Raw genomic sequence first — 55,804 nt, forward strand, 5'->3', positions numbered from 1 at the left:
CGTAAACAATATAGCTGCGTGTATTGCCGACCGCCTCGCTGCCAGAAATGCTATGATGCAGCCGTTAAGGGTTATCGCTTCGACTCGAAATAATCCGCCATGTCTATATGCTAAGTTTGAGGTGAAAGGGTGAGTGAGATAGTACCCACTTCGTGGCTAGTTTACTGTCGTCCTGGGTTTGAGCATGATGCGCTGGCCGAGTTGCAACATCACGCAGAACGGCTCGATGTTCACTGTGAGGCATCTTACGGAGAAGGGTGGGTAAGCCTAACGCGTATCGATGGCGAACCGGTGAATGATTTGCACCGCCAAGCTGCCTTTAAATCACTGATTTTCGCTCGCCAGAGCCTAGCGGCACTGCCTGCGCTGAGCCTATCGCGTGATGATCGTCTTACCGCTATATTGGAGCAGGTCAAGGCCAGTGGCTGGAACTTCGAAGAAATTTGGCATGAAACGCCGGACACTAACGACGGTAAAGCACTGGCAGGGCTAATCAAGGCGCTTAAAAAGCCATTGGAAAGCTTGCTAAAGAAGCGTGGCGCGTTAAGGCGAAGTGCGGGTGCTAGGCGGCTACACATTTTTTGGACCGATGGTGATAAAGCGCAGCTGGCAATGAGCTTTCCGGGTAATCGTAGTGAGCTTGTTAACGGTATTCGTCGGCTGCGTTTTCCTTCGCGTGCGCCTAGTCGCTCAACGTTGAAGCTGGAAGAGGCATGGCACGAATTTATCCCTCGCGAGGAATGGGAAACACGCCTTGCGCCGCATATGCAGGCCGCTGATTTAGGCGCTGCACCCGGCGGGTGGACTTGGCAGCTCGTACAGCGCGGCATGTACGTGTATGCGATTGATAATGGCCCAATGGATCCTCAACTGATGGGGACAGGGCAGATTGATCATCTTAAAGAAGATGGTTTTACCTGGGAGCCACCACAGCGTTTAGACTGGTTGGTGTGTGATATTGTCGATAAGCCTGTACGCGTGCTGGCGATGGTTGAGCGCTGGCTAATTCGTAAGTGGTGTAAAGAGGCAATCTTTAACCTCAAACTGCCTATGAAAAAGCGCTGGGACGAAGTAACGCGCTGCTTAACGACTTTGGAAGACGCGCTGGAAAAAGCGGGTGTCAGTGCTAAGGTAACGTGTCGTCATCTTTACCATGATCGCGAAGAAGTCACTGTGCATGTAAGGCTCAGAAGCTAGTACCGACGGTCTTTCAAGTTTAATAGCCGGGCTCGTAAATACGGATAGTTTCATCTTCGGTTAGTAGCGGTAAAATACGTTGCATAGCCATTGTGCGCGCATCGCTTGAGTGCCACTCTTTCCAAGCACGGATGTCGCGCCACTTAGTAATCATTAAACGGCGATCGGTATGGTCACGCTCTACGAGGGTTTCGCCACCGACAAAGCCCCTTACGCCTAAAGAGACGCTCATGGCTTCCCGTGCCGCTTGTTCATACTCTTCTTCTAGGCCGGGCATAATGCGCCGTTCGATGATGATTTTAATCATACGCTTTGCTTCCTGCATCGAGGATATCAATGGCTGCTAATACGGGTAACTTACCCAGCTATGATGAGTTGTTAGACACCTCTGGACTCTATTGCCCAGAGCCGATTATGTTGATGCATAATAAAGTACGCGATATGGCGTCAGGTCAGGTTCTTAAAGTGGTGGCTACAGACCCAGCGACAACGCGTGACGTGCCTAAATTCTGTCAGTTTCTGGGCCATGAGCTACTTGGGCAAGATATCTCATCCGAGAGCAGCTACCTTTATTTTATACGCTTAGCATAGCCCCGCTTAAGGCCTTTGAAGCTTGCGAGGCACAGAGCTACTGGCCTCGCTATTAGTGCAACTGTTCAGCGTCTGTATCAATCGCTTGCCACGACCATCATGGCGAGAGCATCCAGCGTCGCCGGATCTTCTTCCAATATGCGGTTAGCAATATGTCGTTGGAAAAAATAAACGGTCTGGTGGCGATCCTGTGCGCTGTATAGGCACTTGTCGCCGAGAAGAATGGGTGTCATTAGCGCTTTTTGTTCGTCGGCTAGCAGCGCGTCAAGACTGCCGTCACTGTAAAGCCGCCAGCCGTAAACGGGTTTCATATGCCAAGGCGAGTTTGGGTGGTTCATACACAAAGCATGTGTACCAAGTGTATCTGGGATTTGCTGAATAAGACTGACGTCGCCTGAAGCCTCATAATCGAAGTATTCCGCTGCCGCCATTAGCTCATGAAACTTGTGATCGGGTGGGGAATCGAAAATTTCTTCCGTTTCAGGATCACGATAGCCAACGAAATAGCCATTTTCTTCACTGTTCAGATCTTGGCAGGCGGCTAAGGTTTCCATCCACGGTACTAGACCGATAATGTTGCCGTCCTCTCTTAACCCCCAGGCTAGAATGGGCATGCCGTAATAAGTGTCAGGGTTCGCAGCGAGCTTATACACCATCTCAATGCCATCTAGCTCAGGTGCTAAACGGACTAAGCACTTTTGCGCCTGCTGACGTTGGCGCACGGTTTCCAGGTCGATGACCTGGGCAGAGCGGGGTGACAGGGATGCGCCCATTGTGTCCCTCCTTGTGCTGCGTGGTCATGACAGTGGCGAAGCAGGCTAGCTTGCTGCATTCTTCACCTCTTATATTCACCAATAGCACAAGTTGCTTATAAGGTTAAGGGTTTGGGCAATTTAATTCGTAGTGCAAGCAGAGAAACGTGCTCTTAACGCGTTATGTTCAGTACTTACCTGTTGAAACTTTTGCCACGGAGCACCTGGGTGTTGCAGTGAAAGCCAGCGCACTTGATAACGTTGGACTGCTGCTGGCTTGTCGACCTGCTGCGCATCGATTAACCGATTGATCGCAGTAAGCCACTCATGCGCCGTGTTTGCTAAATCCTCAAGCAGCTGTGGGTTCCAGGGGGTTAAGCAGCGTGTGGGAGTATCGCTTTGCTGCGTTAATAGCGTATTTTCTTCGGCTAAGCGTTGAGTGGCGAGTAATAACGCCCGCAAAATTTCAGCCGTCAGTGGCCGCTCTTGCAGCGTTTTTAGATGGTTTTCAAGGGCTGATGAGTCTTGCTGCCAGTCGAGGTCAAACTGGTGCTCGGTCATTTCCTGTAAATAATCGATAGCCTCGAGATGGCCTGCGATAACCGCTTTATCGACATTGGCTAAAGGCTGGCTTGAGCGCGAAAAGCTTTTTATCCACTCGCTGGAATCAAAGATAGCGTTCCAGCTTACGGCGGATAGCTGTGCCGTTTTTGTTGCCGTTAACTGCTGTAGTCGTTCTTGATCTTCAGGGTTTAACTGGTCGGCAACGTCGCTATGCGAACAGACGCTTAGCCGCTGCCATAGCGTTCGTTCATATAGCCACTGCTGGCTGGGAGGCGCTACGCGGCCAAGCTGATTATTACGTGCCGCGATTAGCGAGGTGATTTGGCATTCACGCAGCGCGTAAACGTTGAGTATGCTGTCCCGCGTTTCAGGAATATCAATAAGGCGATCTTTGCGATCAGGAAACGCGCCAATATTTGCCGGAGCTGCTCTATCTATATCGGTCTTATCTATATCTGCCCGTGCAAGATCAGTTGCAAGCTGCTGATGATAGGCTCGCCACTGCTTTTCAGCGGGGCTGTCGCCACAGCCAGCCAGTAGGGCGCTTAGCGCGAGCGTGACACAAGCATGCGCCCATCGAACCATGATTACTCCCGAACGCTGATGTGCTGTAGGCGCCAGCCGAGCAGGAGTGCGGCAGTGCTTAAACCAGCAATGAGGCCGATCCAGTAACCGTGAACCCCTAACGGCGCAACCATATTACCTACACCATAAGTGCCTAACCAATGGCCGCCCCCTAGGCCGACAATCCAATAAGAGAGTACCGTAATGACCATAACGATACGCGTATCCTTGTAGCCTCTTAGAGCGCCTGCCAACGTAACCTGAAGAGAGTCGGATAGCTGAAAAATAGCGGCCAATGCAATGATCGATAGCGCGAGGGCCTGTATCTCGTTATTCGACGTATAGAGTGAGATAACGGGTACCGCCGTGAACCAGAGTAGCGTGCTGTTAATAATCGCGATGATCACACTAATGATAACCCCGTTCCAGGCGACTTTTCTGGCAAGCGCCCAGCGCTGCTGCCCCAGCGTGTTACCAACGCGCACGGTTAACGCCATGCTCAGCGACATAGGCAGCATAAACAGAATAGTAGTGAAACTCAGCGCTATTTGATGGGCGCCCACGGTAACTTCACCAAAGCTTGCAATGAATAGCGCAATAAATGTGAATAGCGTTACCTCAACAAAAATAGCCACGCCAATGGGGACGCCCACGACGATGAGTTCGCGAATGCCTGCCCACTGTGGGAGCGTTAGCCCTTGCCAGATAGCCACACTTTTATACGTACGCCCGTGGCGCGTGTAATAAGCCATCGCTAACGCCATCGTCCACATTGAGAACGCCGTCGCTACACCACAGCCAAAGGCGCCTAGCGCGGGTATTTGCTGCAAGATGTCAGGTGTCCAGGAGCCAAATAGCTCAACTAACCCATCGCCACCGTAAATCAGGACATAGTTGGCGGGAATGTTGACGCTCAAGCCTACCAGGCTAATCCACAGTGCCGGGCGAGAATGGTTCATACCATCTGAGAATGCCCTCAGCGCTTGAAAGAGCGCAATTCCAGGCATGCCAAATGCCACGGCAGAGAGATAGGCTGCAGATTCGCGGGCGACGGCGGGTGGCACATCCATTAATTCAAATATGGGCATCACGACTGACCAAAGCAGCAACGCCGCGACGATGCCTAGCAGTAGGGCGACCCAAAGACCCTGGTGTACTGCTGGGCGAATGGCCGTTTGACGCTGGCCACCGAGTAAATGAGCCACAATCGGCGTCAACCCCATCAAGGTGCCGGTCATAAATAGCATTAGCGGCATCCATAGACTGGAGCCAACCGAGACCGCCGCGAGTGACGTAGCATTATGTCGTCCAGTCATCATGACATCGACAACGCTCATCCCCGCCTGAGCCAACTGAGCACCACAAATGGGCAGTGCCAAAAAGATCAAGGCGCGCGTTTCCGGCCAGTACACTGATTTAACGTGTCGAGTGAAATCGCCCAATGGTTGGCTCCTGGTTGGCGAGTTAAGCTATAAAAAGGCGATAGATTAGCAGGGATCACTAAGCCTTGCCGCCTAGTATTTAGCTGGTGTTCATTCGGCGGGTATAATGCAGCAAATTAAACGACAAATGAGGTCAATGTGAGTTACGCCGAGGAGCGCTGGACCCTTGAAGATATTACCGCGCTATTTGATGGTGTTTTTGGCCAGCGCTATCAAACACGCCTGATTCGAGGAGACGATGAGCCTCTTTATCGCCCCGCGAATAATGAAACACCTTATCACCAGGTGATTTTTTCGCGCGGCTATTTTGCCAGTGCGCTGCATGAAATCAGCCATTGGTGTATTGCTGGCTCGCAGCGGCGCCTGCAAGAAGATTACGGCTACTGGTACTGTCCTGATGGACGTAATGCCGAGCAGCAGGCATTGTTCGAGCGGGCTGAAATTGCGCCACAGGCGCTCGAATCAATATTTACTCATGCCTGCGGCCGCCCGTTTAATATCAGTGTCGATAATCTCGGTGGCGATGTTGAGGTCGATAGAAGTGCATTTACGGCGCGCGTTGTATCTCGCGCGCAAGGCTACTTGAAAGAAGGGCTGCCTGTACGCGCTAACGCTTTCCTGGTGGCCATTAACTGCTTTTACTCTCACCAGAAAGCGCTAGCGGACGCCATCGCCGAAGGGCAGGCTGTGTTAGATCAATTAGACGTGACGGCCAGCGCTTAATCGTCGTCTGTTAGGCGCTGATGCATCGACAGCATGACCTCGAGCTCATGTTCTGGCCGCATCGGTTCCAGACCCAGTTCGCTAAAGGTTTCCCGGCGCTGGCGATGCCATTCGCTAGGAGTGATCGATGGGTAGAGTACCGAGGCGGGGGCAAGCTCAACAAAAGGGTCTAGCCCATAGGTGTCGAATAGACGCGCAAGCGCCGCTTCGTCTTCTCCGTTGTCACTGGTATATAGCGTGGCGGAAAAGTGATCGGTCTCTAGCTCGCGAATCACCTCAAGCGGGCTTACGCCGAGGCTTTCCAGTTCTTCCATGCTGTAGGCGCCCAAGGCATTCGTGTCTTCTTTAATCCAGCTGTCATCCGGCTGAATCAACGTTTGCTTTACACGACCATCGGGTAGTGACCAAGCAATGGCTAGCGGTAGGCCATCGTCTTCACCTGTTTCAATGGCTATAAATCCTGGATAATCAGACACGCTATTACTCCTCTAGGGGCGTCGTAGGAAGGCGGAAAAATCGCTGTGCGGTTTGGGTCGTGGCTGCGCCTAATGCTGCATCGCTGATGCCGTACCACTGGGCAATCTCGCGCGCTATCCACGGCAGCAGTGCGGGCTCATGCCGACGGCCTTTTAATTTCGCCGGCAGATTGCGGGGCAGCAAGTAGGGGCAGTCCGTTTCCACCATCAACCGTGTCAGCGGTATATCGCTAACCAACGAGCGCAGGTGATGTCCGCGTCGCTCATCGCAGATCCAGCCGGTTAAACCTATATGTAAGTCTAGGTCGAGATAGCCAAAAAGCGTATCGCGATCGGCCGTAAAGCAGTGCACCACCGCTTGGCTGATGTCGTCTCGCCATGCATGCAATATTTCGCGCATCCGTTGACCCGCATCCCGCTCATGTAAAAAGAGCGGTAAACCGCTTTCAACGGCGAGTGCCAACTGAGCCTCAAAGGCACGCTCCTGCTGCTGAGGCGTCGAAAAATTACGATTGAAATCCAGCCCGCACTCACCCACTGCGACCACTTCTGGCATGGCATGTAACGCCGCCATCGAGCGCGACAGGTCGTCATTCCAGTGACTGGCATCATGGGGATGTACGCCTGCCGTCGCGTATAACCCAGAATATTGTTTGGCGAGTGCAACGGCCTGTTCAGCATGGGCGAGATCAGTGCCGGTCACGATCATAGTCGTTACCTGCGCCGCCTGGGCACGCTCGATCACTGCCTCAAGATCGCGACCAAAGCTTTCATGAGTCAGGTTTGCACCAATATCTATTAAAGGAGCGCTAGGGCGAAACTGTAGTGCTTCGGGTAAAAACGCATCAGTGTCAGCAGTAGCCAAACGTTGCTCCTTAGCCAGATAGAAAACCTCCATTGTAACGGTATGCGCGTACATCGACTAATGCTCTGTTGATAGTGGTCAGTGCGCACGAATGGCACGAATTGCAAAAAACTTGGCTTGTTAGGTAAACAGCAACGGGGTATTTGCGGCTAGGATGAAGTGAGGGTATTACCGGCGATTCTGCGGCCATTGATTTAATAACAACAATAGAGAGTCTAATAACCATGCCAATATCTCACCGCTTTGCTGTCTCCACGCTCGCCATTGGTATTCTACTGGCTAGCAGTGCCTCCCTGGCTGTTGCTGCTGAAGGTGTTTCTGATAATGAAATACGGATCGGCTATTTAGCTGATATGTCAGGCGTTTACCGCGACCCTATTGGCCCGCTAGGCGAAGATGCCATCATGATGGCGATTGAAGATATCGGCGGAAGCGTTAACGGCGCCAATATCGTGGTATTTAGTGCCGATGATCGCAATAGCCCAGACGTTGGCTCAAGCGTAGTGCGTGAATGGATCGACGAACGTAATGTCGATATGGTCACCGGGCTGGTGGCATCATCTGTCACGCTCGCTGCGGTAGGTTTATTAGAAGAAGCCGACAAGCTTGGGCTGGTCAATGGTGCCGTGTCGTCAGCTATTACTAACGAACACTGCTCGCCTAATCATATTCATTGGGTATACGACACATGGGCGATGTCCAATGGCACTGCAAAAGCCATTACCGACGAGGGCCATAAAAACTGGTACCTGCTGAGTGCCGATTACTCGTTTGGCCATGCGCTAGAGGCTGATGTCACAAGAGTCGTCACAGAAAATGGCGGCACCATTGTGGGCAGCGCTCGGCACCCGTTCCCCAATAGTGATTTCTCTTCTTTTATGCTCCAGGCTCAGGCCTCGGGTGCGGATGTTATTGCGTTAAACAACGCTGGCGGTGACACGATTAACGCCGTGCAGACAGCGGGGGAGTTCGGCATTACCCAGGCAGGCCAGATTTTAGCCGGAATGGTGCTGTTTAGTACCGATGTGCGCAGTATTGGGCTAGAGAATGCACAGGGCTTACAGTTTACCAAAGCGTGGTATTACGATTTAAACGACGAGACACGCGCCTGGGCTGAACGCTTTCGCGAACGCACGGGCAGTATGCCAACGATGGTTCATGCAGGGCTTTACTCCAGCACTCGCCATTATCTTGAGGCCATTGCAGCAACGGGCACGGACGATACACAAACCGTGCGTCAGCAAATGGCTGATACGCCCATCAACGACATCTTTGCTACCAATGGCTACATCCGTGAGGATGGCCGCATGGTGCATGACATGTATCTAGTCGAAGTTAAGACGCCTGAAGAGTCGCAGGATGAGGATGATCTTTTCCATATCATTCGTACCATTCCTGCAGAAGAAGCCTTCCGGCCGCTTTCAGAAAGTGTTTGCCCACTGGTCACGAGCTAAAGCGTTGCCCATTAACGGCCACCCACTTGAGGATTTAGCATGTCTGAACCGTCTATTATTCAGCAAAATAGTATTGGGGCCGCTTTAAGTCGCAGCGCTCGAAAGTATCCGCATCAGTTGGCACTGGTATTTGGTGAACGTGAGTGGCGCTATCTTGAGCTCAGTCAAGCCGCCAATCGGGTGGCTAATGGCTTGCTGGCAGCAGGCCTCGTACCAGGTGATAGATTGGCCGTTTATGGCAAAAACTCTGACGCATATGTGATTGCTTGGTTGGCAGCTACCAAGGCAGGTTTAGTGCATGTGCCTATTAACTTTGCGCTAAGCAGCGAGGAGTTGCGCTACATTCTTGAACAGTCGGGTGCCATGGGCTTGCTGAGTGATATAAGTCTTGCTAGCAAAGTGAATGCCGCGACAGAGGGGTTGAATTTGGCCCTGATGGGAACGCTACACGCTGAGCAGGAGAGTACTGCCGGCAGTTTTGATGTGCTAAGGCATGCGAGATCAGCAGCACTTAGCCAAGAGCCAGACGCTGCAGTCGATGGCGCCAGTCTCGCTCAACTACTTTATACCTCGGGCACCACCGCGGCGCCCAAAGCCGCCATGATGACGCATCAAGCATTAATGGCCGAATACATGGCCTGCATGGTCGAGCTGGATATTAAGAGCAATGACGCCATGCTCGCCGCGTTGCCGCTTTACCATTCAGCGCAAATGCACGTTTTTCTAATGCCCGCGCTGTTATTGGGCGCTACCGTCTATTTGCTTGAAGCGCCGCTTCCTGAGCTATGTTTAAGCGCCATGTCTAACCACAAGGTCGCATCTTTTTTTGCCCCGCCAACGGTCTGGATCAGCTTGCTACGCCATGCTGAATTTGACCGCTTTGACTTAAGTGCCCTCAACAAAGCGTATTACGGTGCCTCGATTATGCCGGTGCCGGTACTGGAGGAGCTGCAGCAGCGCATACCGGGCGTAGGGCTATACAACTGCTATGGGCAGAGCGAAATTGCCCCGTTAGCCACCGTTCTGCGTCCTGAAGAGCATGCCGCGAGGCCTGCTTCCGCCGGGCGGCCCATATTGACGGTGGAGACGCGCATCGTCGACCTAGACATGAATGACGTACCTTCCGGCGAGCATGGAGAGATTGTCCATCGCTCACCGCAGCTTATGAAGGGATACTGGGATAAAGCGGCGATGACCGAAGAAGCATTTCAAGGCGGCTGGTTCCACTCGGGGGACGTGGGTTACTTCGACGAAGCGGGGTACTTATACGTTGTCGATCGCATTAAAGATGTGATTAATACTGGGGGCATACTGGTCGCTAGCCGTGAGGTAGAGGAAGGGCTGTTTAAGCACCCGGCGGTCTCTGAAGTGGCGGTGATCGGTCAGCCCGACGAGAAGTGGATCGAAGCCATCACTGCAGTGGTGGTGTTGAAAGAGGGCCAGTTGGTCAGCGAGGAAGCGCTGATTCATCACGCCAAAACGTTAATGGCGCCTTATAAGGTGCCTAAGCACATTGTCTTTACCGATGCGTTACCCAAGAGCACCGCTGGAAAAATCCTCAAGCGCCATCTACGTCAAGAGCTTAAGCCATGAGCGTGGACCAGGAAGCAAGCGCGCTGTTCTACAGCATGATTAAGCGCTGTCTCACGAAAGAAGTGGCACCGTTTTACGATCAGTGGGAGGCCTCAGGCGAAATCCCCCGTTCGTTGTGGCATGCGTTAGGCGCTGCAGGCTTGTTGGGTATTGATCTAGATGAACAAAACGGTGGGTCAGAGGCCGATATTGCGATTACCCAGCTCGTGCTGGAAGAGCTTTCTCGCCAAGGATTTGGTGGCTTAGCCAGCGCTTATAATATTCACGCCAATATCGTCATGCCTTATGTGCAAACGCTAGGGACGGCCTCACAGCGCGAGCAGTGGCTGCCAGCCATGGCCCGCGGCGAAATTCTCGGTGCCATTGCCATGACCGAGCCCCATGCCGGTAGCGATCTGGCATCAATGAACACTCGCGCGAAGCGCACTAATGAAGGCTGGGAGTTAAGCGGCAGCAAAATTTTTATCACCAACGGCCAGTTTGCCGACGTGGTGATTGTGTGTGCCAAGACGGATCCTAGCGCTGGCGCAAAAGGCGTTTCTCTGTTTTTAGTCGATACTCATTTGTCGGGCTTTGCACGGGGCAAACCGATCAAAAAAATCGGCCAGCACGCCAGCGACACCGCCGAGCTTAGCTTTGATCATATTCAGTTGCCTCATGATGCTTTGCTGGGCGAAGAGGGCGCCGGTTTTCGCTACTTAATGCAGGAGCTGCCGCGCGAACGTCTCGGCGTTGGCGCTCAGGCCTTGGGCGCAGTAGAAGGCGCTTTAGCGCTTACCTTAGCGTATGTGGAGCAGCGCCAAGCATTCGGGCAACGCGTGGCTGATTTTCAAAATACTCGTTTTGTCCTGGCTGATATAAAGGCCCAGCTAGACGTCGCACGCGCCTACTTCGAGCACTGCCTCGAAAAATACCGCCAAAGGACGATGAGCAGCACCGATGCCGCGATTTTAAAACTGCAGCTAAGTGAGCTGCAGTGCCGAGCGGTGGACCGTTGCCTGCAGCTGTTTGGCGGCTACGGTTATACGGAGGAATATCCTATATCACGCTTTTATCGAGACGCACGAGTGCAGACTATTTATGCCGGTAGCTCAGAGATCATGAAAGAGGTCATTGCACGCTCGCTGCTTGGTAAAGTGGATTCATCGAGTCGCTAATAAAGCGTTGCTAAGAATCAGTTAGTTAAGACATGAGGAAATATCTATGCGGTTGGATGATGTCGTGATCTTAGCGGGTGCGCGCACCGCTATTGGCAGTTTTGGCGGGTCGCTCTCAAGCATGGCGCCGTTTGAATTGGGGACGATAACCGCGAAAGAGGCATTACGGGGCTCTGGTGTTGAGGCTGGTGATATTGACCATTCTGTTTTCGGCCACATTATTACCACAGGCCCTCAAGATGCCTATTTGGCGCGGCATATTGCGCTGAACGCTGGCGTGCCCAAGGAAGCCGGTGCCTTCAACGTTAACCGACTGTGTGGATCGGGTGTTCAGGCCGTGGTGTCTGCCGCACAGCAGATCGTTTTAGGCGATAGTCGTTTGGCGTTAGCGGGAGGTGCTGAATCCATGTCTCGCGGGGCCTATTTGTTACCGCCTCTGGCGCGCAACGGTGTGCGTATGGGCGATATGGGCATCCAGGACTTAACCTTGGGCATACTTAGCGATCCTTTTGGTAGCGGCCATATGGGATGCACCGCAGAAAACATCGCTAAAAAGTATGGATTTACCCGTGAACAGTTGGATCAATTTGCTCTTGAAAGCCACCAAAAGGCGGCTTGGGCAATAGCGGAAGGTCGCTTTGATGCTCAAATTGTACCGATAGAAATAAGCCAAGGTAAGCAGACGGTGCGTTTCTGTCAGGATGAACACGTGCGCGAAGGTCTCCAGCTAGGCGATTTAACGCGGCTGAAGTCGGCCTTTCAAAAGGACGGTGTGGTGACCGCAGGCAACGCGTCAGGCATTAATGACGGCGCGGCAACGCTTGTCCTTGCTCACAGAGATGAAGCGAAACGGCGCGGACTGGTGCCCCGGGCACGCCTGCGGGTAGCTACGATGGCGGGTGTTGAGCCATCGCTTATGGGCTTAGGGCCGATTCCCGCGGTTAAGCGCTGCCTGCAGCAGGCAAGTCTTAGTATTCATGATATTGATGTGATTGAATCAAACGAGGCCTTTGCTGCTCAAGCAATGGCGGTAGCGCAGACGCTAGGCTTTCCACTGGAAAAGCTCAACCCTAACGGTGGGGCGGTTGCGCTAGGCCATCCAGTGGGCGCGACGGGGGCTATTTTGATTCTCAAAGCGCTGCATGAATTAGAGCGTATTAACGGTCGCTACGGCTTGATCACGCTGTGTATTGGCGGCGGTCAAGGTATTGCGCTGCTTATTGAGCGCTGCTAAAGAAGCTTGCCGCAACAAGAACAAGCGAAAAGGAATTTTAATGTCCACGATCACACCAAAAATGTTACCGGCAACGGCGTCGGCCACCAATCCATCTCTAATGATTGGCGACTTGCTGGACGCGGGTGTTCGCATGGCCGGCGATAATCAAATCGTATATCGAGACCAAAGCCGCCACGATTACGGGCGTTTTCGCGAGCGAGTCCATCAACTGGCCCACGTGCTGACTGCCCAGGGTGTTAAAGCGGGTGATGTGGTGGCCGTGTTAGATTGGGATAGCCATCGTTATCTGGAGTGTTTTTTTGCGATTCCAATGATTGGCGCAGTGCTGCATACGGTCAATGTACGCTTGGCGCCGGAGCAAGTTCTTTACACCATGGAGCACGCCGAAGACGCTTTTGTTATCCTGCATGAAGAGTTCATATCGCTGATTGAGCCGCTGGCCGATAAACTTCCCTTAGTACGTGGCTACCTGCTGTGCCAAGACGCGTCACAGGCTCTTAATACCACTCTTCCTGTTGTTGGTGAGTTCGAATCGCTGTTAAGTGAGCAGCCCACTGACTATGCATTCCCTCGCTTTGATGAAAACGCCGTGGCGACCTTGTTTTACACGACGGGCACCACGGGCAACCCTAAAGGGGTTTTCTTTACCCATCGCCAATTGGTATTACATACCTTAAGCGAGGCGAGTGCGTTCCAAGCGCCAGGTTTTGAGCTGTTGAATCGAGACAAGGTATATATGCCTATTACACCCATGTTTCACGTGCATGCCTGGGGCGTGCCTTATACGGCTACGCTGATGGGGGCTACCCAGGTCTACCCGGGGCGATATGAGCCAGAAATGCTGGTGAAACTGCTGGTCAGCGAAAAGGTCGATTTTTCACACTGTGTACCGACGCTATTAAACATGGTGGTTAGCGCTGAGGCGGTTGCCTCAAAACAGATTGATCTCACTGGTTGGAAGGTGCTGGTGGGTGGCAGTGCGCTAACGCAATCGTTGGCAAGCAAGGCCTGGGAACTTGGGATTGATACGCGCAGCGCCTATGGCATGTCGGAAACCTGTCCACTGCTGACCGCCGGAATTTTGCCCCAGGATATCGCCACCGCCGATTTTGCGACCCAACTGCCCTGGCGCTGTAAAGCGGGGCTGCCCATTCCTTTGGTTAGGCTGCAGGTTGTTGATTCCAACGATGAGCCACTACAGCAGGATGGTAAAAGCATCGGCGAAGTGCGCGTCCAGGCGCCTTGGTTGACTCAAGCCTATTTTAAAGAAGAGGCGCGCAGCACCGAGCTATGGCGCGATGGTTGGCTTCACACCGGGGATGTAGGCTCTCTCGATGAACGTGGCTTTCTAACCATTAGCGATCGTATCAAGGATGTTATTAAAACGGGGGGCGAGTGGCTCTCATCGTTAGAGCTTGAAAGTTATATCAGCCAGTGTCCGGGGATTGCCGAAGTGGCCGTGATCGGCGTCGCCGATGACAAGTGGGGAGAGCGTCCGGCTGCATTGGCTGTAGCCGTCGACGCTAACAACCCGCCGACGGTGGCAGATGTACAGGCATTTCTAGAGCAGTTTGTCACCCAGGGAAAACTCAGACGCTGGGCCATTCCGAGCATGATCCGTTTCGTCGATGAAATCCCCAAGACCAGCGTGGGTAAGCTGGATAAAAAACGTATTCGTAGCGAAGTCTAGAGTGTCTAAAGTACCTGTCGCGCGATCAGTGAAGGTTGCCCGCCGTGCGAGCTTTGCGGTAAGCGGCGGGCGAATTGCCTGTCCAGGTTTTAAACGCGCGGCTAAAGCAGGCCAAGTCTTCAAAGCTTAATGCTTCGGCAATACTGATGAGTGGCTTTTGACTGCAGGTAAGCGCCTGAACGGCGTAGTCGCGCCGGTACTCATCCTTAACGGCCTGAAAGTGAGTGCCTTCCTGCTTCAAATGCCGAGCTAATGTGCGCGCCGACATGTGTAGGGCGTCGGCGACGCTGTGCACCGTGCCGGCATTGATAAGATCGCGCGCTAGGTGCTCACGTACACGGTGCGCCAGTAGGCGGTCCGCAAATGAGACGTAAAACCAATCTGCCGGGGCGCGCTTTAAAAAGGCGCCCAGGTGTTTTTTGGTTTGGCGTATAGGATGTTCAAGCCATCCTCGATCAATATAAATCGCGGTTTGAGGCTGCTCAAAGCGAACCGTACCTGGGTGGAAGTACAGATAATCAGCACTGTGTGGCGGCAGGATGTAGGCACACTCCATTAAAATCGGCGGTATTTTACGTGCAATCATCCATGATGCTATACCGTGAAAGAGCTTGAGCATCAGCTCATGAATTAAGGTTCTGCTCCCCGCCAAGGGCGCGTGCTCGACCAGGGCCATGCGGGCTAGATCTCCTTCCAGCGTAAACACGTAGCCAAAGTCATCAAGCAAAATGCGGAAGAACTGCGTGTAGCGATGCAGCGCCACCTGTAGATTGGGCGCATCCAGCATCGTTAAGCACAGCAGCTTTAATGTGCCGCCGCGCAGCGGGCGGGCAAAAAAGCCGGGCGTTTCGTCGTCTAGTTCATGCACCAATAAGCGGTAAAGCTCGGCAAACTGCTCAACCGTTACTCGGCCATGTGGTGCTGCGAGTAAAAAGGGCGAGATCCCTGCCCGTTCAAGATAGCGAGTAGGCGGGGTTACGGTGATCGGTAAGCCTTTAAATAGCTCATTTACAAAATGCATCGAGACGGTAACCGTCACTGGCGGGCTGCCTATAGAAAAAGTCTTATCGACGAATTGTTGTTGTACATTGGCAAAACGTTACCACGCTGCCAGTTTTCGCTCCATAGGTTCCACCCCCTCGGCGCGCGCATGCGTTACACTGTGCGCCTTATGATTAAGGAGGACTCCGCGTGGCCCTGTTACGACTCGAACAGCTGCAACTCGCCTATGGCACCCATGTACTGCTCAATCGCGCCGATCTGACGGTTGAAAAAGGCGAACGCCTCGCGCTGGTCGGTCGCAATGGCACCGGCAAGTCCACCCTACTAAAACTGGTAGCGGGCGATATTTTACCCGACGATGGTTCCATCTGGCGTGCCCCCGGTCTCAAGATCGGTGTGCTTGCACAGGAGTTGCCGGAGTCATCCGGCCTCACTATTTTCGATATGGTCGCCCAAGGGTTGCCCGAAGCCGGTGAACTGCTCTCTGAGTATGATCATCTTATCAATGATCCTGACCCTGATATGGATCGCATGGCGACGCTGCAAACGCGCCTGGAAGCTATTGACGGCTGGTCGTATCACCAGCGTATTGATACCGTATTAACCCGTTTGGGCTTACCGCCTGAGGCGCAAATGAGCGCGCTTTCCGGTGGCTGGCGTCGGCGTGTGGCGCTTGCACGCGCGTTAGTCGCTGAGCCTGATTTGCTGCTGCTCGATGAGCCGACCAACCATCTGGACTTAGACACTATTGCTTGGTTAGAAGAACAGCTGCTGTCGTTTAATGGCGCCGTGCTGCTGATTACCCATGACCGGGCATTTTTATCTAAGTTGGCGACCAGTATTCTGGAGCTGGACCGTGGTCAACTGGGTCGTTACCCCGGTAAGTACGTCGAGTATCAAGCCCGTAAGCAGCACGAGCTTGAAGTTGAAGCGCGTGAAAATGCCGAGTTTGATAAAAAGTTAGCGCAAGAGGAAGTCTGGATTCGCCAGGGCGTCAAAGCACGGCGTACGCGCAATGAAGGTCGCGTGCGCGCTTTAGAAGCCATGCGCAATGAGCGCAGTCAGCGTCGTGAGCGCCAAGGCAATGCTAACCTGACGGTAGACCGTGGAGAGCGCACCGGCAAGCGCATCGTGGAGCTGAAAGGCGTCACTCAGCGGTTTGGCGATGACGTTGTGCTGCGTGGCATGAATCTCGAAATACTGCGTGGTGACCGAATCGGCTTCTTAGGGCGCAACGGGGCGGGTAAAACCACGCTGCTGAAAATATTGTTGGGCGAGCTTGAGCCCACCGAGGGCAGTGTTCAGATGGGCACCAATCTGAAGGTGGCCTATTTTGACCAGCTGCGCGCCGGGCTTGAACTGGACAAAACGGTTTACGACAACGTTGCTCAGGGCAGTGACCGGGTGAGCGTTGGTGGTAAAGATCGCCATGTGATGAGCTACCTTCAGGACTTCTTGTTCACGCCTGAGCGGGTACGCCAGCCGGTGAAAGCACTTTCCGGTGGTGAATCTAATCGACTTCTGCTCGCCAAGCTATTTACCCAGCCGGCCAACGTATTAGTGCTCGATGAGCCTACCAACGACCTCGACATGGAAACCCTTGAGCTGCTTGAAGAGCTGCTACTTGATTTCGATGGCACGCTGCTGCTGGTATCCCACGACCGAACCTTTATGGATAACGTTGTCACCAGCATGCTGGCCTTTGAAGGCGAGGGCGTGGTGCGAGAATATGTGGGCGGCTACACCGACTGGATTCGTCAGGGCGGTAAGCTGCCGCCGGCGCCTTGGGAAGGGGCAGCGCGGCAGCGTACTGAACCGACCTCAGAGGCGCCCAAAAAAGCGCCTGAAATCTCGGCGGCACCTGCCAAAAAAAGCGTCAAGCTCTCTTACAATTTGCAGCGTGAGTTAGATACGTTGCCCGCTGACATTGAACGTTTTGAGGGCGAGGTAGAAACGTTAGAAAATGCGATAGGTGACCCAGCGTTTTATCAGCAGGACGCCGACACCGTCGCAGCTAAGTTGCAGCAGCTCGAAGCCGTGCAAAAGCAGTTAGAAACAGCGATGGAGCGCTGGATGGAGCTGGAGGCAATGGCCGCAGGAGAGTAAGCCCGATAAATTAAAAGGCGCCTTATGGGCGCCTTTTTTGTTCTTGATAAAGCGGGCTCGATTACTCGTCGGTTTTCTCACCTTTCTTGCCGACGCGAACGGCTAAGACATCGCACTGGGCGCCATGAAGTACGCCGGTGGAGGTTGAACCCAGCAGCAGAGCAAAGCCATGGCGGCCGTGGGAGCCTACGACAATCAAATCCACGTTATGATCTTCGGCAAAGCGATGGATCTCGGTATCGGGCATACCCACTACCACATGCTGATGGGTTTCAGGCACGTGAGGAGCGGCAATTTCAGCCAGGCGCTTTTTGGCATGCTCATCCAGCTGGTCTTGAATGCTGGTAAGGTCCATCGGGATATCGCCACCATAGGCAAAGCCAAGCGGTTCAAGCGTGTGCATGATGGATATTTTAGCCCGGTCATTACGCTCTGCAATGACGACGGCGCGCTCAAGAATTTTGTGCGAGTCTTTGGTTAGGTCAACGGCAACTAAAATGTGGTGATAGCTCATGGCGTATCTCCTTGGCAGTGGGTTACAAAGGTACTCTTTGTACGATGATGATGGCCTTTACTTTAGATGGCGTAGCGTTACTTAACAACGACCTATGTCATGGTTTTTTAGGTTAGCTTAGTCAGTGTGGCTTATGTTGAAGGAAATGTAGAGATGGAATGGTTAATTATTGTCGGTATTGTGATGTTTGTCATCGCGCCCGTGATGTGGTTGAAGCCCAGCCCGCAGCAAAAGCGTCACTCATTGCTTCGCTCGCAGATCACGCGTCAAGGCGTCACTATCAAGATGGAAAAGCCTCCGCTTCACCATTTTAAAGGCACGATGCCAGCTTATCGCTGGCACTATCCGCAAGACGATCCTGGGCCGGATTTTCTGCTGGTAAGAGACAGCAATGCAAGCGAAGCATTAGCGCCTTTCCATGCCGGTTGGCGCTGGCGAATAGCGCCGCTACGCCCGTTACCTGATAGCGCTACGGTGCATTTGAAAACGTTGCTGGAGCGCTTGCCACAGGATGCGCTGGTGGTGCAGTCGACCCAATATACGTTGACGCTATGGTGGTGGGAGTCACAAACGGCGGAACGATTTACGACTTATGTGCCGGTGTTTGAGCACTTAAGAGATGCGCTGCGTGGCTATGCGGATCGACCCATTACCAGGCCGCTCGGTTTTAAAGAGCAGCCTGGCAGTAGGGAGGCGAAGCCTTAGGACGCGGGCTTGTCTTGAAGAGTCTCTTATTGAGAGCTGTCGCCTTCAGTATCATTTTCTTCAGGGCAGTTTTCTTCAGAGCCATCCTGATCGCGCGCTTGTATCGCCAGTCCGTTTGACTCAATCAGGGTCAGCCACTCATCCAGCTGCTGAAGATTTTCATCCGTTAGGCCTTGTAATATCTCTTTGCGGGCTTCTTTAGCAACACTGTCAATTTTTTCCAGTAGTGGCATAGCGGCAGGCGTTAAATAGATACGCTTGCTGCGACGGTCATTGTCGCAGGCACGCCGCTCAACTAATCCTTGTTCTTCAAGCTGGCCCAGCGTGCGCACCAGTGAAGGCGCCTCCACGCCAATAACCCGAGCAAGATCACACTGGGGGTGTCCCTCTCCCAAGCGCCATAGGTGATAGAGCGTTACCCAGCGGGTTTGCGTTAAGCCCAGCGGGGCAAGTCGCCGATCTAGGATTGAGCGCCACAGATGTGGCAAACGGGCAAGGCGAAAACCAATAGATGAAGCCATAAGCAACTAGCTACCAATAAGTGTGTATAGGCGAATTGTCATAAGCTACGCCGCTGAATGCAAGGTGCTGAATCAATCAATCTGTTTATTCGTCCTTAGTATTGTTAGAACTTCCGGGCACGAAACGTCTTAGATTCAAGCCACTTAGACCGCTGGGGCGTATTTGTGCATCGGCTTTAGAGGCGGTTTGACTATCCTCTGAGACTTCAAAACGTATTAGACCAAGGCGCTGCCCGCTGCCTGTCATAATATCAACGCGCCAATCACCGGTAGGGTCATCGGGGAAGTTTTGCTTATGACTCCAAGCGCGATAACCCTCTTCGCGCCCGCCGTTAATATTCAGCTTCACCACATCCATGGGCTGACCGTTGTGATGCCAAGCATGGGTAATGGTTTCACTTAATCCCCTTGGTGCGCGTATGGCCGTATAAACATAAAGCCCGTTTTCACTAATTGTCTGAGGCGTTAATGCTATTGAACCTTCGGGCAGTCGCTGTTCAATATTGAACGAGGGCGACAGTGCACTGCTGGTCATCCATAAACTGGCAGGCGGTACCCATATGCGGCCTACCCAAGCGCCATAGGCCAGCACTAATGTTAGTGCAAAAAATAGGCACCAGCGTTGAAGCGAACGTCGCTTCAATAAATGCCAAAAACTAGGTAGCGCCACCACGATGGTAATGCTGAGTGCTAGCAGCAAGCTCTGACCGGTGGTCAGGTGCACCATGATAGGCAGTGTAACCAGCAGCACTAGAAACACGCACATAGCATGAAACATAAAGTAAAGGCTGCGCCAGCGTTCAGCTACTTTGAAATATAGCGGATCAATAATAGACAACAAGGCCATGCCGCCAACTAATACTGCAAACAGTGTTTGCCCGCTATTCCAAACCGTTGTGACTAAAATAAACGGCAGCGTAAAGAAAAGCGTTTCTTGGTGAATCATTTGCGCAATAAACGTCGCCACGCCCCGCGGTGGCGTCGGGTGACCCCGGTGAGATAGCCAGCGGCTGATCAATCCTTCTGATAGTAGCAGTGTCCAGGCGAACAGCAGCCCAAGCGCTAAGGCCGCGCCTAGCCACTGTTGACGATCGACTAGAAAAAAGCTTCCCAGGCCTGCGGCGAATGCCATTGGGGGCCATAACCAGCTCCAAGGCTTTATGCGTACGACTATACTTTCAATACGCCGCTGAGCCGAAGCAATGCGAGAAGGTGTGAGCAGTGTGCCCATACAAGGTAACCTGGATGATGAAAGATGTGTGATTCTAACAGTCTGCCGGGCTTGGCGCTGATCTACTGCGAATCTCGGCCTGGATTAATTGATTTATTAGCCGAAAGTCAGGGCTTGACGTGCTTAGGCATCTCAACCAAGCTAAGGCAATCAAACGGCCGTATGAAAGTCGTCTAAAAGTGTGGCGGGTTCTCTTTTCAGAGCCAGCCCGAAAAGCGGAGAGAACGCGGATGATCTACCAAGGCAATGCCATCACGGTGACACGTCGTGACACCCCTAGCGGTAATGATATCGCAATGCTCACTTTCGATTTGAAAGATGAGTCCGTCAATAAGCTTTCTAGCGCTGTTGTTGCAGAACTCGCTGACGCGGTGAAGGCTATTCAGGCTGAAAACAGCTTGAAAGGCTTGGTCATCGCCAGTGGTAAAGACGCGTTTATCGTAGGCGCCGATATCACCGAGTTTCATACGCTTTTCGATAAAGGCGAAGAATACCTCGTCGAGATGAACCTTAAGGTTCACGACATTTTTAACGCGATTGAAGACCTGCCTTTCCCGACAGTCACGGCGGTCAATGGGCTGGCGCTTGGCGGCGGTTGTGAGGTTCTGCTGACCACCGATTTTCGTGTGATGAGTGAAACTGCCAAGATCGGCCTTCCAGAAACCAAGCTAGGCATACTCCCCGGCTGGGGAGGCTGCGTTCGTTTGCCTCGCTTGATCGGCGCAGACAATGCCATTGAGTGGATTGCAGGTGGCACCGAAAACCGCGCCGATGCGGCACTTAAAGTAGGTGCTGTCGACGCGGTCGTCGCCGCAGAACAGTTAGAAGAGGCGGCGTTCGACATTCTAGACCGCGCTAATAGCGGCGAGCTGGATTACCAAGCGCGCCGTCTGGAAAAAACCAGCTCGCTGAAGCTTAATCCCATTGAGCAGATGATGGCGTTTGAAACCGCCAAGGGGTTTGTTGCCGGAAAAGCTGGGCCGCATTATCCCGCGCCGGTTGAAGCCATCAAAGTCATTCAGAAAGGCGCGGGTGAAGAGCGTGGCCGTGCCCAGGCAATTGAAGCCAAGGCATTCGCTAAGCTTGCGCTGAGCAGCGTGGCGTTCAATTTGGTGGGCCTATTCCTGAATGACCAAGTGGTTAAAAAGAAAGCCAGCCGTTATGAGAAACAGGCACAGCCAGTGAAACAAACGGCTGTGCTGGGTGCCGGTATTATGGGCGGCGGTATCGCTTACCAGAGTGCGTCTAAGGGCACGCCAATCCTGATGAAAGACATCAAGGATGAAGCGATTGAGCTTGGCTTGAAAGAAGCGCGCAAGCTATTTACCAAGCAGGTCGAGCGTAAAAAGCTTTCCACCGAGCAGATGGCTGAAAAGCTGAGCAATATTCGCCCAACGCTCTCCTATGGTGATTTTGGTAACGTTGATCTCGTTGTCGAAGCGGTGGTTGAAAACCCCAAGGTAAAAGGCGCGGTGCTAGCTGAAGTTGAAGATGCGGTGAGCGAAAACACCATTCTTACTTCTAATACATCAACGATTTCCATTAATCGATTGGCGGAGAATCTTAAGCGTCCAGAAAACTTCTGCGGTATGCACTTTTTTAACCCCGTTCACCGCATGCCGTTGGTGGAAGTAATTCGTGGTGAAAAGACGTCTGATGCCGCCGTTGCAGCAACCGTGGCCTATGCGCGTGCGATGGGGAAAACGCCGATCGTGGTTAACGACTGCCCCGGTTTCTTAGTTAACCGCGTACTGTTTCCGTATTTCGGCGGCTTTAGTTTCCTGGTCGAGCAGGGCGCTGACTTCCAGCATATTGATAAAGTGATGGAGAAGTTCGGCTGGCCTATGGGCCCCGCTTATTTGCTCGACGTGGTGGGCTTAGACACTGCCGTACACGCTAATGAGGTAATGGCGGAAGGTTTCCCTGATCGCATGGCGCGTGAGGGTAAAACCGCTATTCAGGTCATGTATGACAATGACCGCCTTGGTCAAAAGAACGACAAAGGTTTTTACGCTTACGAGGAAGACAAAAAAGGTAAGCCTAAGAAAGTAACCGATGAAGCCGCTTACGCTCTGATTAAAGAGGTGGTGAAAGAGCATAAAGAATTTTCTGACGAAGACATCATTGCGCGCATGATGGTGCCGCTGTGCTTGGAAACCGTGCGCTGTTTGGAAGATGGCATTGTAGCGACGCCAGCAGAAGCGGATATGGCGTTGATCTATGGCATCGGCTTCCCTCCCTTCCGCGGTGGTGCGCTGCGCTATATTGACGCGATGGGCGTAGCAGCGTTCGTCACATTGGCAGAAGGCTTAGCTGATGAGCTGGGGCCGCTGTACGCGCCCACCGACAAGCTGCGTCAGATGGCGAAAAACGGCGAGTTATTCTATTCCAGCGATAAGCAGGCCAACCAAGCCTAACCACCACGCATAGGAGATAAAAGATGAGTTTGAGTCCGAGAGATATTGTGGTGGTTGACGGTGTCCGTACCGCCATGGCAAAAGCCAAGCATGGTGCTTTTCGCAACGTTCGCGCTGAGAATCTATCCGCAGCGGCGATGCAGGCGCTGTTTACCCGCAACCCCAATCTAGATCCGTCAGAAGTGGACGATGTGATTTGGGGCTGTGTGAACCAGACGCTTGAGCAGTCCATGAACATTGCCCGCAACGCAGCGATCATGACCGGCATACCCCGCTCGGTCCCCGCGCAAACGGTGAACCGTTTGTGTGGTTCTTCAATGACGGCCCTACACATTGCCGCTGCGAATATTAAAGCGGGCATGGGTGATTTCTTTATCATCGGCGGCGTTGAACACATGGAACATGTGCCCATGGCGCATGGCGTTGACGTGAACCCGGCGGCCAGTAAGTACGCGGCCAAAGCGGCCATGATGATGGGGTTAACCGCCGAACTGCTGGGCAAAATGCACGGCGTTTCGCGTGAAGAGCAGGATAAGTTTGGCGTGCGCTCTCATCAGCGCGCCCAGGCAGCGATGGAAAAGGGCTATTTTGATAATGAGATTATCGGCGTAGAAGGCCACGACCAGCGCGGCTTTAAAGTGATGGTGACGCGCGATGAAGTTATTCGTGGCGACTCGACCCTCGAATCTATGGCGAACCTGAAGCCTGTATTCGATCCGCGTAACGGCACCGTCACGGCGGGCACCTCATCGGCGTTGTCGGTCGGGGCTTCAGCGATGGCAGTCATGAGCTATGAGCGTGCACAGGCACTTGGTTTAACGCCCATCGCACGGGTGCTATCAACCGGTGTGGCTGGTTGTGATGCATCGATCATGGGCTATGGCCCGGTGCCCGCATCGAAGAAAGCGCTTAAAGCAGCGGGTCTGTCGTCCGCGGATATTGAGACCGTTGAGCTTAACGAGGCATTTGCTGCTCAAGGCATCCCGGTACTGAAAGATTTAGGTTTCCTAGATGCGCTAGACGATAAGGTCAATCTTAACGGCGGCGCTATTGCGCTAGGGCATCCGCTGGGCTGCTCGGGGTCGCGTATCTGCACTACGCTACTTAACGTCATGCAGCAGCGCGATACGACGTTGGGCTTGGCGACCATGTGTATCGGCATGGGGCAGGGCGTTGCCACAGTGTTTGAACGGCTTAAATAAAGGCTAAAATTTTAACAAAGCGTTGTTAGCTTAAAACCAAACGGCACCGTATCAGGTGCCGTTTTTTTTGTTTTAAAGCGGCGTTAGTTAAACCGATTTTTCATTCCGATTGAAAGGCCGTGCGATGAAAGTTAGCCGCCGCTTCAACTTCTGCAATACCACAGGTGTCGGGCACAGGAACGGTATTGCCGGCTAGTACTGCCAGCACGGCTCGGGTGCCGTTGGCTAATGATTCCAGGTTGTAGCCACCCTCTAATACAAAAACTAAGCGGCCTTCGCAGTGCTGCTCTGCCAGCTGTTGCATGAAACCGGTTAGCGCGCCAAATCCTGCGTAGGAAACGTTAAGTGCTAAATCGTGCCAGTGAGGGTCAAAGCCCGCGGATACTAAAATAATATCAGGCTTAAACCACGCTGCAGCCGGTGCCAGAATGTCACGAAATGCTTTGAGATATGCTTCATCGCCCGCACCCGCGGGCAGGGGCACGTTAATAGTGGTGCCTTCGCCCAAACCTGCACCGACTTCTTCAAGGTGGCCTGAACCAGGGTAGAAAGGCGCGGCGCGATGTATGTCGAAAAACATCACATCGGGTTCTGCCCAAAAGATATCTTGAGTTCCATTGCCGTGGTGAGCATCCCAATCGACGATCAGTACGCGTTCACAGCCAAGTGCCGCTCGCGCGTGTGCAGCTGCAACGGCGACATTATTAAACAAGCAAAATCCACGCGCGCGAACGGGTTCAGCGTGATGCCCCGGCGGGCGTACGAGTGCAAACGCACTTTTAGCCCGTTTTTCCATCACGGCTTCTACCGCCGCAATCGCTGTGCCAGCCGCGACTTCAGCCGCATCTACGCTGCCTGGCGAAACGGCCGTGGTATCGACATCCAGCCACGCATTTTTGCCGCGTAAGCTGAAAATGTCGGTTAAATAAGAGGTGGTATGCACCCTAGCTAACTGCTCATGCGTGGCCACTTTTCCGCCTTCGATTTTAAGGCCGTCGATCGGCGCTTTTTCAAGTAGCTCTTGGATAGCGGTTAGCCGCCCAGGGTGTTCAGGATACTTCCATGGCCCCGGAAGGCCTGCTAGCAGGTTCCTCACTCTTTTATCGATTCGGTGGGGCAAGAACTCGGCGTCGATATTAGGCTCGTGAGCAAGTACGCGATCATCATATAAGGCAATGACATTGTGCATAATGGCTACCTAGAATGCGTGCATTGGATAATAGCGGCTGTGCGAGTAGAGGGTTGGACGGTCGCTCTATCTCGCGATGGGCACGAAATGCTTACTGACAGTAAGGCAGGCTAGGCGGGGTTATTCAATGCCACTTTCAGCGTTAAGCGCTGGGCTAATGCAGTTTTTTCTACTGGATAGGCAAACGATTGCGTGAAGAGACGTTATTGAAGATGTTTTACAGGAGTTAGTACTTGTATAAAACAAGCGTTCAACGGCGGCTCTATGGATCTGGCGTCTTTCCAGGTCAGTCGAGATGCCGGTGCAGAAACGGCCAATACCTCAAAAATGGCGATGATGATGGCCATGTCCTCTGACATGAATGAGGGCTCTTTTATGGATGAAGAGGTAGCCGCATTAAGTGAGGATGTCAGCATCATAGGGGTGCAGGCAGATGACCAGAGTGTATTGATGTAACGTACATTCAATACGACATTTTCTTTAGCACCTAAGCTGAGTTGAGGAAGTAAATAGCGTCAATAAAGCCTGCGAGCTGTTCATTCAGCATCGCAGGCTTTTTCATGGAGTGGCCAGCTCTGAAAAATACGCAAAGGAATAATTGCCATATTAAAATATGTCCATTATTCTGGACATATGGAAATTAAAAATGTTACCGATAGCTTCGCGGCGCTGTCTCAAGGTACGCGCCTTGAGGTGTTTAGGCTGCTTGTACGTCATGAACCCGAAGGACTTCCCGCGGGTGACATTGCCCGTCAGCTATCTGTGCCACATAACACTATGTCGGCACATCTTTCGGTGCTCTCGCGGGCGGGTTGGGTTGTATCGCGTAGGCAGGGGCGATCAATTATTTACCGCGCTAGTCTGTGGCACATGCAGCAAACGCTTAACTTTCTGATCCATGATTGCTGTGCAGGCCATCCAGACGTGTGTGAACCGTTTTGGGCGACATTCAATGAATGTTCCATCAATGACAGTCAGGAGTGAAAGGCGTTGAAAACGACGATTTACCACAACCCCGCGTGCGGAACCTCCCGTAATACGCTAGCAATGCTCGAAGCTTCAGGCGAGACGCCCAAGGTGGTCGAGTATCTCAAGACACCGCTTAGCCGTGAACGGCTAGTCGAGCTGATCTCAATGATGGCGATTGCCCCGCGAGAGTTGCTGCGTCGTAAGGAGCCCTCCTATGATGAGCTCAACCTTGATGATCCCGCGTTAAGTAATGATCAACTGATAGACGCCATGATCGCGCATCCAATCCTGGTCAATCGCCCAATTGTGATAACCGAAAAGGGTACATGCCTGTGCCGTCCTTCAGAGCTTGTGCTTGAATTATTGGCCAATCCAGTCACGACGTTTACCAAAGAGGATGGAGATATCGTGCACCTCAAGGGCCATCGCAAATGAGCGAACATGCCAGTTTCGATAACCTGCCCAACATTGACCCTCGAAAGCTGCAGCCGATTGATGTCGATGCGCTGGCTGGGCCTGATGCCCAGCGTCATCCCCCCAAAATCCTGGTGCTTTACGGCTCACTGCGCGAGCGCTCTTTTTCACGTCTGGCGTCCGAAGAGGCAATGCGGTTGTTGCGCTGGTACGGCTGTGAAGTGCGCACGTTTAATCCGTCGGGTTTACCGCTACCGGATGACTCAGAGGCCGACCATCCCAAAGTGCAAGAGCTACGCGATCTTGCCCAGTGGTCCGAGGGTATGTTGTGGGTTAGCCCCGAGCGGCACGGTGCGATGACGGGCATTATGAAAACGCAAATTGACTGGATCCCTCTATCGCTCGGCAGTGTTCGACCTACTCAGGGAAAAACACTGGCGGTGATGGAAGTGTCTGGCGGCAGTCAAAGCTTCAACGCGGTCAATCAAATGCGAATTCTTGGGCGTTGGATGCGTATGATCACCATCCCTAATCAATCGTCTATACCCAAGGCATTCACCGAGTTTGATGGCGCCGGGCGAATGAAATTGTCACCACTTTATATGCGTATCGTTGATGTGTGTGAAGAGCTTGTAAAGTTTACCTGGCTGACCCGAGGCAAGTCCGCCTATCTTACTGATCGCTATTCTGAGCGCGTTGAGAGTGCTGAAGAACTCTCTCGCCGCGTTAATCAAAACACTCACTGACGAAGGTCATTTCATGTTGGCACTAGCCATTTTTGTTGTCACTCTGGTTTTAGTGATCTGGCAACCTAAAGGTTTAGGTATTGGTTGGAGCGCGCTGGGCGGTGCTTTAGTGGCGCTTTTAATGGGCGTCGTGCAGCTGGGGGATGTCGCGGTAGTGTGGGGGATTGTTTGGGATGCTACCTTCACCTTTGTGGCGTTAATCATCATTTCGTTGCTTCTAGACGAGGCAGGATTTTTTGCCTGGGCGGCGTTACATGTTGCGCGCTGGGGCAATGGGCGAGGACATCTTCTCTTCCCGCTGGTCGTTATATTAGGCGCCATCATTGCAGCATTTTTCGCTAACGATGGCGCGGCCTTACTGCTAACTCCCATTGTGATCGCTATCTTGTTACGCCTTAACTTTGAGCCGCCTGCGGCATTCGCTTTCATTATCGCAACGGGGTTTGTCGCCGATACCACAAGCCTGCCGCTGGTGATCTCCAATCTTGTGAATATTGTCAGTGCCAACTACTTTGATATCATCTTTGATCGTTATGCTGCGGTCATGGTACCGGTCAACCTAGTGTCGCTGGCGGCAACGCTGATCGTTCTCTGGATCGTATTTGGTCGCCGTATTCCTGTACGCTATAGTGTCGAAAATCTTGACGCGCCGGTTTCGGCCATCAAAGATCCCCTCGTATTTCGCGCAGCATTCCCATTGCTAGCGGTACTGCTTATTGCCTATTTTGTGACTGCCCCGTTAGGGATCCCAATCGCGTTTGTGACGGGAACAGGCGCCATTCTGTTGATGGCTATTGCCGGGCGTTGGTGGCAAGTAGGCCGAGGTGCCGTCGTTTCTGTAACGGGAGCACTACGCGGTGCCCCTTGGCAGATAGTGCTGTTCTCAATTGGGATGTATCTCGTTGTCTACGGGCTGGGTAGTGCAGGGCTGACGAATTATGGCGCTTTGGCGCTTGAATGGCTGGCGCAGCAGGGCGACTTTATCGCCACGTTAGGTACTGGCTTCCTTTCCGCCATTGTGGCCTCGGTAATGAACAATATGCCTTCGACACTAGTGGGCGCGCTGGCTATTGAGCAGGCGAAATTGCCAGCGGGAACTCAGGAGTTAATGATCTACGCTAACGTAATCGGTAATGATCTGGGGCCAAAATTCACCCCCATTGGTAGTCTCGCGACTCTGCTATGGCTACATGTGCTAGCGGGCAAGGGATACAAAATTGGTTGGGGCCAGTACATGAAAATTGGCTTATTGATTACGCCGCCAGTACTACTGGCGGCCTTGGTCGCCCTGGCTTTGTGGTTGCCGATATTGCCCGCCGCGTAAGCATATAGTGCTTACTATGGCGAGGCTGCTAGAGTGAAGACACTACTTAAATGTTTTAACATGGTGAGAGTCTTAACGCTGAGAGCTGATCATGCCTAGTAAGACATCTATCAACATTTTTTACGACGCGCAGTGCCCGCTTTGCCGTAAAGAGCGGCGCCGCTATGAGCGCTGGCTAGGGCACGAGGCGGATGATATCGACTGGCTTGATGTCAGCGAAAATGAGCAGGCGCTGCGAGATAAGGGCGTTGAGCCTGCCATGGCGCTGCGCTCGCTGCATATTGAAACGACGCAGGGCGAGCTGATAGAAGGTATTGATGCCTACCGAGTACTAATGAGGCGTATTTCATTATTGGTGCCTGTCGCCTGGGTTCTTGGCCTACCAGGAATAAAACCGGGCGTTCGCGCACTTTACGATAGGTGGGTAAAACGCCGCCTACAAAAACAGGGCCGCTGGCCCACTTAAGCACTAGCATAGGATGCCTGGCAATGCAGCGAAGTTCGCTATGGATGTGGGCGGTAGGGATAGGGGGGAGTCTGTTGTTAGCAGGCTGTGCCGGCGGGCAACGTCCTGCACCTTCGCCCATTCAGCCTGACAGTGAGGCGCCGCTAACGGCCCCGCAGCCCATCCCGGTAACGGGCATGAATGCGATGCCCGTTACCGGGATGGCAAGTGACTGGGTGCCGCCTCTGTTTATTAGCCCAGAAGAGGAAGCATCCTATTACGTTAGCCGTTTAGCGGATAGGCGCTTTGTGACCAGCTACGGTGGCTATGATAATCGGCGGCCTTTTTATATTGCCGCCGAGCGTTTGGGCGAAATAGGCCTTCCAGCGATTCCTTTGCTGTTTACTCGTTTGAATACTGCCGACCAATATGAGCTGGCGCTGGCACTCTATGCTCTGCAACTCGCTACGCAGGATCCGCAGCTTATGGTCCGAACCAGTGGTGAATATATTCAGCTGGGAGTGGTGTTAGACCCGGCGTATAACGCTGACAACATTGCTATCGCCCAGCAGTGGTGGCAACGTCACGCGATGCAGCTTGATCGTTAACGCGCCACCATTATTAAGATAATTCAGGAGAGAACGATGGCCTTTGCACTTTCAACCATGCAGGTTACTAGCGTAGCTTTTGCTAATCACCAAGCGGTTCCTTCCAGATACTCCGGTGAAGGTGAAGATATTTCTCCTGCGCTAGCCTGGCAAGGTGCACCTGAAGGAACCAAAGGGTTTGCAGTGATATGCCATGATCCGGACGCTCCTTTGGTTAAAGAAGGCAGCTACGGCTTTATTCACTGGGTGCTCTATAACTTGCCTGGCGATATTCAAGAATTAACTGAGAACACGGCCGTGGGCACCTCGGGCGTGAATGATCGTGGTAATAGCAGCTACTGTGGTCCGATGCCGCCAGAAGGGCATGGCAAACATCTCTACTATTTCTGGGTGCTAGCGTTAGACCATCAAACGTCGCTTCCAGCAGGGCTGACCCAAGCTGAGTTGCTCAATGAGATAGAGCCGCACCTGCTGGGTATGAATCGCTTGGTAGGTACTTACCAGCGCGGTTGATTCGCTAGCGGCTGGACATTTTACGCAACCCGTGTAGGCTCCATCGCTTTCTGAACCCCTATATACGAGTGCTTGTACGCGTTCTCGTGTTTGTTGAGTGATGGAGTCGTCTGATGAGTGATCTTCCTAACTGTCCTGCCTGTGCCTCTGAATTTAGCTACGATGACGGGCTTCAATACGTGTGCCCAGAGTGCGGTCACGAGTGGTCAAAGGTAGCAGAAGAAGAGGGCGCTGATGACGCATCCGGCGTGCGTGATGCGAATGGCAATCCGTTGGTCGATGGCGATAGCGTAACGGTCATTAAGGATTTAAAGGTAAAAGGTAGCTCACTGGTCGTTAAAGTAGGCACCAAAGTCAAAAGCATCCGCCTGGTAGAGGGGGATCATGACATCGATTGTAAAATTGATGGCATCGGCCCGATGAAGTTGAAATCTGAGTTTGTCAAAAAAGCCTGAGCTCACTGCTGCCAAGTATTGCTAATAAAATAGTCCATTGATTTCAATGGGCTATTTTTTTATTCCCAAGCTCTCTGGTAGCCATGCGCAGCATTGCTGTCCGGTGGTTATATGCAAATTCTAGGGGGAGAGTAAAATAAACCAATAGCTTTTTTAAATGATAATGATTGTTGTTTTTGATGCTATCAGCGCCGAACGTGCTTATATTTCGCGCAAATTGCTAACCATTTTGCTCAAGGGCTTCACATCAAATTTATACAGGACTAAAATGGTCCTCAATTGACGTGGCGTTCATTTGATCGACTGCGTTTTATGTATATGAAGGGGAGTGACATGCTCAAGCTTTCTCGGCTGACAGACTATGCCGCTGTGGTGATGGCGCAAATTGCCCGTCACTCTCAGGCATCGCATGCAGCGGCAGAGTTAGCGGACGCTGTGCAGTTGCCACACCCGACTGTGAGCAAAACGCTCAAAATGCTGGTGCGCGCTGGCTTGCTTGTTTCCCAGCGAGGATCGCAAGGCGGCTATCGCCTAGCGCGACCGGCGTCGCAGATTAGCGCTGCTGACATTATTGCGGCCATTGAAGGCCCTGTCGCCATGACCGAATGCAGTCAGGCAGAAGGCGATTGCGAACTTGTGGCTACCTGCGGTGTGGCAGACAACTGGCAGCGAGTTTCACTGGCAATGCGAACGTTGCTAGAAAGCGTAACGCTCGCGCACCTGGCGGATACAGCGCCGATAAAACTGCCGGTGCAACTGCCTATTCAAACGATCAGCCTGTCGACAGCGTCGGCCTCCTAGCGACGTAAAACAGGCCTTACTCATTTTGACGGCGAGCCGAACTCGCCACCCAACTGCCCGGAGGGTATCACCATGGCAAGCGAAGAAATGGAACAGTTGGTTCGTCGCGAATACAAAGATGGTTTTGTAACGGATATTGAGAGCGACACCCTGCCACCTGGCCTTGATGAAAATACCATCGCCTTTATTTCGAATAAAAAGGGTGAGCCGGAATGGATGCTGGAGTGGCGTCTTGATGCCTATCGCCAGTGGTTAAAGATGAAAGCTCCTTCCTGGGCACATCTTGATTATCCGCCGATTGATTACCAGTCGATCTCCTATTTCAGTGCGCCAAAACGGCCTGAAGATGGCCCGCAAAGTTTGGATGAAGTAGATCCTAAACTGCTCGAAACCTATGAAAAGCTGGGTATTCCGCTGCATGAGCGCGCGGCCCTTGCTGGCGTTGCGGTAGACGCAGTGTTTGACTCCGTTTCTGTCACCACAACGTTTAAGAAAGAGCTTGGCGAAGCAGGCGTTATTTTCTGCTCGATTTCAGAGGCTATCCGCGACTATCCAGAGCTGATCAAGCAATACTTGGGTACGGTCGTTCCCGTGGCGGACAACTATTTTGCGGCGCTGAACTCCGCGGTGTTTACCGATGGCTCCTTTGTGTTTGTTCCTGAAGGCGTCACCTGCCCGATGGAGCTGTCTACCTACTTCCGTATTAACGCGGCCAACACCGGCCAGTTTGAGCGCACCCTGATTATTTGTGAAAGCCGCGCTCAAGTATCGTATTTAGAAGGTTGCACCGCGCCGATGCGCGATGAAAACCAGCTTCACGCGGCAGTCGTAGAGCTTGTTGCGCTGGATGATGCTTATATCAAATATTCCACCGTGCAGAACTGGTATCCCGGCGATGAAAATGGCGTAGGCGGTATTTATAACTTTGTCACTAAGCGCGGCGATTGCCGTGGCGATCGTTCACGGATTAGCTGGACACAAGTCGAGACCGGCTCAGCGATTACCTGGAAATATCCTTCCTGCATGCTTCGCGGTAAAGACAGTATCGGCGAGTTTTACTCCGTGGCGGTGACTAACGGTCGCCAGCAGGCGGATACCGGCACCAAGATGGTTCACATTGGCGAAGGCAGTCGTTCTTATATCGTCTCCAAAGGCATTTCGGCGGGTAAGAGCAATCAATCCTATCGTGGACTGGTTAAAATTGGGCCGCGTGCCAAAGGCGCGCGCAACTTTACCCAGTGTGATTCCTTGCTGATCGGTGATAAGTGCGGAGCACACACTTTTCCTTACCAGGAAATTGGCAACAGCACGGCGACCATTGAGCACGAAGCGACCACATCGAAAATTGGCGAAGATCAGCTGTTCTACTGCAAGAGCCGCGGTATTTCAGAAGAAGATGCGGTGAGCATGATCGTCAATGGTTTCTGTAAAGACGTTTTCCAAGAGCTGCCCATGGAGTTCGCTGTAGAAGCCGAAGCGCTGCTCAACGTGACCCTGGAAGGCGCGGTTGGCTAAGCAGTTCGCTGTTCATCCTATTTAATTTATCAGTGTCGCCGCGGCGGCTCGCCAGAATCAAAAGGTAATCAACATGTTGCAAGTGAAAGATTTACACGTCACCGTCGAAGACAAAGAAATTCTTAAAGGCCTTACCCTGACCATCAATGCGGGTGAAGTGCACGCTATCATGGGGCCGAACGGCGCGGGTAAATCGACACTGTCGGCAGTCATCGCCGGTAAAGACGGCTACGAAGTTACCCAGGGTACGATTACCTTTGAAGGCAAAGATGTGCTGGAAATGGAAATTGAGGAGCGTGCCCAAGCTGGCTTGCTGCTGGGTTTCCAATATCCGGTTGAGATTCCAGGGGTTAAAAATATCTACCTGCTGAAGTCTGCCCTGAATGCCCAGCGCGTCGCGCGCGGTGAAGGTGAAATGCCGGCACCTGAATTCATGAAGCTGGTGAAAGAGAAGCTAGGCTTTATGAAAATGGATGCAAGTTTCCTGCAGCGCGCCGTTAACGAAGGCTTTTCGGGCGGCGAGAAAAAGCGCAACGAGATCCTGCAAATGCTGGTGCTTCAGCCCAAACTTGCCATGCTGGATGAAATAGATTCAGGACTGGATATCGATGCGATGAAGGTTGTCGCCGACGGCGTCAATAGCCTGCGTGCTGCTGATCGCGCCATTTTGCTGGTCACGCATTATCAGCGCCTGCTGGATTACATCGTGCCAGACAAAGTTCACGTTTTGGTCGATGGTCGTATCGTGAAAACCGGCGACGCTGAGCTGGCCAAGCAGCTTGAGAGCAACGGCTATGAAGGTATCGAGGAGTCTGTGGCATGAGCGATACGCAAAACTTTTTAGATACGCTGAAGGCGCGTAGCTCTCGCTATAAGGCGGAGCCGACGTGGATTGCTGCTCGTCGCCAGGCCGGTGCTGCGCGCTTTGAAGCGCTCGGCTTTCCTACTCGCCGTGACGAGGAGTGGAAGTATACGGATGTACGCTCAATTGCACAGGGCAGCTTTGCGCTTGCCGATAATGCCGAGTTCTCCCAGGCTGCTGCCGCTGCGCTGACACTGCCGATTGATGCTTACCGCTTGACCTTCGTCGATGGTGTTTTTTCATCAGCGCTGTCGGATGTTGAATCACTGCCCTCAAGCGTCCAAGTGCTGCCGCTTTCTAGGGCGCTAGAGGAAAATCACGAAGCGGTAGGTGGCCCGCTTGGCCGTCTCACCGGCGTAGATTTTTCACCCTTTGCTGCGCTGAACACAGCGTTTATGGAAGAGGGCGCCGTGGTACGTATTGCGCCCGGAACGATCGTTGAGAAGCCGATTCTTCTGCAGTTCCTGTCCCGTGCAGGTAAGCCTGTGATGAGCCATCCTCGTGTGCTGGTTACAGCCGGTGGCCGTAGCGAAGCGACGTTGATTGAGCACTATGCAGGCGAAAATGACGCGGCTAACTTCACGAACGTGGTGGCCGAGCTCATGCTTGATCGGGGCGCGATACTGGCGCATTACAAGCTGCAAGAAGCGCCGTTGGGCGACCTGCATGTGGCGAGTATTCACGTCGAGCAGGCGCGCGATACGCGCTATACCTCTTACAACCTGAGCCTAGGCGGTGCGCTGGTGCGTAACGACCTCATCAGTGATCTGAATGGTGAAGGGGCAGAAACCAATTTCTATGGTTTGTTCTTTGGGCAGGGCCGTCAGCACGTCGATAACCATACCAAGGTTAACCATAATGCGCCGCTCACGTTCTCTAATGAGAACTACAAGGGTATTTTGGACGACCGCGCCCACGGCGTATTTAACGGCAAAGTGTATGTGAAGCGCGATAGCCAAAAAATTGAAGGCTTTCAGAGCAATAAAAACCTGCTCTTATCTGATCGTGCTCATGTTGATGCCAAGCCTGAGCTGGAGATCTACGCCGACGACGTTAAGTGCTCTCACGGCACCACCACGGGCCAGTTGGATGAAGATGCTATTTACGCACTGCGCACGCGTGGTATTGATGAGGCAACGGCCCGTGGGCTGCTAACACTCGCGTTTGCTGGTGAAGTGCTGGACAAAGTTACCTTGGATGCGATTGCAGAGCGCGTTGAGCTAGCCGTTGCCGGTAAGCTACCAGAGCGCTTCAACCTTGCTGGGCTTGTTGAAGCAGCCGTCGCACTTAACGACTAGCTCAACCACTCGCTTAACCACCCGCTCTCAAGGGCTATACCAGGAGTGATTGATGCCACATACCGTTACTGAGCCTACGCGTGTGAAAGCGCCGTTTGATGTTATGCGACTGCGTCAGGATTTCCCGATCCTGGCGCGTGAGGTGCATGGCAAGCCGCTGATCTACCTGGATAACGCGGCGACGAGTCAGACGCCTCAGTCGGTGATTGACGTATTTAGCGATTACTACTCACGCTATAACGCCAATATTCACCGCGGACTGCATACCCTGGCCGATGAGGCGACGGCGGCGTTTGAAGGCACTCGTCACCGGGTAAAGGAGTTTCTTAACGCGGAAGATGCGCGTCAGGTTATCTTTACTCGCGGCACGACCGAGGCGATCAATTTAGTCGTTCAAAGCTGGGGGCGTCAGCACCTTGCCTCTGGCGATGAAGTGCTGATCTCCATGTTGGAGCATCATTCTAATATTGTGCCCTGGCAGCTGTTGGCCGCTGAGATTGGTTTTACCATTAAGGTCATTCCCGTTGAAGCCAATGGCGCGCTGGATATGGCAGCCTACCGCGCACTGCTCAGTGAGCGCACCCAGCTTGTTGCGGTCAATCACGTGTCTAATGCGTTTGGGACCATTAATCCCGTGCAGGAAATGGCCGCATTAGCGCATCAGTATGGCGCGCTCATTTTAATTGACGGTGCCCAGGCAGCGCCTCATCAAGTCGTCGATGTGCAGGCGATCGATGCCGATTTCTATGCGTTTTCGGGCCACAAAGTCTATGGGCCAACTGGCGTAGGCGTATTGTACGGTAAGCAGGCGCTCCTGGAAGCCATGCCTCCTTGGCAGGGCGGTGGTGAGATGATTCAATCCGTCTCGTTTGATGCGGGTACCACCTTTGCCGCTATTCCGCATAAATTTGAAGCGGGTACGCCGGCTATTGCTGAAGTCATCGCCCTTGGCAAGGCGCTGGAGTGGGTTGAGAGCGTTGGCATCACGGCCATTGGCGCGTGGGAAGGGCGACTTCTCGATCACGCTACGCAAGCAGTTGGCCATATCGATGGGCTGCGTATTTTAGGCACTGCGCCTCAAAAAGCCGGCGTACTTTCGTTTGTAGTCGACGGCGCACACTCCCAAGATATTGGCCTGCTGATTGACCAGCTGGGTGTCGCTATTCGTACGGGGCATCACTGTGCGCAGCCGTTGCTCGCCCATTTTGGCGTTGACGCTACCTGTCGTGCATCATTTGCTGCGTATAATACGCTCGAAGAAGTGGATCGCTTTATTGAAGCACTCAACCGTGTCATTGGTATGGTGCGTTAAGGCCAGTTCTTTAAGGATAGTTATGGATCTTGAGCAAGTCGCGAGTCTCGAACGAGGCCAACAGCTACCGCTACAGCGTGATGTGGATGCTATTGCCATACCGTTTGGTAAAACGGAAACGCTGGCCGAAGATAGCATTGTGAGCGTAATGCAAGCGAAAGGCAGCTCGGTGAGCGTCGGTTTTGAGGGGCGTCTCTATCTGGTCGAAGGGCGCAATTTAGACGCCTTGGGTCTTGAGGCATTGCCGCGCCCGACGCTGCCAGAAACAGCGTCTGAGGAAGAGATCGAGCAATTTGTGTGGGATCAGCTGCGCACCTGTTTCGACCCCGAAATTCCCGTTAATATCGTTGATTTAGGGCTGGTTTATGGATGCCGTATTGATCGGCTAATCAGTGGCGAACGCATTGCCACTATCCGCATGACGTTGACTGCTCCCGGCTGTGGTATGGGGGATGTGATTGCGGCAGACGCGAGAAATAAAATTCTTGGCGCACCGCAGATTAGCAAAGTGCACACTGAGATTGTCTTCAGCCCTCCTTGGAGCCGTGACATGATGAGTGACGAGGCCAAGCTTGAACTCGGCATGTTTTAATTTCGGCTGGGGCGCTGGATGTATAACGCGGTTTTGAAAGGGATTAAGCGCTTATTAATGTCGCTAGGAGCGCTTTTGCTGCTGGCGGCGTTGCTGTTTATAGCCGGTAATTTATGGGTAGTCGCCACCACCGCCGCTTATATTGAGCAGCAGCCCTTGCAGTGCCGTGCCGACAAAGTGGGCATTGTGTTTGGTACGTCTCATTGGACGCGTAGCGGCGTGCGTAACCCTCATTTTCATGCGCGCATGCGCACCGCTGCCGCGTTAATTGAACAGTCTCAGGTTGAGCACCTGCTGTTGTCAGGTGATAATCGCACCAAGGCCTATAATGAGCCGCGAGCAATGTGGCGCGATCTTCATCGGCGCGGCGTCGCGGCCGAACGGCTTACCATGGATTTTGCAGGCTTTAGTACCTATGACACGCTGGCGCGTGCGCGAGATGTGTTTCAGTTAGATGAAGCGTTATTGATTACCCAAAGCTGGCATCTACCGAGGGCCGTGTTTATTGGTCGTGCACTTGGGATGGATGTGGCTGGGTGTGTGGCCGATGATCCAACGGCAGGGGTTGAATGGGGTTTGAAGGTGCGTGAGTGGGCGGCGCGCGTGGCCACCCTAGGAGATCTTTATATTTGGAACAGGCAGCCGTATTTTCTGGGATCGCCGGAGCCCATTAAATTGCCAAAGAGGACGCTAATAGACCTCATCGCGCCCTCGCTAGACGAGCGCTTAATTAGCCCTAGTCCCAAACCTTAGCGGTGCGTTTTCCGCTTTTGCAGCGCATACAGCTCGCGAATCAGTTTACGACATCCTTGCATGGCCTCATCAACCACGGGTTCGATTGGGTCAGGTAGCGGATGGGTAAAGAGTGAGGAGAGCGCCTGCATCAATACTCGCTCTTGCTCTAATAGCTCATTGATCAATACCTGACTATCGTTGCCAACAAAGCTCTTCAGGCGGCTCCAGAGCCACAGAAAATCATCGCGTTCAACGTCCGCATCACGCGGCAGCATTTTTAAATGCGCACGGGCAAGATCCTGCAGTTTGCGCATTTGCTTTAGCCGCGCAGTATAGTGCGGCTTTAAAGCATCGCGCAGTGATGGGCGCAGGCGTTCGATATTATCTTGGAAATAATCAATGCTATCGGCCAGCGCTTCCAATACGCTGTCCATCGCCACTTGGCGATTATCGAGAAACATGAGCGTCTACCTCCTTCGGTGACGCCGATTGTGGGGGTGGCAGCGATGATTTGCCACCCCAAAACGGATTATTTTTGAATTTCCACCTTAGCCTTTAGGCTTTGGGGGGGCTTTACGTGCTGGAACTGCATTTTTTTCAATATGCTCAATGATCATTCCCGCAATATCTTTGCCGGTAGCGTTCTCAATACCCTGCAATCCGGGCGAAGAGTTAACTTCCATAATCACCGGGCCGTGGTTTGAACGCAGTAAGTCAACGCCCGCCACTCGCAGCCCCATGGCTTTTGCGGCGCGGATAGCGGTCGAGCGTTCTTCCGGGGTAATCCGAATGACGCTGGCGGTGCCGCCGCGGTGCAGGTTGGAACGAAACTCGCCTTCCGCCGCTTGGCGTTTCATGGTCGCTACGACTTTATCGCCGATCACGAAGCAGCGAATGTCTGCGCCGCGTGCTTCCTTGATGTACTCCTGCACCATGATATTAGCTTTCATGCCCATGAAAGCTTGAATGACCGATTCAGCGGCTTGGTTGGTTTCAGCGAGTACCACGCCAATGCCCTGGGTGCCTTCGAGCAATTTAATCACCAGCGGCGCGCCTTTCACCATGGTGATTAAGTCAGGAATGTCATCAGGTGAGTGCGCAAAGCCAGTAATTGGCAAGCCCAGCCCTTTACGCGACAACAGCTGAAGTGAGCGCAGCTTATCGCGCGAGCGAGTAATCGAGACGTTATCGTTAATAACGTAAGTGCCCATCATTTCAAACTGGCGTAGCACCGCGCAGCCGTAAAAGGTCACCGATGAACCGATGCGAGGTATCACCGCATCAAACGGTTCGATCTCTTCGCCTTTATAGTGAATAGAAGGGTGATGCGAGGTAATGCTCATATAGCAGCGTAGCGTGTCCACTACGCGTGCGGTATGCCCACGCTGCTCTGCGGCTTCAATGAGACGGCGGGTCGAATACAGATTGCGATTGCGCGAAAGCAGGGCGATATGCATGTAAAAACTCCGGGCTAAAGGCGACTAAAAAAATTTAGGGCTCACCGTGCAAAAACGCGGCGCCAGGTGCAACTAACAGGCGGCGCATGGCGCGGCGTCCTAGCAGCATGGGGTGGCGCATATTGCTGCGGTCAGTCAGGGTTAGTTCAACGGGGAAATTCAAATCGCCCATTTGCATAGGCGTGCGAATAACATAGCGCCATTCGCTATGACCGTTGGAACTGGTGATCCGGCGTCTATCGTGCAGATGTAACTGATAGCGGTGAGCAGGGGTTGTTGGCCCGCCACTATGGGTTATAAAGCTGACCCACAGCTGGCCATTCTCATCTTCATGAGTCTCAATTTCTTCTGCATGCAGGGCGGACGTGCGTGCCCCTGTATCTGCTTTGCAGCATAGATGAAGGCCTAGTTCCGGCAGCGTCACCATTTCACGGCGACCAATGACCGCCTTAGCCTGATAGGGTAATTCCTTCACGGCTCACTCCTTGAAAATATAACAGACTGCATCAAATCAAGCGTTCCTGTGTGGCGTCATGATGGCTAAGCGACGTTGAATAGCAGAGCTCGCTGGCGCATCTCGCAACGCCATCATGACGGGCAAACGCAGCCGCGGTATTAGTGCAATGTCTCGCACTACCGCCGCAAAGTCAGTACGTTCGTCTTCCGCTAGGCGCTGCAGAAAAAGCGGCAGGCGCTGGGCGTCTTCAAGATGCTGCCAGCCACGGCCAGCGATTGCTGCCAGCACATCCGGTCCACAGGCGGCGATATCGCTCAATATGCTCGAGTACCAATTACCAGCTTCAGGCGCACTAGCCGTGCCCACGGCACGCAAACAGGCACACAGTGTTTCTATATCACCCATTTGGGCGGCTGTTTCACCGCGTCTGTGTAACGCAGAAACTAACGTGTCTGGAAATGCCCTATGCTCTAAACAGTAGCACAGGGTGTGAATAACGGCGGTAGGCAGTGACTCAAATAGTTGTGCTAGCGATGCGCTCTCATGTGCTTGCATACGAACAATATAATCAGCGATTCCCTGCAGTCCCAATGACTGCCAGTCAATCATTTGTTGACCGCTAAAATAAGCCTCAACGGGTTCGAAATGTTGGCTTGCAGATAGCCCCATATCGCTCGTGGCGCGCGCATTAAGCATGGCTTGAAAGGTGATGTTAGGCGTGAAGGCGAGGGGATTATCCTTCATTAAATGATCCACGTCTGCAGTTTCTTCACGACCTACTTGCGACACATTACGACCTAATGTCTCCAGCAGTCGATTTAAAAATGAATCGCGCTGAGCGGGTGCCAGCAGGCCTTGCTCATCCAGCGGCAGGGCTAAAAACCAAATCGCAGGCTCAGGCATATCGCCCAGGCGAAATACAATGGCCACTCGCGCCTGTCCTTGCCAAGGTTCCGCCCACGCTATTTCGCCCCGCTCAAATACGGCGAGTGATTCCCGTGGGCAGGGAATAACACGGCGGCCCATATGATAGAGGGAGACCTCCGCACCGCTACGGGTAAAAAACTCATCAAGCGTTTTAATTGGTTGCATGACATCCTTCCGCTTTGCAAGACCGCACTCTACCTTGCTGATGTAACACTGTCAGCCGTAGCGGGTAATAAAAGGTAGTGGGTAATAAAGCATAGCGTTAATGACAGGGCGGTTAAAAATTAAACAACAAGGTGAAAGGTGCATGAGCGTTGAGGATGCGACACCTTTCCATAGTTTATCCACAGGCTCGTGCACGTTTTCTGTGGGTCTATGAGCCATGCCCAAAAGCGATGACCTGTGGTAAGCAAGCGTTTGAGTTGGGATAATTGCTAGATACACACTTTTACCACCTAACCAAGGTATTTATGAGCACTTACCAGACGCTACAAACAGCGCTTCTTGAACTTGAAGCATCGATGAAAGCCGCTGACTTATGGCGTATGCCAACACCGGATGCTGACGCGCTGGCCAGCCAGCAGCCTTTTTGCATCGATACAATGTCGCTTCCTCAATGGATACGGTTCGTGTTTGTTGCGCGCTTGAATACGTTAATTGAAACAGGTGCTGCTATGCCGGCTAAATGCGAAGTGGCACCAGCGGTGGCGGCCTATTTGCTGCAGGAGAAAGTGCCTGCCCATCATTTAGTGCTGGTTGTTCGGGCAGTAGAAACGGTTGACCAGATAGTGACTGACAGCTGATTTTGGCTGGCTAGACCTTGAAACGCACAAAGCCTGCCGAAAGGCAGGCTTTGTGGACTACACAAGCATCATCAATTGACTGCACTCATACTGAATTAACGTTCGATATGCTGGTATTCACCGGCATCGGCAGTCACGCTGCTAACTACCAAAATGGCAATGAAGGAGGCGATGAAACCAGGGATAATCTCGTAAACGCCGGGGCCACCCATGAACTCCCCACTCCAGCCCAGCGAAATCCAGATCATCACGGTAAGAGCACCGACTATCATCCCCGCAATAGCACCGGCGCCATTGGTGCGCGACCACATCAGCGAGAGAATAATCAGCGGGCCAAATGCTGCGCCAAATCCTGCCCAAGCATTGCTCACTAATCCTAGCACTTGTGAGTCCGGGTCAGACGCAATAACGGCCGCTACCAAACCCACTAGAACGACACTAATACGGCCTACGCCAACCGTTTGTTTCTCCGTTGCCTGCTTATTCAAAAACAGACGGTAGAAGTCTTCGGTGAGTGATGACGACGCCACCAGAAGCTGGCTAGAGATGGTGCTCATGATAGCGGCAAGCAGCGCTGCATAGAGAAAGCCGGTTACCAGCGGATGGAACAGCAGGTTCGCCAGAATGATAAAGATCGTCTCCGGATCCTGGACGTCCATGCCATTGCGAATTGCATAGGCGCGGCCGAAGATACCTAGAGAAACGGCGCCGATCAGCGAGATGGCCATCCAGCTCATGCCAATGTTTCGAGCAGTCGGTACATCTTTCAGCGTTCGAATCGCCATGAAGCGCACGATAATATGCGGCTGCCCGAAATATCCCAGGCCCCATGTTACCGCAGACAGCCAGCCGATGAAGGTCAGTCCTTCGGTCCAAGACAGCAGGGTTGGGTCGACCTCGTTCAGTGTCTGTGACGCTTGGCTGAAGCCGCCGCCGCCTTCACCAAAGAGGACAACGGCTGGCATGATTACCAGTGCCAGCATCATGATGCAGCCCTGTACGAAGTCTGTCAGGCTTACGGCCAAGAACCCGCCGACGACGGTATAAGCCAGTACCACGCCTAGTGTGATAATGATGCCAACAGTGTAATCGCTTAGGCTGCCAATGCTGACAATGCCGGAAAACGCGCTTTCGAACAGTTTACCGCCGGCGACTAGGCCTGACGCAGTATAAACCGCGAAGAAAACGACGATAACGACAGCGGAAACCGTTCTTAACGACAGCGCCCGCGTTGGGAATCGATTTGCCAGGAAGGCTGGAATGGTGATTGCATTACCGTAGTGAACAGTCTGTTCACGCAGACGAGGTGCAACCAAAACCCAGTTGAAGAAGGCACCCACGAACAGGCCGATACCGATCCAGGCCGAGCCCAGTCCGGATACGAACATTGCGCCGGGCAAGCCCAGCAGCAGCCAGCCGCTCATGTCGGAAGCGCCGGCCGACAACGCCGCCACCTGGGGGCTAAGTGTTCGGCCGCCCAAAATATAATCTTCAGACGTGGACGTGGATGTGCGCATAGCATAAAGCCCAATGCCGATCATAAGCGCAAAGTAAGCGGAAAGGCTGATCCAAACTCCAATAGCCATAAAACGTCTCCCTATTCTTAGTTCTGAGGCCGGATATAGCTCCGACAGGTTATTAGTATTGTATGAGCTGTTTACTCATCACCAAGCGCCAATAGCGACGCGTTCCCTCCTAAAGCTGCAGTATTATTGGTAATCGTTTTCTCGGTCACAAAGCGCTGCAGGTAGTGGGGCCCACCGGCTTTGGGGCCTGTGCCCGATAGCCCTTGGCCACCAAATGGCTGAACACCCACGACGGCACCGATGATATTACGATTAATATAAACATTGCCGACGCGCATTTTCTGCGCTATTTCAGCGGCAAAAGACTCGTTTCGACTATGTACACCAAACGTTAAGCCATAGTTGCGGCCATTGATATCGTTAATGACTTTATCAATCTCGCTGGCTTTGTAACGCACAATATGTAGCACCGGCCCGAACTGCTCACGAGTAAGTGCATCAATGCTATCGATAGTGAACGCTACCGGCGCGACGAAAGTACCTTCTTGAGTATGCTCGGCAGCCATCGGCGTTTCCGCCACCAGGCGATTTTCAGCCTTTAGCTTTTCGATATGTTCCAGCAAACTTTTACGCGCATCTTCATCGATAACGGGGCCGACATCGGTACCCAAGTCACGAGGATCGCCAATGCGCAGCTCGTTCATTGCACCTTTAAGGATTTCAATCACTCGGTCAGCGACGTCATCCTGAAGATAGAGCACGCGCAACGCGGAGCAGCGCTGCCCGGCACTTTGAAACGCGGATTGCACCACATCAACCACAACCTGCTCAGGCAGGGCGGTGGAGTCGACAATCATCGCATTCATGCCGCCAGTTTCAGCAATCAGCGTCGCCAACGGAGCATTTTCACGTGCCGCAAGGGCGCGGTTGATAATGTGAGCAGTGTCGGTGCCGCCGGTAAATACCACGCCAGTAATCCGTGGGTCGGAGGTCAACACGCTGCCTACGGTGGGGCCATCGCCGGGTAAAAGCTGCACAACGTCGCGGGGCATGCCGGCTTCGTAAAGCAGTTCAATGACACGATGCGCGATAATCGAGGTTTGTTCCGCCGGTTTGGCTAGGACGGTATTACCCGATACTGCGGCCGCCACCACCTGACCGCAGAAGATCGCGACGGGGAAGTTCCAGGGACTGATAGCTGCGAATACGCCTTTGCCGCCGATGATTAGACGATTGGATTCACCGGTGGGGCCAGGTAGTACGGTGGCTTCGCCGAAATCTTCTTCAGCGCGCATAGCATAAAAGCGACAGAAATCGACGGCTTCTTTGATCTCATCGACGCCGTCGGTAAGCAGCTTACCGCCTTCCCGAGAGCACAGAGTCATTAACTCCGGCATATGCTCTTCCATCAAATCGCCGAGGCGCCGCACAATGGCCGCGCGCTCAGGCACGGGCGTTGCATCCCAGCGGGGGAATGCTGCCCAGGCAGCGTCAAGGGCCTGGGTGGCCTGCTCTTTGCTAGTCCACTGTATACTGCCCACCGTTTGTCGGCGATCAAAAGGGCTGGTAACGCTATGGGTAAGGGTTGCATCATCGGCAACATCAAAGGCGAGCAGCGGCTTAGCCGGATACTGCTTGTCCATAAACGTAGCCATCTGTTCCATCAGCGGGTAGTAGTGACTGCGGATGTTGAGATTCACACCACGAGAGTTGAGCCGCTTGGGGCCGTAAATATCTTTAGGCAGCGGAATATTCATGTTGATCAAACTTTTTTGCTGACGCAGCGTTTCGATAGGATGCTGGCACAGCCACTCAACCGGAACATCAGGGTCCACTAGTTGATGGACAAACGACGAGTTAGCGCCGTTCTCAAGTAGGCGGCGCACCAAGTAAGGCAGCAGATCTTTATGTGCGCCTACCGGGGCGTAAATACGGCAGTAGGTGCCTTCAGGCGCCCGTTCCAGAGCGGCATCGTAGAGGGCTTCGCCCATTCCGTGCAGGCGTTGAAACTCAAACGGGCGGCTGTCGTCGTTGGCGAACTCTAAAATAGTCGTCACAGTGTGAGCGTTGTGAGTCGCGAACTGCGGGAAAATACGCCCGCGGGTATCGTTAGAAAGCAGGAACTGAGCGCAGGCGAGGTACGCTACATCGGTGCCTGCTTTACGGGTGAATACCGGGTAGCCGTCGACCCCCAGCTGCTGGGACTCTTTAATTTCGGTATCCCAGTAAGCGCCTTTGACTAGGCGCAGCGGAATTTCATCACCCTGTTGCTCGGCTAGCCGGTTGATATAGTGCAATACCGGCAGCGCACGTTTGGAGTACGCCTGAACCACCAGGCCGAAGTGCCCCCAGCCTTTGACCGCTTCACTTTCATAAACCGCGCGGAAAACTTCCATTGAAAGCTCTAGGCGATCCACCTCTTCGGCGTCGATAGTGACCGCCACTTCTAGCTCACGGGCTCTGCTAACCAGTTGGATAACGGTGTCGACGAGCTCGATGAGCACCTGCTCACGGCGGCCAAATTCATAGCGCGGATGTAGCGCCGAAAGCTTAATAGACACCGAGGGTGCCGGCGTTTTATCACCTAAGGATTTACAGGTTTTGCCGACTTGTTCGATTGCACGAGCGTAATCATCCAAATAGCGTTTGGCATCATCGCGTGTGCGCGCAGCTTCGCCCAGCATGTCGTAAGAATAGGTATAGCCTTTATTGAACAGCGGTTTTGAGCGCTTAAGGGCTTCATTGATATCCCGGCCCAGCACGAACTGTTTACCCATAATTTTCATCGCTTCGTACATCGCGCGGCGAATAACCGGCTCGCCCATGCGATTAACCATGCGATTGATGAAGCTGGCGGGCTGGCCCTCTTTAGGATGATCCATTTTGAGAACACGACCGGTCATCAATAAGCCCCAGGTAGAGGCATTGACCATCCAAGAATCGCTTTTGCCCACGTGGGCTTGCCAGTCGGCAGGGCCCAGCTTGTCTTCAATCAATGCATCCGCCGTCGCCTTGTCGGGGATCCGCAGCATGGCTTCGGCTAGACACATCAGCATTAGCCCTTCGTGAGTGTCCAAGCTGTATTGCTGCAGTAGTTCATCAATGGTGTCGACGGCTGTATCCATCTTCCGGACATCTTGAACCAGCGCCGCCGTGTTGGCTTCAATGCGGGCAAAGTCATCGTGGCCCGTATCCAGCACCTTGATCAGTTCGCTGACGTAGGCGCTTTCATCCACTAAATAGTGATCGCTAACGCGAGCCATGAGTGTGTCGAGATCAGTTTGCCAGATGGCTGGGTCACGCATTTTCTTAGCATTGAGCATTGAAGCCCCCGGAAGTCTGAACAGAACGAATGGGTAACAGGGCATTAGGCCCAAGCGAATAAGCGAATGTAGAGCGCGACCACGTTGGGTGCATGCTGGTTTCAAGGTAAAACGTGTCAATTCCCCGGCAAGCGCTGAGTCTTTAAGACTTTAGTAGAGTTTTTAATGTCCTGCTAGTGGCTCTGATGGGGGATTTGACGAGCTAACATTCACTGGCGCCATATCGCTCTGGCGCAACTTGCGTGGTGACAATCCATAACTGCTGCGAAACGCATGTGAAAGCGCACTTTGATTGGCAAAACCTGTTTGCATCGCGATATCGGTAAGAGGAAGCCTACTTTGTAAAATCAGCTCACGCGCCGCATGCAACCGCTGCCGTTTAACGTATTGCCAGGGAGAGAGTCCCGTTTGCGCACGAAAACAATCGGAGAAATGCGCTTCGCTTAAACATGCAATCTGCGCTAAATCGGCAACGCGCATGTCATCGGCGAGATGCTGGCGGATGAAGCGATCAATGCGTGTCAGGTTTAAGCGCTTCGGGCTGGCATGAGTGTCTTTGCCCAGTCGCGCCTTGAGTGCGCCCAGCATTGTCGCCGCTAAGCGATCTTGCTGAAAAGAATTAGTCGAAGTATCAAACTCTTGAGCAAGCTCGCTTTGCATAAAGGCGAGGTAGTGACGTAGCGCGTTATCTAAGCCAAAAAAGCGCGGTGCATCAAATAGCGCCACCAGCTCACGGTTTTCTCCGGTCAATGCGGGGGCATCTTCTGGGAGGTCAAAGATTAGCTGTCGATTATGGCCGTAACCTGAATAGTAGTGCTCGTGGTGCGCCGGAACAATACAGCCTGAAAATGCATTGACGCGGCCGCCGAGCCCTTCGATTTCAAACTCCGATGAGCCACACAGCGTAATCACGATCTGATGAAAGTCGTGCGTGTGGTGATGCGTAGCGCTGGCTAGCGGAATCTGACGAATCGTGCTGGGCATAATCGGGCTCCTGAGCCGCCATAGCTCTTTTAAACAGTCTTTTTTGAACAGTCTCTACTGCTGACGGAGGGCTGTATGAGCGGACAAATGATCGCGCAGAGCCTTGAGCTCTTCTTGGCCCTCTTGGTTAAGCAGTGGCTTGCCCTGGGCAATCATCCAGCGCCTTCCATGCCGCTCCATTAAGTGCTCGCCGCGTCGCCGGATGCTTTCCAAATATTCATTATGGCGGATTGGATAGCCGATCGTAGCATTCCACTCTGTTTCGCTTACTTGGCTGTTAAGCGCCTTATCGAACAAAGCGATCAAATCTTTTGGCTCAGTGCGGTAGCGCGGCGTGCTTGACGACATTAACACGAGAATGACCGCGCCAATCACCAGTAGGCACACCGCGAACACTAATAAATACAGCGCCATTTTCTGAGCTCCTATCTATGCGAGTAGGCTTTATGCGACTAGGCGTGGCCGGTCAATAAATCGTCACTTAACTATACGCTTGGTGGTCTTTACACGGAAAATTTACTTTTTTGCGAACTTTTCCTTCACAGCGTGTCTGAGTTAGTACAGGCAACATCGCGATAGCAGTCGCTAAAGTTGTTCTGGCTCTATATGTTTTGATCCCTTGCTTCCGTTACTCTTCGAGTAACGGTTTTTTTTGTCTATGTTCTGTGCCTCCCGACATTTTATAGCGGGTTAGTGGCATCGAATGCTCAGCAATGCCACCAGGATATCACGCCGGGTGACGATTCCCACCAACCGCTGCTGCTCGACCACCGGATACACTTTTGGCTTGGCACCAAGCATTTCTTGCGCCAGGTCGGTAATGCTTTTATTAGGCGAGACGCTGAGTACTTCATGGCGCATTAGCTCTTTGACCAGCGGTGCTTCGTGGTCATGATAAATACTGTCGAGCACTCGCCCTAGAACGTCCTGTTCTGAGATAAAGCCTATTAGCCGATCGGCTGCGTCAACCACCGGTGCACCGGGTAAACGGTGCAGTGCTAACCCTTTGGCTAACGTAGTAATTGAAGCGTCTGGTGTTACTCGGTAGCAATCCCGAGACATAATGTCGCGAACGGTACTGGGATGTGCTGCTTTCATCGTTGCTTTTTTTATAGTTGTTTTGTTCATAGATAAGGTATGCATGGTGGTTGTACTCATCGTAGCCACTCCTTTTTCATCGCGTGCAGCGCCACTGCTGTTAAAGGGCAATCCTTCGTGCTTGGCCTTAATGTATCATCGGCTCTATTGACTGTAGTTGAAACTGTAGCTGAATTAGCTTTTTATGCGCCGGTGGAAGGCTGGTGCTATTCAACGTTTTGAGCAGTGAATTTTATAAACTGTCACGGCTCTCATCATGAAAGAATTATTATTTAACTCTGAAAGGACCCTCTGATGGATGCACGTGAGTATTTAAACCGGAAAGGGGTAGGCGTTGAGCGGGACCCTGATCGCCCCAACACTTTGGAAGAAAAAGCCTGGGAACGCGCGCGCGGTGCCGGTGATCAGCGGCCTAAATCCGGGACGCCCCATGATTGGGAAGATTGGGAGCGCCACCATGATGATCTTGCGGAAGGTGCCGAGACGTTAGAGCAGAAAATTGACAAAGATGCGCATCGATTTTCTCAAGAGCCGGCGGCACAGGTTCGCGCTCGCCCAGCCTCTGCTGACGTTGAACACTTCACGCCGCCGCCAGTCGCCGCCAGGGAGCAGCCGCAGAACCCAATATCTGAACAGGTAGCCCCGCCAACCGCGGGTTTAGCGCTGGCCTATCAAGCGCTGGCGATTTTGCTGCCGCCCTTAGCGGTAGGCTTAACACAAGGTGGCGCTAAACGTGTCGCTATTGCGGTGCTGTTAACAGTGGCGGGCTGGCTGCCCGGCGTTGCCTATGCATTTTGGTGGCTGCAGCGACGTTAACCTTTTTGTATGAGGCATGTTTACTGCTTGGCAGGCCGACGTAGTTGGGTATAATCCGCGTAAACTTATTTAAATAATGGGGTTTACGATGGGGTATTTGGTTGGCGTTACAGCGCTTTGGGCTTTTTCCTTTTCGCTAATAGGTGTTTATCTGGCAGGGCAGGTCGATAGCTACTTTGCGGTGCTGCTAAGGGTATCGCTGGCAATGCTGATATTTCTGCCCTTTTTACGTCCAAGCTTGTTGCGAGGTAAACAGCGTTTGGCGCTAATGGCGTTAGGTGCCGTGCAGCTGGGAGTGATGTATACCTTCTTCTACCAGTCTTTTTTACTGCTATCAGTGCCGGAAGTGCTGCTATTCACCATCTTTACACCTATTTATATCGCGCTGCTTGATGACTTACTGTTTGGCCGCTTTACGCCGATTTATATTGTGACCGCGCTGCTCGCGGTTATTGGAGCGGGGGTTATCCGCTATGACGGTATCGATAGCGGTTTTTGGACGGGCTTTTTAGTTGTGCAAGGGGCCAATCTTTGCTTTGCCTTGGGCCAGGTGGGCTACCGGCGTTTAGCGGCTGATTTACCGCCTACGCTTGCATGGCACAACGTGTTTGGCTGGTTTTTTATTGGTGCGATGATTGTGGCACTACCGGCGTATTTACTCTTTGGCAACAGCGCGGCATTGCCAAGCACACCGGTGCAGTGGGGCGTGTTGGCTTGGCTGGGTCTCGTCGCCTCTGGCATGGGTTACTTTGCTTGGAATCAAGGCGCCACCAGGGTAGATGCGGGCACCCTAGCTATTATGAACAATGCGCTAGTGCCCGCGGGACTCATTGTTAACCTGGTGATTTGGAACCGCGATGCGGATATTCCGCGCTTGGTGATAGGTGCGCTGATTATGGCCGCATCACTTTGGTTAAACCACTGGTGGTGCCAGCGTCGGCAGACAGCGCCGGCCAGCTAATTGTCAAACAACGCTTCAGCCTATTTGCCCGGCAAGTAAGGTGTCTCCATAATGGCGACTTATGCTAGCGAGAGTCGGCCCATGAGCAACGCGTTACTACCAGACACTATGCCTACTGCAGGCGGCCCATCAGACAAACCCTTTAAGACGATTGGGCTGATTGGTCGCTTAGGTAGCGATAAAGTGGTCGACTCCCTTCAGCGGCTGGTGACGTACCTTGTCGCGCATGGTTACAGCGTGCTGGTAGAAGACCGCACAGCCACTGCCTTGCCCAAGCATGGCCAACCAGAAGCTAGCCGTCGCGTATTGGGAGAGCTATGTGATCTGGTCATTGTTGTCGGTGGCGATGGCAGCTTACTGGGTGCGGCGCGCACACTGTGCCGAAGCGGCACGCTTATTTTGGGCGTTAACCGTGGGCGGTTGGGGTTTCTAACCGATATTTCTCCGGACGAATTGGAAACCCGCGTTGGTGAAGTGCTGGCAGGCGAGTTTGAGATTGAGCAGCGCTTTCTACTCGATGCGGTGCTTTATCGTAACGGGATCGCTGTCGGTAATGGCGATGCTTTGAATGAAGTCGTACTTCATCCGGGTAAAGCGGTACGCATGATTGAGTTTGAGCTGTTTATTGATGGCCAGTTTGTTTATAGCCAGCGCAGCGACGGCTTAATTGTTGCCACGCCAACCGGCTCAACGGCCTATGCGCTATCGGGCGGCGGGCCGATCATGCATCCAAAGCTTGATGTGGTGACGCTGGTGCCGATGTTTCCTCATACGCTGTCGAGTCGGCCCATTGTTATTGATGCTGCTAGCGAAATTCGCATTCACATTGGCGAAACGAACCAGACCTATCCGCATATTAGCTGCGACGGCCAGACTCGGGCGGTGGCCAAGCCCAACGATGTGCTGGTCATTACACGCAAGCCTGAGCGAGTGCAGCTGGTACATCCTATCGGCCATAATTTCTACGAAGTACTGCGCAGCAAATTAGGCTGGAGCCATCGGTTGGGGGATTAAGCATGCAGCGTCAAACGCAGGGCAAGCCCCGGTTAGAAGGCTACGACCTGATTGGTGATGTGCATGGGTGCGGCGTTACGCTTGCCTCGTTACTAGAAAAACTGGGCTATCATCAAAGCCGCGGCGTGTATCGCCACCCGCGCCGAAAAGTTGTTTTCTTGGGTGATTTGATTGATCGCGGGCCGCGTATTCGCCTAGCGGTGACTATCGCCCGCCGGATGGTGGAGCAGGGCGAGGCATATATTGTGATGGGTAATCACGAATATAATGCCTTAGCATATACTCACCCAGGGCCTGCGGGCAGTCATAAACGGTGGCTGCGCGAGCATACGCCCAGGCATAACCGTATTATTCAAGATACCCTGGCGCAGTACAGTGATTACACCAATGAGTGGGATGATACGCTGGCGTGGTTTAAAACCATTCCGCTATGCCTAGAGTTAGAAGGCATTCGCGTGGTGCATGCTTGCTGGGACCAGCAACTGATTGCCGAGCTTAAACAACGCCGTCCTGACTGCTGTATGGATACGCAATTTTTAGTGGAATCAACGGATCCCTCTACCCAGGCGTTTCGTATTTTAGATCGCTTGACCCGAGGCCCGCATGTCTCGTTACCTGACGGCATTGCAATACACTCAGGTGACGGATTTACTCGGCAAAGTTTTCGCGCCCATTTTTGGGCTCAGGCGCCGCAGCAGTGGGGGGATGTCGTCTTTCAGCCGGATAACTTACCCGGCGATCTCGAAACTCGCGAACTATCAGCCCAGGAGCGCCGGCAACTTAGTTATTATGGTCCTGAGCAGCCTCCGTTATTTATTGGGCATTATTGGTGCGAGGGTATACCAGCATTGCCTGCCCACAATATCGCCTGTTTAGACTATAGCGCGGTTAAATATGGGCGTTTGGTAGCTTACCGCTGGAGTGGAGAGGCGACGTTAAGTGCCGATCACTTTGCTTGGGTCAAGGTGCCTAGAGAGGAGCGGATGCTTCCCAAACCATGGGAAATAGATTTCGATTAGTGCCTTTTTTTAAAATTTACATATCTTTACATAATTTTTGCAAATCAGATGAACTAACCCTGCTGTCGGCTATCAGAGTAAGTGTTCCCTTGAATGATCCCTTGCTTTTATTCTCCGGCGGTCCTTACCGCCGGTTTTTTTTGCCTGTCTGTTGGCTTTCCAGCGCGTTAGTTACCATCGTTGCAATGAACACCTACCCGCTGCGGTCAATATGCCGCGAGCGCTTTGATTAGAGGGATGTTATGCATCCAGTGATGCTTTTACCCGATCACGCGGATACCAGCGAACTGCGCCAAGCATTATGGCGCCATCGTATTGGTCACCGGATTACCGACGAGGCCGACGGCCAGCTATTATGGATCGCCGACCCTCGCCAGCAGGGTGAACTCACCGCGCTTGTCGAACAGTGGAAACAGGGTGAACCTCTAGCGCTTCAACAAACGACTAAGCACCCGCGTTCTATGGCCCATTCTTTTGCATCGCTGCGCCAAGTGCCGGTTACCTCGCTGATGATTGTTTTTAGCCTGGTGGTGTTTGCCCTGATCGAAGTGTTGGGCAATCAGCTAATCGTTGCCTTAACTATTGTGCCCGTTGGCATTTCTGGTGGTGAGCTGTCGTTTGGTAACCTGTCGCAAATGCTTGCCTCAGGACAAGTTTGGCGATTGCTATCGCCGGCCTTTCTACATTTTGGCTTGATGCATCTCATCTTTAACTTGATGTGGGTATGGTACTTCGGTCGTCAGGTTGAAGCCTTGCAAGGCAGCCGTACCATGCTGTTGCTGCTTATTGTTGCCGGTATCGGTGCGAACATCGCTCAATATATGACCGGTACCGTGCTGTTTGGCGGTATGTCAGGCGTGGTGTATGCCTTGTTAGCGCATGTTTGGCTAATGTCGCGGCGAGTACCCCAAAGCGGCTTTTTTGTGCCCCAAATGTTAGTGGTATTTATGCTGGGTTGGATGGTATTTACCATGACAGGGGTAGCAGGCAGCGTTGGCTTTGGCAATGTCGCTAATGAAGCGCATTTGGGCGGGCTACTCGTGGGCCTTGTCACAGGCTGGTATTATTCATCCCGCCGTTTGAAAAATAGTTAAGAGGCCTGCAATGAGCGAAATGACCTTCGATAAAATGATTAATCAAATGACCCCGGCGATCTATGAGAGCCTGAAACAGGCGGTGTCGCTGCGCAAGTGGCCCGATGGCCGCCGTCTAACGCCAGAACAGACCGATCTGTGCTTGGAAGCCGTGATGCGTTTTGAGGCTGAAAATAACGTGCCGGAAGAGAATCGGGTGGGGTATTTAGAGCAGCGCACCTGCGGTGCGGCGGCGACGGGCGCAGGCGTAACGCCAGAAATGGCTGGCTTGGCTCGGGATGCAACGCGTGATTGAAGCGGCAGTGCAAGGCTGTTTAAGTAAAATGGCGGTCGCGGTACCAGGCCACCAAGATGACCAAGTGGTCTACCATTTACGTGCCGGTGAGCACCGCGTTGCGCTTAATGAGCGCATTGGTGAGCTGATCAGCCTACGTTGGACAGGCGCCATTGCATGTACTCACTGCGGTCGAGCCACGAAAAAAAGTTTTGCTCAGGGCCACTGTTATCCGTGCTTCAAACGATTAGCGCAGTGCGATACTTGTATTATGAAGCCGGAAACCTGCCACTTTTTTCAAGGCACATGTCGCGAGCCCGAATGGGGCGAGCGCCATTGTTTTCAGCCTCATACGGTGTATTTGGCCAACTCTTCCGGCCTCAAGGTAGGCATCACGCGCAAAACACAGATGCCTACCCGTTGGTTAGACCAAGGCGCGATTCAGGCGCTGCCTATTCTTGAAGTGGATACTCGCCAGCAGTCAGGGTTCGTCGAAATGCTGTTCAAAGAGCAGGTTTCAGACCGCACTAACTGGCGCGCTATGCTTAAAGGTGATATCGACGTAATGGATTTAAGCGCCGAGCGTGACCGTTTGCTTAGCCTGTTGTCTGATGGCTTGAGCCAGCTACGTGATACTCATGGCGTGGACGCTATTCGCACGTTAGGCCAGCCAGCGCATCATTTTCACTACCCGGTTAGTGTTTTCCCACAAAAAGTTGCGTCGCATAACTTTGATAAGCAACCGCTGGTGGAAGGCGTGCTACAGGGGGTTAAAGGACAGTATTTGATACTCGATAGCGGCGTGATTAACCTGCGTAAATTCACGGGTTATGAGGTTCAAGTGAGTTAGGTTGCTACGCTAACCTGTATAGCCAAGCACTTGTTTTAGCCGCTCAGCATGCGTGGCTACCCAGCAGGGGTCAATCGCGCCCCAATCTCGAATCTGGTAACGGCCAATGTTATGGCGTTGGCCGTCATCTTTAGTAAAGACACACTCAATATCCAGTTCGGCAAGTGATGCTATCGTGTCCTGAGCAGTGCGTCGCGGCATGCCGGTGGCCTCTATTATGGCAGGTACACTGGCAATGCCCTGTTTGATCAAATGGGCCACGTATAAACGTCTATAAAAGCTTGATTTAGTTTTACTAAGGTCGGGCATGGGGCTTCCTTGGTAGCAAACGTATTGGCGTTGCTAGCTAGCTTAAATGAATAAATCCCCTTGCGCCCGTGGTGGACGAAAATCGCGCGTGTTTAAGCCCTGCTCCGTGCGATCCTGCAGCTTCCATTGGCGGCTGGCGCGAGCGAAGCGTTGCGCGATCAAATCTGCAAAGACGCCTTCACCGCGAAAGCGTTTACCGAACTGAGCGTCGTATATCTTCCCGCCCCGGCATTGGCGCATTAGGCTCATGACTTTAGCGGCCCGCTCTGGGTAGTGTGTTTCCAACCATGCTTCAAACAGCGGTGCGACTTCATAGGGCAGGCGCAGCAACATCCAGGCCGCGGTGCGTGCACCGGCGCGGCTGGCCGCTTCCAATAGTTTTTCGATTTCGTGATCAGTAAGCCCTGGTATCACCGGCGAAATCAACGTTCCCACTGGAATGCCCGCCGTATTCAGTTCACGTATCGCTCTCAAACGTGCCTGGGGCGACGCCGCACGTGGCTCTAAGGTGCGTTTTAAGTTGGCATCTAGGCTAGTTAAACTGACAAAAACACGTACTAAACGGTGCTCGGCCATCTCGGCCAATAGCTCTAAATCACGCAGCACTAAGGTGCTTTTAGTCACAATTGTGACGGGGTGGCGGCATGCTAATAGTAGTTCCAACAACCGGCGGGTGGTTTGTTGGGTAGCTTCTAAGGGTTGATAACAGTCTGTATTGCCAGAAAGATTAATTGGCCTGCACACATAGTTGGGGTGGCAAAGCTCCTCCGATAATTGCTCAACCAAACCGCTGCGGGCAATCAGCTTGGTTTCAAAATCTAACCCAGGCGATAGGTCCCAGTAGGCATGGGAAGGTCGTGCATAGCAGTAAACACAGCCATGCTCGCAGCCACGATAAGGGTTTAACGAGCGATCAAAGGGTAAGTCCGGCGATTTATTCCACGACAGCGCACTCTTGCTCACTTCTTCCCGCACTTCCGTGGCAATGGTCGTGGAGGTTTCCTCGCGCCACCAGCCGTCGTCGTCTGCAATGCTTTGGGTTGGCGCGAAGCGATTGTGCGGATCATACGTTGCGCCGCGGCCCTTGTAGGTAGTTGGCTGGAAAGGCTGG

58 protein-coding genes (1 of these 58 cut by a window edge) are annotated in these 55,804 nt (G+C 52.9%); 36 read left to right on the top strand and 22 right to left on the bottom strand.

What is annotated here, in order from left to right; all coding sequences use genetic code 11:
* Positions 1-129 precede the first annotated feature (129 nt).
* Positions 130-1,197: a 23S rRNA (cytidine(2498)-2'-O)-methyltransferase RlmM gene (gene rlmM / locus ACT3TR_RS14220; RefSeq protein ID WP_444625716.1), complete on the top strand. Its 1,068-nt coding sequence runs from the start codon at positions 130-132 to the stop codon at positions 1,195-1,197.
* 19 nt (positions 1,198-1,216) lie between these two features.
* Here the strand turns inward: rlmM and ACT3TR_RS14225 are convergent, their stop codons facing one another.
* Positions 1,217-1,504, bottom strand: coding sequence for an antibiotic biosynthesis monooxygenase family protein (locus ACT3TR_RS14225; RefSeq protein WP_444625715.1), 288 nt, complete (start codon positions 1,502-1,504; stop codon positions 1,217-1,219).
* A 29-nt stretch (positions 1,505-1,533) separates the two neighbouring features.
* On the opposite strand from ACT3TR_RS14225, the gene tusA reads away from it, so the two are divergent.
* The gene (tusA, locus tag ACT3TR_RS14230; RefSeq protein WP_441683892.1) at positions 1,534-1,788 is read left to right on the top strand and encodes a sulfurtransferase TusA; all 255 of its coding nucleotides are present in this window, start codon (positions 1,534-1,536) and stop codon (positions 1,786-1,788) included.
* A gap of 77 nt (positions 1,789-1,865) precedes the next feature.
* Here the strand turns inward: tusA and ACT3TR_RS14235 are convergent, their stop codons facing one another.
* The 3 genes from ACT3TR_RS14235 to ACT3TR_RS14245 form a co-directional block, all read right to left on the bottom strand.
* Complete coding sequence (locus ACT3TR_RS14235) at positions 1,866-2,561, bottom strand: hypothetical protein (protein WP_441683890.1); 696 nt, start codon at positions 2,559-2,561, stop codon at positions 1,866-1,868.
* 120 nt (positions 2,562-2,681) lie between these two features.
* Entirely contained in the window at positions 2,682-3,689 is a 1,008-nt protein-coding gene (locus ACT3TR_RS14240; RefSeq protein WP_444625714.1) for a DUF3080 family protein, read from the bottom strand.
* Between the two features lie 2 nt (positions 3,690-3,691).
* Positions 3,692-5,110: an MATE family efflux transporter gene (locus ACT3TR_RS14245; protein ID WP_444625713.1), complete on the bottom strand. Its 1,419-nt coding sequence runs from the start codon at positions 5,108-5,110 to the stop codon at positions 3,692-3,694.
* Between the two features lie 138 nt (positions 5,111-5,248).
* Here ACT3TR_RS14245 and ACT3TR_RS14250 point away from each other — a divergent pair, with 138 nt between their 5' ends.
* On the top strand, positions 5,249-5,833 hold the full coding sequence (locus ACT3TR_RS14250; protein ID WP_444625712.1) for an elongation factor P hydroxylase: 585 nt from the start codon (positions 5,249-5,251) through the stop codon (positions 5,831-5,833).
* Here the strand turns inward: ACT3TR_RS14250 and ACT3TR_RS14255 are convergent.
* Both ACT3TR_RS14255 and ACT3TR_RS14260 read right to left on the bottom strand, forming a co-directional pair.
* The gene (locus tag ACT3TR_RS14255) at positions 5,830-6,309 is read right to left on the bottom strand and encodes a hypothetical protein (protein ID WP_096279259.1); all 480 of its coding nucleotides are present in this window, start codon (positions 6,307-6,309) and stop codon (positions 5,830-5,832) included. The genes ACT3TR_RS14250 and ACT3TR_RS14255 overlap by 4 nt on opposite strands.
* Before the next feature lie 4 nt (positions 6,310-6,313).
* Positions 6,314-7,174, bottom strand: coding sequence for a TatD family hydrolase (locus tag ACT3TR_RS14260; protein ID WP_096282331.1), 861 nt, complete (start codon positions 7,172-7,174; stop codon positions 6,314-6,316).
* 224 nt (positions 7,175-7,398) lie between these two features.
* Between ACT3TR_RS14260 and ACT3TR_RS14265 the strand changes: the two genes are divergently transcribed.
* Genes ACT3TR_RS14265 through ACT3TR_RS14285 form a run of 5 tightly spaced genes read left to right on the top strand, consistent with a single transcriptional unit; the run spans position 7,399 to position 14,305 of the window.
* Positions 7,399-8,628, top strand: coding sequence for an ABC transporter substrate-binding protein (locus ACT3TR_RS14265; protein ID WP_441683881.1), 1,230 nt, complete (start codon positions 7,399-7,401; stop codon positions 8,626-8,628).
* A gap of 39 nt (positions 8,629-8,667) precedes the next feature.
* On the top strand, positions 8,668-10,221 hold the full coding sequence (locus tag ACT3TR_RS14270; RefSeq protein WP_441683879.1) for a fatty acyl-CoA synthetase: 1,554 nt from the start codon (positions 8,668-8,670) through the stop codon (positions 10,219-10,221).
* Positions 10,218-11,378 carry an acyl-CoA dehydrogenase family protein gene (locus ACT3TR_RS14275; protein ID WP_176483383.1) on the top strand — a complete coding sequence of 387 codons (1,161 nt, stop codon included), beginning with the start codon at positions 10,218-10,220 and terminating at the stop codon, positions 11,376-11,378. Before ACT3TR_RS14270 ends, ACT3TR_RS14275 begins: the two co-directional genes overlap by 4 nt.
* 46 nt (positions 11,379-11,424) lie before the next feature.
* Entirely contained in the window at positions 11,425-12,612 is a 1,188-nt protein-coding gene (gene bktB / locus ACT3TR_RS14280) for a beta-ketothiolase BktB (protein ID WP_444625711.1), read from the top strand.
* A 40-nt stretch (positions 12,613-12,652) separates the two neighbouring features.
* Positions 12,653-14,305, top strand: coding sequence for a fatty acid--CoA ligase (locus tag ACT3TR_RS14285; protein WP_096279267.1), 1,653 nt, complete (start codon positions 12,653-12,655; stop codon positions 14,303-14,305).
* Positions 14,306-14,330: 25 nt separating this feature from the next.
* Here the strand turns inward: ACT3TR_RS14285 and ACT3TR_RS14290 are convergent, their stop codons facing one another.
* Positions 14,331-15,326, bottom strand: coding sequence for an AraC family transcriptional regulator (locus ACT3TR_RS14290; RefSeq protein WP_225734492.1), 996 nt, complete (start codon positions 15,324-15,326; stop codon positions 14,331-14,333).
* A gap of 170 nt (positions 15,327-15,496) precedes the next feature.
* Between ACT3TR_RS14290 and ACT3TR_RS14295 the strand changes: the two genes are divergently transcribed.
* Complete coding sequence (locus ACT3TR_RS14295; RefSeq protein WP_096279271.1) at positions 15,497-17,413, top strand: ATP-binding cassette domain-containing protein; 1,917 nt, start codon at positions 15,497-15,499, stop codon at positions 17,411-17,413.
* A 61-nt stretch (positions 17,414-17,474) separates the two neighbouring features.
* Here the strand turns inward: ACT3TR_RS14295 and ACT3TR_RS14300 are convergent, their stop codons facing one another.
* Positions 17,475-17,927 carry a universal stress protein gene (locus ACT3TR_RS14300; protein ID WP_096279273.1) on the bottom strand — a complete coding sequence of 151 codons (453 nt, stop codon included), beginning with the start codon at positions 17,925-17,927 and terminating at the stop codon, positions 17,475-17,477.
* A gap of 153 nt (positions 17,928-18,080) precedes the next feature.
* Between ACT3TR_RS14300 and ACT3TR_RS14305 the strand changes: the two genes are divergently transcribed.
* Positions 18,081-18,632, top strand: a complete 552-nt coding sequence (locus tag ACT3TR_RS14305; RefSeq protein WP_441683872.1) for a preprotein translocase subunit YajC — start codon at positions 18,081-18,083, stop codon at positions 18,630-18,632.
* A 26-nt stretch (positions 18,633-18,658) separates the two neighbouring features.
* Here the strand turns inward: ACT3TR_RS14305 and slyA are convergent, their stop codons facing one another.
* Both slyA and ACT3TR_RS14315 read right to left on the bottom strand, forming a co-directional pair.
* Positions 18,659-19,153, bottom strand: coding sequence for a transcriptional regulator SlyA (slyA, locus tag ACT3TR_RS14310; RefSeq protein ID WP_096279277.1), 495 nt, complete (start codon positions 19,151-19,153; stop codon positions 18,659-18,661).
* An 85-nt stretch (positions 19,154-19,238) separates the two neighbouring features.
* Positions 19,239-20,384: a DUF5924 family protein gene (locus tag ACT3TR_RS14315; protein ID WP_096279279.1), complete on the bottom strand. Its 1,146-nt coding sequence runs from the start codon at positions 20,382-20,384 to the stop codon at positions 19,239-19,241.
* A gap of 230 nt (positions 20,385-20,614) precedes the next feature.
* Here ACT3TR_RS14315 and fadB point away from each other — a divergent pair, with 230 nt between their 5' ends.
* Both fadB and fadA read left to right on the top strand, forming a co-directional pair.
* Positions 20,615-22,801, top strand: coding sequence for a fatty acid oxidation complex subunit alpha FadB (gene fadB / locus ACT3TR_RS14320; protein ID WP_444625710.1), 2,187 nt, complete (start codon positions 20,615-20,617; stop codon positions 22,799-22,801).
* 23 nt (positions 22,802-22,824) lie between these two features.
* Complete coding sequence (gene fadA, locus ACT3TR_RS14325; protein ID WP_235039712.1) at positions 22,825-24,003, top strand: acetyl-CoA C-acyltransferase FadA; 1,179 nt, start codon at positions 22,825-22,827, stop codon at positions 24,001-24,003.
* A gap of 100 nt (positions 24,004-24,103) precedes the next feature.
* Here fadA and ACT3TR_RS14330 read toward each other — a convergent pair whose 3' ends face one another.
* Complete coding sequence (locus ACT3TR_RS14330) at positions 24,104-25,192, bottom strand: histone deacetylase family protein (RefSeq protein ID WP_444625709.1); 1,089 nt, start codon at positions 25,190-25,192, stop codon at positions 24,104-24,106.
* A 264-nt stretch (positions 25,193-25,456) separates the two neighbouring features.
* Between ACT3TR_RS14330 and ACT3TR_RS14335 the strand changes: the two genes are divergently transcribed.
* From ACT3TR_RS14335 to ACT3TR_RS14410, 16 genes are all read left to right on the top strand, one after another.
* Positions 25,457-25,648, top strand: a complete 192-nt coding sequence (locus tag ACT3TR_RS14335) for a hypothetical protein (RefSeq protein WP_444625708.1) — start codon at positions 25,457-25,459, stop codon at positions 25,646-25,648.
* A gap of 177 nt (positions 25,649-25,825) precedes the next feature.
* Complete coding sequence (locus tag ACT3TR_RS14340) at positions 25,826-26,176, top strand: ArsR/SmtB family transcription factor (protein ID WP_444625707.1); 351 nt, start codon at positions 25,826-25,828, stop codon at positions 26,174-26,176.
* Between the two features lie 6 nt (positions 26,177-26,182).
* On the top strand, positions 26,183-26,596 hold the full coding sequence (arsC, locus tag ACT3TR_RS14345) for an arsenate reductase (glutaredoxin) (RefSeq protein WP_444625706.1): 414 nt from the start codon (positions 26,183-26,185) through the stop codon (positions 26,594-26,596).
* Positions 26,593-27,321 carry an arsenical resistance protein ArsH gene (arsH, locus tag ACT3TR_RS14350; protein ID WP_444625705.1) on the top strand — a complete coding sequence of 243 codons (729 nt, stop codon included), beginning with the start codon at positions 26,593-26,595 and terminating at the stop codon, positions 27,319-27,321. The genes arsC and arsH overlap by 4 nt, the downstream gene beginning before the upstream one ends.
* Positions 27,278-28,645 carry an arsenic transporter gene (locus tag ACT3TR_RS14355; protein WP_444625704.1) on the top strand — a complete coding sequence of 456 codons (1,368 nt, stop codon included), beginning with the start codon at positions 27,278-27,280 and terminating at the stop codon, positions 28,643-28,645. The genes arsH and ACT3TR_RS14355 overlap by 44 nt, the downstream gene beginning before the upstream one ends.
* 91 nt (positions 28,646-28,736) lie before the next feature.
* Positions 28,737-29,111 carry a thiol-disulfide oxidoreductase DCC family protein gene (locus tag ACT3TR_RS14360; RefSeq protein ID WP_096279287.1) on the top strand — a complete coding sequence of 125 codons (375 nt, stop codon included), beginning with the start codon at positions 28,737-28,739 and terminating at the stop codon, positions 29,109-29,111.
* 23 nt (positions 29,112-29,134) lie between these two features.
* The gene (locus ACT3TR_RS14365) at positions 29,135-29,698 is read left to right on the top strand and encodes a hypothetical protein (protein ID WP_096279289.1); all 564 of its coding nucleotides are present in this window, start codon (positions 29,135-29,137) and stop codon (positions 29,696-29,698) included.
* Between the two features lie 36 nt (positions 29,699-29,734).
* Positions 29,735-30,211: a YbhB/YbcL family Raf kinase inhibitor-like protein gene (locus tag ACT3TR_RS14370; RefSeq protein WP_096279291.1), complete on the top strand. Its 477-nt coding sequence runs from the start codon at positions 29,735-29,737 to the stop codon at positions 30,209-30,211.
* Positions 30,212-30,324: 113 nt separating this feature from the next.
* Positions 30,325-30,666 carry a zinc ribbon domain-containing protein YjdM gene (locus tag ACT3TR_RS14375; protein WP_096279293.1) on the top strand — a complete coding sequence of 114 codons (342 nt, stop codon included), beginning with the start codon at positions 30,325-30,327 and terminating at the stop codon, positions 30,664-30,666.
* A gap of 333 nt (positions 30,667-30,999) precedes the next feature.
* Entirely contained in the window at positions 31,000-31,467 is a 468-nt protein-coding gene (locus ACT3TR_RS14380; protein WP_096279295.1) for an SUF system Fe-S cluster assembly regulator, read from the top strand.
* Positions 31,468-31,539: 72 nt separating this feature from the next.
* Positions 31,540-32,982: a Fe-S cluster assembly protein SufB gene (sufB, locus tag ACT3TR_RS14385; RefSeq protein WP_096279297.1), complete on the top strand. Its 1,443-nt coding sequence runs from the start codon at positions 31,540-31,542 to the stop codon at positions 32,980-32,982.
* Between the two features lie 73 nt (positions 32,983-33,055).
* Positions 33,056-33,805 carry a Fe-S cluster assembly ATPase SufC gene (gene sufC / locus ACT3TR_RS14390; RefSeq protein ID WP_096279299.1) on the top strand — a complete coding sequence of 250 codons (750 nt, stop codon included), beginning with the start codon at positions 33,056-33,058 and terminating at the stop codon, positions 33,803-33,805.
* Entirely contained in the window at positions 33,802-35,142 is a 1,341-nt protein-coding gene (gene sufD / locus ACT3TR_RS14395; protein WP_444625703.1) for a Fe-S cluster assembly protein SufD, read from the top strand. The genes sufC and sufD overlap by 4 nt, the downstream gene beginning before the upstream one ends.
* Before the next feature lie 52 nt (positions 35,143-35,194).
* Entirely contained in the window at positions 35,195-36,454 is a 1,260-nt protein-coding gene (locus tag ACT3TR_RS14400; protein WP_444625702.1) for a SufS family cysteine desulfurase, read from the top strand.
* Positions 36,455-36,476: 22 nt separating this feature from the next.
* The gene (gene sufT, locus ACT3TR_RS14405; RefSeq protein ID WP_096279305.1) at positions 36,477-37,046 is read left to right on the top strand and encodes a putative Fe-S cluster assembly protein SufT; all 570 of its coding nucleotides are present in this window, start codon (positions 36,477-36,479) and stop codon (positions 37,044-37,046) included.
* Between the two features lie 18 nt (positions 37,047-37,064).
* Positions 37,065-37,799 carry a SanA/YdcF family protein gene (locus tag ACT3TR_RS14410; protein ID WP_441683852.1) on the top strand — a complete coding sequence of 245 codons (735 nt, stop codon included), beginning with the start codon at positions 37,065-37,067 and terminating at the stop codon, positions 37,797-37,799.
* Here the strand turns inward: ACT3TR_RS14410 and ACT3TR_RS14415 are convergent.
* The 4 genes from ACT3TR_RS14415 to ACT3TR_RS14430 form a co-directional block, all read right to left on the bottom strand.
* Entirely contained in the window at positions 37,796-38,242 is a 447-nt protein-coding gene (locus ACT3TR_RS14415) for a hypothetical protein (protein ID WP_096279309.1), read from the bottom strand. The genes ACT3TR_RS14410 and ACT3TR_RS14415 overlap by 4 nt on opposite strands.
* Positions 38,243-38,329: 87 nt before the next feature.
* Positions 38,330-39,238, bottom strand: coding sequence for a 30S ribosomal protein S6--L-glutamate ligase (rimK, locus tag ACT3TR_RS14420; RefSeq protein ID WP_096279311.1), 909 nt, complete (start codon positions 39,236-39,238; stop codon positions 38,330-38,332).
* Between the two features lie 34 nt (positions 39,239-39,272).
* Positions 39,273-39,713 (bottom strand): ATP-dependent zinc protease family protein, encoded by a 441-nt coding sequence (locus ACT3TR_RS14425; RefSeq protein WP_444625701.1) that lies wholly within the window; start codon positions 39,711-39,713, stop codon positions 39,273-39,275.
* A 36-nt stretch (positions 39,714-39,749) separates the two neighbouring features.
* The gene (locus ACT3TR_RS14430; protein WP_444625700.1) at positions 39,750-40,787 is read right to left on the bottom strand and encodes a DUF3549 family protein; all 1,038 of its coding nucleotides are present in this window, start codon (positions 40,785-40,787) and stop codon (positions 39,750-39,752) included.
* Between the two features lie 305 nt (positions 40,788-41,092).
* Here ACT3TR_RS14430 and ACT3TR_RS14435 point away from each other — a divergent pair, with 305 nt between their 5' ends.
* Positions 41,093-41,425 carry a YqcC family protein gene (locus tag ACT3TR_RS14435; protein WP_096279317.1) on the top strand — a complete coding sequence of 111 codons (333 nt, stop codon included), beginning with the start codon at positions 41,093-41,095 and terminating at the stop codon, positions 41,423-41,425.
* A gap of 95 nt (positions 41,426-41,520) precedes the next feature.
* Here the strand turns inward: ACT3TR_RS14435 and putP are convergent, their stop codons facing one another.
* The 5 genes from putP to ACT3TR_RS14460 all read right to left on the bottom strand — a co-directional run bounded on the left by putP (position 41,521) and on the right by ACT3TR_RS14460 (position 48,356).
* The gene (gene putP, locus ACT3TR_RS14440) at positions 41,521-43,011 is read right to left on the bottom strand and encodes a sodium/proline symporter PutP (RefSeq protein ID WP_096279319.1); all 1,491 of its coding nucleotides are present in this window, start codon (positions 43,009-43,011) and stop codon (positions 41,521-41,523) included.
* Positions 43,012-43,082: 71 nt separating this feature from the next.
* Complete coding sequence (gene putA / locus ACT3TR_RS14445) at positions 43,083-46,274, bottom strand: bifunctional proline dehydrogenase/L-glutamate gamma-semialdehyde dehydrogenase PutA (protein ID WP_444625699.1); 3,192 nt, start codon at positions 46,272-46,274, stop codon at positions 43,083-43,085.
* Between the two features lie 162 nt (positions 46,275-46,436).
* Positions 46,437-47,258: a helix-turn-helix domain-containing protein gene (locus tag ACT3TR_RS14450; protein WP_444625698.1), complete on the bottom strand. Its 822-nt coding sequence runs from the start codon at positions 47,256-47,258 to the stop codon at positions 46,437-46,439.
* 54 nt (positions 47,259-47,312) lie between these two features.
* Positions 47,313-47,672 (bottom strand): hypothetical protein, encoded by a 360-nt coding sequence (locus ACT3TR_RS14455; RefSeq protein WP_096279325.1) that lies wholly within the window; start codon positions 47,670-47,672, stop codon positions 47,313-47,315.
* Positions 47,673-47,948: 276 nt separating this feature from the next.
* A complete protein-coding gene (locus ACT3TR_RS14460; protein ID WP_096282334.1) occupies positions 47,949-48,356 on the bottom strand; it encodes a CBS domain-containing protein in 408 nt (135 codons plus the stop codon).
* Positions 48,357-48,650: 294 nt separating this feature from the next.
* Here ACT3TR_RS14460 and ACT3TR_RS14465 point away from each other — a divergent pair, with 294 nt between their 5' ends.
* The 7 genes from ACT3TR_RS14465 to ACT3TR_RS14495 all read left to right on the top strand — a co-directional run bounded on the left by ACT3TR_RS14465 (position 48,651) and on the right by ACT3TR_RS14495 (position 54,384).
* Positions 48,651-49,172: a YqaE/Pmp3 family membrane protein gene (locus tag ACT3TR_RS14465; protein WP_444625697.1), complete on the top strand. Its 522-nt coding sequence runs from the start codon at positions 48,651-48,653 to the stop codon at positions 49,170-49,172.
* Between the two features lie 88 nt (positions 49,173-49,260).
* On the top strand, positions 49,261-50,133 hold the full coding sequence (locus ACT3TR_RS14470) for a carboxylate/amino acid/amine transporter (protein ID WP_444625696.1): 873 nt from the start codon (positions 49,261-49,263) through the stop codon (positions 50,131-50,133).
* Positions 50,134-50,214: 81 nt separating this feature from the next.
* On the top strand, positions 50,215-51,147 hold the full coding sequence (locus tag ACT3TR_RS14475; protein WP_225734493.1) for an NAD(+) kinase: 933 nt from the start codon (positions 50,215-50,217) through the stop codon (positions 51,145-51,147).
* Positions 51,148-51,149: 2 nt separating this feature from the next.
* A complete protein-coding gene (locus ACT3TR_RS14480) occupies positions 51,150-52,166 on the top strand; it encodes a metallophosphoesterase (RefSeq protein ID WP_096279331.1) in 1,017 nt (338 codons plus the stop codon).
* Positions 52,167-52,408: 242 nt separating this feature from the next.
* A complete protein-coding gene (locus tag ACT3TR_RS14485) occupies positions 52,409-53,260 on the top strand; it encodes a rhomboid family intramembrane serine protease (RefSeq protein ID WP_096279334.1) in 852 nt (283 codons plus the stop codon).
* Positions 53,261-53,270: 10 nt separating this feature from the next.
* Positions 53,271-53,555, top strand: coding sequence for a YeaC family protein (locus tag ACT3TR_RS14490; protein ID WP_096279336.1), 285 nt, complete (start codon positions 53,271-53,273; stop codon positions 53,553-53,555).
* Entirely contained in the window at positions 53,539-54,384 is an 846-nt protein-coding gene (locus ACT3TR_RS14495) for a DUF2797 domain-containing protein (RefSeq protein WP_444647237.1), read from the top strand. Before ACT3TR_RS14490 ends, ACT3TR_RS14495 begins: the two co-directional genes overlap by 17 nt.
* A gap of 9 nt (positions 54,385-54,393) precedes the next feature.
* On the opposite strand, the gene ACT3TR_RS14500 is transcribed toward ACT3TR_RS14495, so the two are convergent.
* Both ACT3TR_RS14500 and ACT3TR_RS14505 read right to left on the bottom strand, forming a co-directional pair.
* Positions 54,394-54,693, bottom strand: a complete 300-nt coding sequence (locus tag ACT3TR_RS14500; protein WP_096279340.1) for a winged helix-turn-helix domain-containing protein — start codon at positions 54,691-54,693, stop codon at positions 54,394-54,396.
* Positions 54,694-54,735: 42 nt separating this feature from the next.
* On the bottom strand, positions 54,736-55,804 hold the 3' portion of the coding sequence (locus ACT3TR_RS14505) for a PA0069 family radical SAM protein (protein WP_441683839.1). It continues 14 nt past the right edge of the window; the window shows 1,069 of its 1,083 coding nt (coding positions 15-1,083); the start codon falls outside the window, past its right edge — the gene reads right to left on this strand; it ends in the stop codon at positions 54,736-54,738.

Source organism: Halomonas sp. AOP12-B1-6, from assembly GCF_052379225.1.
GTDB lineage: Bacteria > Pseudomonadota > Gammaproteobacteria > Pseudomonadales > Halomonadaceae > Vreelandella > Vreelandella casei.

Excerpts from the sequence above, each read along its gene's own strand:
- ACT3TR_RS14225 (WP_444625715.1), bottom strand. The coding sequence starts at position 1,504 with ATGATTAAAATCATCATCGAACGGCGCATTATGCCCGGCCTAGAAGAA.
- tusA (WP_441683892.1), top strand. The coding sequence starts at position 1,534 with ATGGCTGCTAATACGGGTAACTTACCCAGCTATGATGAGTTGTTAGAC.
- ACT3TR_RS14235 (WP_441683890.1), bottom strand. The coding sequence starts at position 2,561 with ATGGGCGCATCCCTGTCACCCCGCTCTGCCCAGGTCATCGACCTGGAA.
- ACT3TR_RS14240 (WP_444625714.1), bottom strand. The coding sequence starts at position 3,689 with ATGGTTCGATGGGCGCATGCTTGTGTCACGCTCGCGCTAAGCGCCCTA.
- ACT3TR_RS14265 (WP_441683881.1), top strand. The coding sequence starts at position 7,399 with ATGCCAATATCTCACCGCTTTGCTGTCTCCACGCTCGCCATTGGTATT.
- ACT3TR_RS14270 (WP_441683879.1), top strand. The coding sequence starts at position 8,668 with ATGTCTGAACCGTCTATTATTCAGCAAAATAGTATTGGGGCCGCTTTA.
- ACT3TR_RS14275 (WP_176483383.1), top strand. The coding sequence starts at position 10,218 with ATGAGCGTGGACCAGGAAGCAAGCGCGCTGTTCTACAGCATGATTAAG.
- bktB (WP_444625711.1), top strand. The coding sequence starts at position 11,425 with ATGCGGTTGGATGATGTCGTGATCTTAGCGGGTGCGCGCACCGCTATT.
- ACT3TR_RS14285 (WP_096279267.1), top strand. The coding sequence starts at position 12,653 with ATGTCCACGATCACACCAAAAATGTTACCGGCAACGGCGTCGGCCACC.
- ACT3TR_RS14290 (WP_225734492.1), bottom strand. The coding sequence starts at position 15,326 with ATGCATTTTGTAAATGAGCTATTTAAAGGCTTACCGATCACCGTAACC.
- ACT3TR_RS14300 (WP_096279273.1), bottom strand. The coding sequence starts at position 17,927 with ATGAGCTATCACCACATTTTAGTTGCCGTTGACCTAACCAAAGACTCG.
- ACT3TR_RS14305 (WP_441683872.1), top strand. The coding sequence starts at position 18,081 with ATGGAATGGTTAATTATTGTCGGTATTGTGATGTTTGTCATCGCGCCC.
- slyA (WP_096279277.1), bottom strand. The coding sequence starts at position 19,153 with ATGGCTTCATCTATTGGTTTTCGCCTTGCCCGTTTGCCACATCTGTGG.
- ACT3TR_RS14315 (WP_096279279.1), bottom strand. The coding sequence starts at position 20,384 with ATGGGCACACTGCTCACACCTTCTCGCATTGCTTCGGCTCAGCGGCGT.
- fadB (WP_444625710.1), top strand. The coding sequence starts at position 20,615 with ATGATCTACCAAGGCAATGCCATCACGGTGACACGTCGTGACACCCCT.
- fadA (WP_235039712.1), top strand. The coding sequence starts at position 22,825 with ATGAGTTTGAGTCCGAGAGATATTGTGGTGGTTGACGGTGTCCGTACC.
- ACT3TR_RS14330 (WP_444625709.1), bottom strand. The coding sequence starts at position 25,192 with ATGCACAATGTCATTGCCTTATATGATGATCGCGTACTTGCTCACGAG.
- ACT3TR_RS14335 (WP_444625708.1), top strand. The coding sequence starts at position 25,457 with ATGGATCTGGCGTCTTTCCAGGTCAGTCGAGATGCCGGTGCAGAAACG.
- ACT3TR_RS14340 (WP_444625707.1), top strand. The coding sequence starts at position 25,826 with ATGGAAATTAAAAATGTTACCGATAGCTTCGCGGCGCTGTCTCAAGGT.
- arsH (WP_444625705.1), top strand. The coding sequence starts at position 26,593 with ATGAGCGAACATGCCAGTTTCGATAACCTGCCCAACATTGACCCTCGA.
- ACT3TR_RS14360 (WP_096279287.1), top strand. The coding sequence starts at position 28,737 with ATGCCTAGTAAGACATCTATCAACATTTTTTACGACGCGCAGTGCCCG.
- ACT3TR_RS14365 (WP_096279289.1), top strand. The coding sequence starts at position 29,135 with ATGCAGCGAAGTTCGCTATGGATGTGGGCGGTAGGGATAGGGGGGAGT.
- ACT3TR_RS14370 (WP_096279291.1), top strand. The coding sequence starts at position 29,735 with ATGGCCTTTGCACTTTCAACCATGCAGGTTACTAGCGTAGCTTTTGCT.
- ACT3TR_RS14375 (WP_096279293.1), top strand. The coding sequence starts at position 30,325 with ATGAGTGATCTTCCTAACTGTCCTGCCTGTGCCTCTGAATTTAGCTAC.
- ACT3TR_RS14380 (WP_096279295.1), top strand. The coding sequence starts at position 31,000 with ATGCTCAAGCTTTCTCGGCTGACAGACTATGCCGCTGTGGTGATGGCG.
- sufB (WP_096279297.1), top strand. The coding sequence starts at position 31,540 with ATGGCAAGCGAAGAAATGGAACAGTTGGTTCGTCGCGAATACAAAGAT.
- sufC (WP_096279299.1), top strand. The coding sequence starts at position 33,056 with ATGTTGCAAGTGAAAGATTTACACGTCACCGTCGAAGACAAAGAAATT.
- sufD (WP_444625703.1), top strand. The coding sequence starts at position 33,802 with ATGAGCGATACGCAAAACTTTTTAGATACGCTGAAGGCGCGTAGCTCT.
- ACT3TR_RS14400 (WP_444625702.1), top strand. The coding sequence starts at position 35,195 with ATGCCACATACCGTTACTGAGCCTACGCGTGTGAAAGCGCCGTTTGAT.
- sufT (WP_096279305.1), top strand. The coding sequence starts at position 36,477 with ATGGATCTTGAGCAAGTCGCGAGTCTCGAACGAGGCCAACAGCTACCG.
- ACT3TR_RS14410 (WP_441683852.1), top strand. The coding sequence starts at position 37,065 with ATGTATAACGCGGTTTTGAAAGGGATTAAGCGCTTATTAATGTCGCTA.
- ACT3TR_RS14415 (WP_096279309.1), bottom strand. The coding sequence starts at position 38,242 with ATGTTTCTCGATAATCGCCAAGTGGCGATGGACAGCGTATTGGAAGCG.
- rimK (WP_096279311.1), bottom strand. The coding sequence starts at position 39,238 with ATGCATATCGCCCTGCTTTCGCGCAATCGCAATCTGTATTCGACCCGC.
- ACT3TR_RS14430 (WP_444625700.1), bottom strand. The coding sequence starts at position 40,787 with ATGCAACCAATTAAAACGCTTGATGAGTTTTTTACCCGTAGCGGTGCG.
- ACT3TR_RS14435 (WP_096279317.1), top strand. The coding sequence starts at position 41,093 with ATGAGCACTTACCAGACGCTACAAACAGCGCTTCTTGAACTTGAAGCA.
- putP (WP_096279319.1), bottom strand. The coding sequence starts at position 43,011 with ATGGCTATTGGAGTTTGGATCAGCCTTTCCGCTTACTTTGCGCTTATG.
- putA (WP_444625699.1), bottom strand. The coding sequence starts at position 46,274 with ATGCTCAATGCTAAGAAAATGCGTGACCCAGCCATCTGGCAAACTGAT.
- ACT3TR_RS14450 (WP_444625698.1), bottom strand. The coding sequence starts at position 47,258 with ATGCCCAGCACGATTCGTCAGATTCCGCTAGCCAGCGCTACGCATCAC.
- ACT3TR_RS14455 (WP_096279325.1), bottom strand. The coding sequence starts at position 47,672 with ATGGCGCTGTATTTATTAGTGTTCGCGGTGTGCCTACTGGTGATTGGC.
- ACT3TR_RS14460 (WP_096282334.1), bottom strand. The coding sequence starts at position 48,356 with ATGAAAGCAGCACATCCCAGTACCGTTCGCGACATTATGTCTCGGGAT.
- ACT3TR_RS14465 (WP_444625697.1), top strand. The coding sequence starts at position 48,651 with ATGGATGCACGTGAGTATTTAAACCGGAAAGGGGTAGGCGTTGAGCGG.
- ACT3TR_RS14470 (WP_444625696.1), top strand. The coding sequence starts at position 49,261 with ATGGGGTATTTGGTTGGCGTTACAGCGCTTTGGGCTTTTTCCTTTTCG.
- ACT3TR_RS14475 (WP_225734493.1), top strand. The coding sequence starts at position 50,215 with ATGAGCAACGCGTTACTACCAGACACTATGCCTACTGCAGGCGGCCCA.
- ACT3TR_RS14480 (WP_096279331.1), top strand. The coding sequence starts at position 51,150 with ATGCAGCGTCAAACGCAGGGCAAGCCCCGGTTAGAAGGCTACGACCTG.
- ACT3TR_RS14485 (WP_096279334.1), top strand. The coding sequence starts at position 52,409 with ATGCATCCAGTGATGCTTTTACCCGATCACGCGGATACCAGCGAACTG.
- ACT3TR_RS14490 (WP_096279336.1), top strand. The coding sequence starts at position 53,271 with ATGAGCGAAATGACCTTCGATAAAATGATTAATCAAATGACCCCGGCG.
- ACT3TR_RS14495 (WP_444647237.1), top strand. The coding sequence starts at position 53,539 with ATGCAACGCGTGATTGAAGCGGCAGTGCAAGGCTGTTTAAGTAAAATG.
- ACT3TR_RS14500 (WP_096279340.1), bottom strand. The coding sequence starts at position 54,693 with ATGCCCGACCTTAGTAAAACTAAATCAAGCTTTTATAGACGTTTATAC.